The organism is Kineococcus halophytocola, from assembly GCF_041276425.1.
Lineage (GTDB): Bacteria > Actinomycetota > Actinomycetes > Actinomycetales > Kineococcaceae > Kineococcus > Kineococcus halophytocola.
Genome location: NZ_JBGFTU010000024.1, coordinates 1 through 57,671, shown reverse-complemented (window position 1 = coordinate 57,671; position 57,671 = coordinate 1). Strand labels below are relative to the sequence as shown.

At 76.1% G+C, this 57,671-nt stretch carries 44 protein-coding genes (1 of these 44 running past the window's edge); 22 read left to right on the top strand and 22 right to left on the bottom strand.

The window, feature by feature from the left end; all coding sequences use genetic code 11:
- Positions 1 to 1,256: the 3' portion of a threonine/serine exporter family protein gene (locus AB2L27_RS17700; RefSeq protein ID WP_370442816.1), read on the top strand. 100 nt of this gene lie to the left of the window's left edge; 1,256 of the gene's 1,356 nt are visible here — the last part of the coding sequence; the start codon falls outside the window, past its left edge; it ends in the stop codon at positions 1,254 to 1,256.
- Here AB2L27_RS17700 and AB2L27_RS17695 read toward each other — a convergent pair.
- On the bottom strand, positions 1,240 to 2,229 hold the full coding sequence (locus AB2L27_RS17695) for an MsnO8 family LLM class oxidoreductase (protein ID WP_370442815.1): 990 nt from the start codon (positions 2,227 to 2,229) through the stop codon (positions 1,240 to 1,242). The genes AB2L27_RS17700 and AB2L27_RS17695 overlap by 17 nt on opposite strands.
- A 54-nt stretch (positions 2,230 to 2,283) precedes the next feature.
- On the opposite strand from AB2L27_RS17695, the gene recC reads away from it, so the two are divergent.
- From recC to recD, 3 genes are read left to right on the top strand one after another with little or no spacing between them, the layout of a single operon-like run.
- A complete protein-coding gene (gene recC / locus AB2L27_RS17690; protein ID WP_370442814.1) occupies positions 2,284 to 5,715 on the top strand; it encodes an exodeoxyribonuclease V subunit gamma in 3,432 nt (1,143 codons plus the stop codon).
- Positions 5,712 to 9,122: a UvrD-helicase domain-containing protein gene (locus tag AB2L27_RS17685; RefSeq protein WP_370442813.1), complete on the top strand. Its 3,411-nt coding sequence runs from the start codon at positions 5,712 to 5,714 to the stop codon at positions 9,120 to 9,122. The genes recC and AB2L27_RS17685 overlap by 4 nt, the downstream gene beginning before the upstream one ends.
- Positions 9,119 to 10,975 (top strand): exodeoxyribonuclease V subunit alpha, encoded by a 1,857-nt coding sequence (recD, locus tag AB2L27_RS17680; protein ID WP_370442812.1) that lies wholly within the window; start codon positions 9,119 to 9,121, stop codon positions 10,973 to 10,975. Before AB2L27_RS17685 ends, recD begins: the two co-directional genes overlap by 4 nt.
- On the opposite strand, the gene AB2L27_RS17675 is transcribed toward recD, so the two are convergent.
- The 4 genes from AB2L27_RS17675 to AB2L27_RS17660 all read right to left on the bottom strand — a co-directional run bounded on the left by AB2L27_RS17675 (position 10,965) and on the right by AB2L27_RS17660 (position 14,096).
- On the bottom strand, positions 10,965 to 11,501 hold the full coding sequence (locus tag AB2L27_RS17675; RefSeq protein WP_370442811.1) for a toprim domain-containing protein: 537 nt from the start codon (positions 11,499 to 11,501) through the stop codon (positions 10,965 to 10,967). The two genes, recD and AB2L27_RS17675, sit on opposite strands and share 11 nt — an antisense overlap.
- A gap of 9 nt (positions 11,502 to 11,510) precedes the next feature.
- Positions 11,511 to 12,893 (bottom strand): NAD(P)/FAD-dependent oxidoreductase, encoded by a 1,383-nt coding sequence (locus AB2L27_RS17670; protein ID WP_370442810.1) that lies wholly within the window; start codon positions 12,891 to 12,893, stop codon positions 11,511 to 11,513.
- A gap of 79 nt (positions 12,894 to 12,972) precedes the next feature.
- Positions 12,973 to 13,446, bottom strand: a complete 474-nt coding sequence (locus tag AB2L27_RS17665) for a VOC family protein (protein WP_370442809.1) — start codon at positions 13,444 to 13,446, stop codon at positions 12,973 to 12,975.
- Positions 13,443 to 14,096 carry a DNA-3-methyladenine glycosylase I gene (locus AB2L27_RS17660; RefSeq protein WP_370442808.1) on the bottom strand — a complete coding sequence of 218 codons (654 nt, stop codon included), beginning with the start codon at positions 14,094 to 14,096 and terminating at the stop codon, positions 13,443 to 13,445. Before AB2L27_RS17660 ends, AB2L27_RS17665 begins: the two co-directional genes overlap by 4 nt.
- A 106-nt stretch (positions 14,097 to 14,202) precedes the next feature.
- On the opposite strand from AB2L27_RS17660, the gene aroQ reads away from it, so the two are divergent.
- Both aroQ and AB2L27_RS17650 read left to right on the top strand, forming a co-directional pair.
- On the top strand, positions 14,203 to 14,655 hold the full coding sequence (gene aroQ / locus AB2L27_RS17655; RefSeq protein WP_370442821.1) for a type II 3-dehydroquinate dehydratase: 453 nt from the start codon (positions 14,203 to 14,205) through the stop codon (positions 14,653 to 14,655).
- 41 nt (positions 14,656 to 14,696) lie between these two features.
- Positions 14,697 to 16,361, top strand: a complete 1,665-nt coding sequence (locus tag AB2L27_RS17650) for an FAD-binding oxidoreductase (protein WP_370442807.1) — start codon at positions 14,697 to 14,699, stop codon at positions 16,359 to 16,361.
- Between the two features lie 33 nt (positions 16,362 to 16,394).
- Here the strand turns inward: AB2L27_RS17650 and AB2L27_RS17645 are convergent, their stop codons facing one another.
- The 4 genes from AB2L27_RS17645 to AB2L27_RS17630 all read right to left on the bottom strand — a co-directional run bounded on the left by AB2L27_RS17645 (position 16,395) and on the right by AB2L27_RS17630 (position 21,830).
- Complete coding sequence (locus AB2L27_RS17645; RefSeq protein WP_370442806.1) at positions 16,395 to 18,077, bottom strand: ATP-binding SpoIIE family protein phosphatase; 1,683 nt, start codon at positions 18,075 to 18,077, stop codon at positions 16,395 to 16,397.
- A gap of 50 nt (positions 18,078 to 18,127) precedes the next feature.
- Entirely contained in the window at positions 18,128 to 18,952 is an 825-nt protein-coding gene (locus AB2L27_RS17640; RefSeq protein WP_370442805.1) for an SDR family NAD(P)-dependent oxidoreductase, read from the bottom strand.
- Between the two features lie 11 nt (positions 18,953 to 18,963).
- Positions 18,964 to 20,193, bottom strand: coding sequence for an MFS transporter (locus AB2L27_RS17635; RefSeq protein ID WP_370442804.1), 1,230 nt, complete (start codon positions 20,191 to 20,193; stop codon positions 18,964 to 18,966).
- Positions 20,194 to 20,267: 74 nt separating this feature from the next.
- The gene (locus tag AB2L27_RS17630; protein ID WP_370442803.1) at positions 20,268 to 21,830 is read right to left on the bottom strand and encodes an EAL domain-containing protein; all 1,563 of its coding nucleotides are present in this window, start codon (positions 21,828 to 21,830) and stop codon (positions 20,268 to 20,270) included.
- Positions 21,831 to 22,075: 245 nt separating this feature from the next.
- Between AB2L27_RS17630 and AB2L27_RS17625 the strand changes: the two genes are divergently transcribed.
- The 5 genes from AB2L27_RS17625 to AB2L27_RS17605 all read left to right on the top strand — a co-directional run bounded on the left by AB2L27_RS17625 (position 22,076) and on the right by AB2L27_RS17605 (position 28,113).
- Positions 22,076 to 22,918: an MIP/aquaporin family protein gene (locus tag AB2L27_RS17625; protein WP_370442802.1), complete on the top strand. Its 843-nt coding sequence runs from the start codon at positions 22,076 to 22,078 to the stop codon at positions 22,916 to 22,918.
- 54 nt (positions 22,919 to 22,972) lie between these two features.
- Positions 22,973 to 24,508, top strand: a complete 1,536-nt coding sequence (gene glpK, locus AB2L27_RS17620; protein ID WP_370442801.1) for a glycerol kinase GlpK — start codon at positions 22,973 to 22,975, stop codon at positions 24,506 to 24,508.
- Positions 24,509 to 24,601: 93 nt separating this feature from the next.
- Positions 24,602 to 26,308: a glycerol-3-phosphate dehydrogenase/oxidase gene (locus tag AB2L27_RS17615; protein WP_370442800.1), complete on the top strand. Its 1,707-nt coding sequence runs from the start codon at positions 24,602 to 24,604 to the stop codon at positions 26,306 to 26,308.
- 136 nt (positions 26,309 to 26,444) lie between these two features.
- Positions 26,445 to 27,341 carry a CARDB domain-containing protein gene (locus tag AB2L27_RS17610; RefSeq protein WP_370442799.1) on the top strand — a complete coding sequence of 299 codons (897 nt, stop codon included), beginning with the start codon at positions 26,445 to 26,447 and terminating at the stop codon, positions 27,339 to 27,341.
- 37 nt (positions 27,342 to 27,378) lie between these two features.
- Positions 27,379 to 28,113, top strand: coding sequence for a glutamine amidotransferase (locus tag AB2L27_RS17605; protein ID WP_370442798.1), 735 nt, complete (start codon positions 27,379 to 27,381; stop codon positions 28,111 to 28,113).
- On the opposite strand, the gene AB2L27_RS17600 is transcribed toward AB2L27_RS17605, so the two are convergent.
- A complete protein-coding gene (locus AB2L27_RS17600) occupies positions 28,098 to 28,919 on the bottom strand; it encodes an SWIM zinc finger family protein (RefSeq protein WP_370442797.1) in 822 nt (273 codons plus the stop codon). The two genes, AB2L27_RS17605 and AB2L27_RS17600, sit on opposite strands and share 16 nt — an antisense overlap.
- Entirely contained in the window at positions 28,919 to 32,005 is a 3,087-nt protein-coding gene (locus AB2L27_RS17595; protein ID WP_370442796.1) for a DEAD/DEAH box helicase, read from the bottom strand. Before AB2L27_RS17595 ends, AB2L27_RS17600 begins: the two co-directional genes overlap by 1 nt.
- A gap of 325 nt (positions 32,006 to 32,330) precedes the next feature.
- On the opposite strand from AB2L27_RS17595, the gene kdpF reads away from it, so the two are divergent.
- The 6 genes from kdpF to AB2L27_RS17565 are packed head-to-tail and all read left to right on the top strand — an operon-like array spanning position 32,331 to position 40,143.
- On the top strand, positions 32,331 to 32,420 hold the full coding sequence (gene kdpF / locus AB2L27_RS17590) for a K(+)-transporting ATPase subunit F (RefSeq protein WP_370442795.1): 90 nt from the start codon (positions 32,331 to 32,333) through the stop codon (positions 32,418 to 32,420).
- Between the two features lie 10 nt (positions 32,421 to 32,430).
- Positions 32,431 to 34,104: a potassium-transporting ATPase subunit KdpA gene (kdpA, locus tag AB2L27_RS17585; protein ID WP_370442794.1), complete on the top strand. Its 1,674-nt coding sequence runs from the start codon at positions 32,431 to 32,433 to the stop codon at positions 34,102 to 34,104.
- Entirely contained in the window at positions 34,101 to 36,212 is a 2,112-nt protein-coding gene (gene kdpB, locus AB2L27_RS17580) for a potassium-transporting ATPase subunit KdpB (RefSeq protein WP_370442793.1), read from the top strand. Before kdpA ends, kdpB begins: the two co-directional genes overlap by 4 nt.
- A 5-nt stretch (positions 36,213 to 36,217) precedes the next feature.
- The gene (gene kdpC / locus AB2L27_RS17575; RefSeq protein WP_370442792.1) at positions 36,218 to 36,808 is read left to right on the top strand and encodes a potassium-transporting ATPase subunit KdpC; all 591 of its coding nucleotides are present in this window, start codon (positions 36,218 to 36,220) and stop codon (positions 36,806 to 36,808) included.
- Between the two features lie 33 nt (positions 36,809 to 36,841).
- A complete protein-coding gene (locus tag AB2L27_RS17570; RefSeq protein WP_370442791.1) occupies positions 36,842 to 39,466 on the top strand; it encodes a DUF4118 domain-containing protein in 2,625 nt (874 codons plus the stop codon).
- Complete coding sequence (locus tag AB2L27_RS17565) at positions 39,463 to 40,143, top strand: response regulator (RefSeq protein ID WP_370442790.1); 681 nt, start codon at positions 39,463 to 39,465, stop codon at positions 40,141 to 40,143. The genes AB2L27_RS17570 and AB2L27_RS17565 overlap by 4 nt, the downstream gene beginning before the upstream one ends.
- A gap of 15 nt (positions 40,144 to 40,158) precedes the next feature.
- On the opposite strand, the gene glpK (AB2L27_RS17560) is transcribed toward AB2L27_RS17565, so the two are convergent.
- From glpK (AB2L27_RS17560) to AB2L27_RS17535, 6 genes are all read right to left on the bottom strand, one after another.
- Positions 40,159 to 41,682, bottom strand: coding sequence for a glycerol kinase GlpK (gene glpK, locus AB2L27_RS17560; protein ID WP_370442789.1), 1,524 nt, complete (start codon positions 41,680 to 41,682; stop codon positions 40,159 to 40,161).
- A gap of 40 nt (positions 41,683 to 41,722) precedes the next feature.
- The gene (locus AB2L27_RS17555; RefSeq protein ID WP_370442788.1) at positions 41,723 to 42,478 is read right to left on the bottom strand and encodes an IclR family transcriptional regulator; all 756 of its coding nucleotides are present in this window, start codon (positions 42,476 to 42,478) and stop codon (positions 41,723 to 41,725) included.
- 83 nt (positions 42,479 to 42,561) lie between these two features.
- Positions 42,562 to 43,089, bottom strand: coding sequence for a beta-class carbonic anhydrase (locus AB2L27_RS17550; RefSeq protein WP_370442787.1), 528 nt, complete (start codon positions 43,087 to 43,089; stop codon positions 42,562 to 42,564).
- Between the two features lie 11 nt (positions 43,090 to 43,100).
- Positions 43,101 to 45,020, bottom strand: coding sequence for a DUF2264 domain-containing protein (locus AB2L27_RS17545; protein ID WP_370442786.1), 1,920 nt, complete (start codon positions 45,018 to 45,020; stop codon positions 43,101 to 43,103).
- Positions 45,021 to 45,031: 11 nt separating this feature from the next.
- A complete protein-coding gene (locus tag AB2L27_RS17540; RefSeq protein ID WP_370442785.1) occupies positions 45,032 to 46,072 on the bottom strand; it encodes a hydroxyacid dehydrogenase in 1,041 nt (346 codons plus the stop codon).
- Between the two features lie 34 nt (positions 46,073 to 46,106).
- The gene (locus tag AB2L27_RS17535) at positions 46,107 to 47,177 is read right to left on the bottom strand and encodes a substrate-binding domain-containing protein (protein WP_370442784.1); all 1,071 of its coding nucleotides are present in this window, start codon (positions 47,175 to 47,177) and stop codon (positions 46,107 to 46,109) included.
- A 47-nt stretch (positions 47,178 to 47,224) separates the two neighbouring features.
- Here AB2L27_RS17535 and AB2L27_RS17530 point away from each other — a divergent pair, with 47 nt between their 5' ends.
- Both AB2L27_RS17530 and AB2L27_RS17525 read left to right on the top strand, forming a co-directional pair.
- On the top strand, positions 47,225 to 47,857 hold the full coding sequence (locus AB2L27_RS17530; RefSeq protein WP_370442783.1) for a histidine phosphatase family protein: 633 nt from the start codon (positions 47,225 to 47,227) through the stop codon (positions 47,855 to 47,857).
- A gap of 78 nt (positions 47,858 to 47,935) precedes the next feature.
- Complete coding sequence (locus tag AB2L27_RS17525) at positions 47,936 to 49,336, top strand: putative bifunctional diguanylate cyclase/phosphodiesterase (RefSeq protein ID WP_370442782.1); 1,401 nt, start codon at positions 47,936 to 47,938, stop codon at positions 49,334 to 49,336.
- 19 nt (positions 49,337 to 49,355) lie between these two features.
- Here AB2L27_RS17525 and AB2L27_RS17520 read toward each other — a convergent pair whose 3' ends face one another.
- The 3 genes from AB2L27_RS17520 to AB2L27_RS17510 are packed head-to-tail and all read right to left on the bottom strand — an operon-like array spanning position 49,356 to position 51,051.
- Complete coding sequence (locus AB2L27_RS17520) at positions 49,356 to 49,763, bottom strand: RidA family protein (protein ID WP_370442781.1); 408 nt, start codon at positions 49,761 to 49,763, stop codon at positions 49,356 to 49,358.
- Complete coding sequence (locus AB2L27_RS17515; RefSeq protein WP_370442780.1) at positions 49,760 to 50,092, bottom strand: IclR family transcriptional regulator; 333 nt, start codon at positions 50,090 to 50,092, stop codon at positions 49,760 to 49,762. Before AB2L27_RS17515 ends, AB2L27_RS17520 begins: the two co-directional genes overlap by 4 nt.
- The gene (locus AB2L27_RS17510; RefSeq protein WP_370442779.1) at positions 50,089 to 51,051 is read right to left on the bottom strand and encodes a sugar kinase; all 963 of its coding nucleotides are present in this window, start codon (positions 51,049 to 51,051) and stop codon (positions 50,089 to 50,091) included. The genes AB2L27_RS17515 and AB2L27_RS17510 overlap by 4 nt, the downstream gene beginning before the upstream one ends.
- Positions 51,052 to 51,165: 114 nt before the next feature.
- On the opposite strand from AB2L27_RS17510, the gene AB2L27_RS17505 reads away from it, so the two are divergent.
- Positions 51,166 to 52,437, top strand: coding sequence for a type III PLP-dependent enzyme domain-containing protein (locus tag AB2L27_RS17505; protein ID WP_370442778.1), 1,272 nt, complete (start codon positions 51,166 to 51,168; stop codon positions 52,435 to 52,437).
- Positions 52,438 to 52,477: 40 nt separating this feature from the next.
- Positions 52,478 to 54,082: an N-acyl-D-amino-acid deacylase family protein gene (locus AB2L27_RS17500; RefSeq protein ID WP_370442777.1), complete on the top strand. Its 1,605-nt coding sequence runs from the start codon at positions 52,478 to 52,480 to the stop codon at positions 54,080 to 54,082.
- 13 nt (positions 54,083 to 54,095) lie between these two features.
- On the opposite strand, the gene AB2L27_RS17495 is transcribed toward AB2L27_RS17500, so the two are convergent.
- Both AB2L27_RS17495 and AB2L27_RS17490 read right to left on the bottom strand, forming a co-directional pair.
- Positions 54,096 to 55,766: an acyltransferase gene (locus AB2L27_RS17495; protein ID WP_370442776.1), complete on the bottom strand. Its 1,671-nt coding sequence runs from the start codon at positions 55,764 to 55,766 to the stop codon at positions 54,096 to 54,098.
- Between the two features lie 110 nt (positions 55,767 to 55,876).
- Positions 55,877 to 56,557, bottom strand: coding sequence for a hypothetical protein (locus tag AB2L27_RS17490; RefSeq protein ID WP_370442775.1), 681 nt, complete (start codon positions 56,555 to 56,557; stop codon positions 55,877 to 55,879).
- A 159-nt stretch (positions 56,558 to 56,716) separates the two neighbouring features.
- On the opposite strand from AB2L27_RS17490, the gene AB2L27_RS17485 reads away from it, so the two are divergent.
- Complete coding sequence (locus tag AB2L27_RS17485; RefSeq protein ID WP_370442774.1) at positions 56,717 to 57,610, top strand: DNA/RNA non-specific endonuclease; 894 nt, start codon at positions 56,717 to 56,719, stop codon at positions 57,608 to 57,610.
- Positions 57,611 to 57,671: the final 61 nt, after the last annotated feature.

The following is a 57,671-nucleotide window of genomic DNA, read 5'->3' as shown; positions in this document are numbered from 1 at the left end:
GGATGGCCGAGGCCCTGCTGTCGGCGGGGGCCTCGGCGGCCGACGTCACCGCCCTGGCCCTGCGGGCCGCCGCCGGTGCCGGGCTGAAGCACACGCAGGTCGACATCAACTACACCGCCGTCATCGTCTCCACGGCCGGTGCCGACCGCGTCCCGCTGACCTCCGCGCGCGTGGTGAAGGTGCGGGCCAGCGACTACTCCCGGCTCGGGGCGCTGTACGAGCTGGCCCACGAGGCCGGGGACGGGCTGCCGGCCGAGGAGATCAACACCCGCCTCAAGCGGCTGCTGTCCCAGCGCCGCCCCTACCGCCCGTGGATCTCCGCCGGCGGGTCCGTGGGGCTGGCCGCCGCGGTCGCCGTCGCCATCGGCGGGACGTGGGCCGTCGCCGTCTGCGCCGGCCTCGTCACGTGCGTCCTGCAGGTCGTGCTGGCCGCGCTGAACCGCCGGGGCCTGCCCGCCTTCTTCCAGCAGTTCGCCGGCGCCGCCATCGCCACCGCCTTCGCCCTCCTCCTGCTCGTCGTCGGCCCCCACCTGCCCGACTGGGTGGGCACGCTCCCGCCCTCCCTCGTCGTGGGGTCGGGGATCGTCGTGCTGCTGGCCGGGCTGTCCCTCGTGGGGTCGGCCGAGGACGCGATCTCCGGCTTCTACGTGACCGCCGGGGCGCGGGCCTTCGAGACGGTCCTGCTGACGATCGGCCTGGTCCTGGGCATCGCCGCCGTCCTCGACCTCGGCCAGCGCGCCGGCATCACCCTCAGCCTGTCGTTCTCGCAGGGGACCCCCTACCCGCTGCCCGTCCAGGTCGTCGCCGGTGCCGTCGCCGCCTTCACCTGGGCCGTGTCGGGGTACGCCGGGATGCGGGCGGTCCTGCTGGCCGCCCTGGCCGGGGCCACCGCCACCGCCACCGCGGGCACCGCCTCCCTCCTGGGGGCCGGCCCGGTCGCCGCCGCGGGCCTGGCGGCGCTGCTGGTCGGCCTGCTGGCCGAGGGCACGGCCTGGCGCTGGGGCGTGCCGGGGCTGGTCGTCTCCGTGTGCGGGGTCGTCCCGCTGCTGCCCGGTCTGGCGATCTACCGGGCCATCTTCAGCATCGTCGGCGGTGGCACCTCGGCGGGCCTGGCCCAGCTCGTCACCGCCTTCGGCACCGCCCTCGCGCTCGCGGCGGGCGTCACGCTGGGGGAGTTCTGCTCCCAGCCCCTGCGCCGGGAGTTCGACCGGATCGAGCAGCGGGTCCGGCGACGTGCCCTCAGCCGGCGGTTCTGAGCCGCGTGGTCAGCTCCGGCACCAGCTCGGCCAGCCGGGCGTCGTTGGCCGCCTCGACGTCCTCGTCGTACGGGGTGGCCGCCACGAGCAGCTCCTCGGCCCCGGTGCGCTCCAGCAGCTCCTGCAGGCGCCGGCGCACCTGCGGCGCGGTCCCGGCGACCGCCTCGCCCAGGTACCGCTCGACGTCGGCGCGCTCGCGGCCGGTCAGCCCCCTCGAGCCGACCGCCGCGGCCGCCTCCTGCGGGGTGGGCAGCGGGCCGAACTCCCCGCGGCTGCGGACCCGGGCCAGCGCCACCGCCTGCGGCAGCAGCTCCCGGCGCGCGGCCTCCTCGTCGTCGGCGACGACGACGTCCAGCAGCAGGCTCACCCGGCCCCCGGGGTGCTCGTCGCGGTAGCGCCGCACCGGCTCCACGTCCCGCAGCAGGCGACCGCCCACCACGACGGGCAGACCCAGCCGCGCTGCCGTCGCCAGCCCGGCCCCCGTGGCCAGCAGCCACACCGGCGGCGCCGGCACCCGCGGGCGCAGGGTCACCGGACCCCGCCCGTGCAGCCAGTCCAGCAGCTCGACCAGCCGCTCCTCGGCGTCCTCACCCGTCTGCGCGCCCAGGGCGCGGCGGACCGGGGCGGTGAAGCCGAGCGAGCGCCCCACGCCGATCTCCAGGCGCCCGGGGTGCAGCGCCGCCAGCACGGCCAGCTGCTCGGCCACCACGAACGGGCGGTGGTTGGGCAGCATCACCCCGGCCGTGCCCACCCGCAGCCGGGTCGTGGCCGCCGCCACGGCCGCCAGCAGGACCGTCGGGGCCGGGCCCACGACCCCCGGCACCGCGTGGTGCTCGGCGAGCCAGAACCCGTGCACCCCGGCGGCCTCGGCGCGCCGGGCCCGCGCGAGGGTGGCCCGCAGCGCGTCGGCGTCCCCCTGGCCCGAACGGGTGCGCGAGCGGTCCAGGATCGACAGCGCGGGAGCGGTCGGCACCGGGTCAGCACACCACGCGAGGGCCGTGTCCGAGGGGTCGGGTAGGAAGGTCCCGTGCTCCACGTCCACCGTTCCCAGAGCGCGACGGCCCTCCTCGCGGGCCTGGCCGACGTCCTGCGGACCCCCGCCGCCGGCGCCGACCCCTTCGCCCCCGACGTCCTCGCCGTCGGTGCCCGGGGCACCGAACGCTGGATCGCCCAGCGCCTGGCCCACCACCTCGGCGCCGCCGACGGCGCCGAGGACGGCATCTGCGCGCGCGTGGACTTCTCCTCCCCGGCCCGGCTGCTCGACGCGGTGGTGGCCGACGTCGTCGGCCGGCGGCACCCCGCGGCCGCCGGCGCGGTCGAGCGCTGGGCCCCGGAGGCCCTGACCTGGGACGTGCTGGAGGTCCTCGACGAGATCGCCCCCGCCGACGGGCGCCCGGCGGGCCCGGGGCGGCCGGAGTTCGCGGTCCTGCGCCACCACCTGCGCGCCGTCCCCGGCGAGGACGTGCCCCGCGTCCGCCGCACGGCCGCCGCGACCCGCCTGGCGGGCCTGTTCGCCCGCTACGGCGCCGCCCGCCCCGGGCTGCTGGTCGACTGGGCCGCCGGCGGGTCCGACGTCCCGGCGGACCTGCGCTGGCAGCCCGAGACGTTCCGGGCCGTGCGCGAGCACGTCGGCCTGCCCGCCCCGGCCGAGCTGCTGGACGACGTGTGCGCCGCCCTGCGCACCGACCCGGCCCTGACCCCGCTGGGGGAGCGGTTCGCCGTCGTCGCCCTCACGCGGCTGGCCGAGTCCCGCCTGCGGGTGCTGGCCGCGCTGGCCGCCCACCGCGAGGTCCACCTGTTCCTGCAGCACCCCAGCCCCGCGCTGTGGGCCGCGGCGCAGCCACCGGTGAGCCTGCGCCGCGCCGGGCAGGGCTGGGGCACGGGGGGGCACCCGCTGCTGCTGTCCCTGGCCCGCGACGTGCGCGAGCTGCAGGCCCGGCTGCTCCACGCGGTGCCCGACCTGCACGACGTCCACCACCCCGCCCCCGCGCCACGGCCCACGCTGCTGGGGCGGTTGCAGGCGGCGCTCGCCGCCGACGAGGTCCCCGCGCCGGCCCCGGACCCGGACCCGGCCGACCGCTCGGTGCAGGTCCACGCCTGCCACGGCCGGGCCCGCCAGGTGGAGGTGCTGCGCGAGGTCGTCCTCGGCCTGCTGCAGGACGACCCGACGCTGCAGCCGCGCGACGTGATCGTCGTGTGCCCCGACGTGGAGACGTACGCCCCGCTGGTGCAGGCCGTCTTCTCCACCGACTCCCACCCCGGGGGCCGCCTGCGCGTGCAGGTCGCCGACCGCTCGGCCCTGCAGACCAACCCGCTGCTCGCCCTGGCCGCCCGGCTGCTCGTGCTGGCCCAGAGCCGGCTGACGGCCACCGAGGTCCTCGACCTGGCCGGCACCGCCGCCGTCCGCCGCCGCTTCGACCTCGACGAGGAGGACCTCGAGCAGGTCCGGGAGTGGACCGTGGACGCCGGGGTGCACTGGGGCCTGTCGGCCGCGCACCGCAGCGCCTGGTCCCTCGGGGACGTGGCCCAGGGGTCGTGGCGGGCCGGGCTGGACCGGTTGCTCGTCGGCGTCGCCGTCGGCGGCGGGCAGGAGGAGCTGCTGGGGGACGCGACGTCGGGGGTCGTCCCGCTGGTGGACGTGGAGTCCTCCCGCGTCGACCTCGCCGGCCGCCTCGCCGAACTGCTCGACCGCCTCGAGGCGGCCGTGGGCCGGCTGTCCGGGCGGCACGGCGTCGCCGCCTGGTGCCAGGCGCTGCTCGACGCCGTCCTCGACCTCGCCGACGTCCCCGCCGACGGGGCGTGGCAGCTGGTGCAGCTGCGCCGCGAGCTCGGGGAGCTGGCCCAGGACGCCGCCCGCGCCGGCACCGCCGAGGTGGGGCTGGCCGACGTGGCCGCCCTGGTCGCCGAACGGTTCGCGGGCCGGCCCCAGCGGGCGAACTTCCGCACCGGTGCGCTCACGGTCTGCACCCTGACGCCGATGCGGTCGGTGCCGCACCGCGTCGTGTGCCTGCTGGGCATGGACGACGGCGCCTTCCCCCGGGTCGGCGCCCCCGACGCCGACGACGTCCTGGCCCGCGACCCGCACCTGGGCGACCGCGACCCCCGCAGCGAGGACCGCCAGGTGCTGCTCGACACCGTCTGCTCGACGCGGGACACCCTCGTCGTCACCTACTCCGGCCGCGACGTGCGCACCGGCGCGCGGATGCCCCCGGCCGTGCCCGTCGGGGAACTGCTCGACGCCCTCGAGGCCGCCCACCCCGGGGTGCGCGAGCGCGTCGTCGTCGAGCACCCGCTGCAGCCGACCGACCCGCGGAACTTCGCCGACGGCGCCCTGGGGCGGCCCGGCGCGTTCAGCCACGACCGCAGCGCCCACGCCGGTGCCGCCGCGGGCACGGCCGAACCGGCTGCACCGCCACCGTTCCTGACCTCCGGGCTGCCCCCGGCCCCCGTGACCGACCTCGACCTGGACCAGCTCGTGCAGTTCTTCCAGCACCCCGCCAAGGGGTTCTGGCGCCAGCGCCTGGACGTGGCGACGTCGACCCGCGAGGAGGAACCGGCCGACGCGCTGCCCGTCGAGCTCGACGCCCTGGCCACCTGGGCGGTCGGGGACCGGGCGCTGGCGGCCCGGCTGCGGGGGGCCGGGGCGGGGGAGGTCGTCCGGCTGGAGACCGCCCGCGGCGGGCTGCCCCCCGGGCCGCTGGGCACCGCGGTGCTGAGCGAGGTCGGGCCGGTGGTCGACCGGATCGCCGCGGTGGCCGCCGAGTTCGACCCCGGGTTCGACCCCGGGTTCGACCCCGGGGCCGGTGGCGGGTCACCGCGCAGCGTCGACGTCGAGCTCGACCTCGACGTGCCCGGGGCCGGGCCGGTGCGCCTGACGGGCAACGTCCGCGGCGTCCGCCCCGTCCGTCCCGGGGGCCGCGCCACCGGTGACGTCGCCGTCACCACCGTCTACTCCCGGGTCAAGGCCAAGCAGACGGTGCGGGCCTGGCTGGAACTGCTGGCCCTGTCCGCCGCCCACCCGGGCACGCAGTTCCGCACCGTCGTCGTCGGCCGCGGCGGGCGGGGCAGCGTGGCCCTGCTGACGCTCGGGCCGGTGCCGTCCGACGTCGTCCGCGGGCTGCTCACCGACCTGCTGCAGCTGCGGGCCGCGGGGTTGTGCGCGCCCCTGCCGCTGCCCGTGGACACCGCGATGGCCTACGCGCAGGCGGCGTGGGCCGGGCGCCCGCCCGCCGCCTGCCGCCGCGCGGCGACGGGGGCGTGGACCTCGGACTGGTCCTACCCCAAGGAGGACGCCGACGAGGAGAACGTCAGCGTCTGGGGGGCCCGCTCGCCGGTCGACGTCCTGCTCGACTGGGCCCCGCCCGCGGGCTGGCCGCCGGGGGCACCGACGACGTTCGACGCTGCGGTGCAACGGTTCTGGGAACCCCTCCTCGGTGCCTACCGGATGGACGAGCGGTGAGCGCGCACGCGGTGGGTACGCACTTCGAGGTGACCGGCCCGCTGCCGACCGGCACCACGGTCCTGGAGGCCAGCGCCGGCACGGGCAAGACGTGGACGATCGCCGGGCTGGTCACCCGCTACGTGGCCGAGGGGGTCGCCACGGTCGACGAACTGCTCGTGGTGACCTTCGGGCGGGCCGCGACGGCCGAGCTGCGCGACCGCGTGCGCGAACGCCTCCTCAGCACCCGCGCCGCGCTGGCCGACCCGGTGGCGGCGGCCACCTCCTCCGACGCCGTCGTGCGCCACCTCGCGGCGGCCGACGCGGCCGATGTCGAACGCCGCCGGGCGCGGCTGTCGGCGGCGCTGGCCGGTTTCGACGCCGCCACCGTCGCGACCATCCACGAGTTCTGCCGGCAGGTCCTGGCCAGCCTGGGCACGGCCGCCGACGTCGACCCGACCGCGACGCTCGTCGAGGACGTCGACGACCTCGTCGAGGAGGTCTGCGACGACCTGTACGTGCGCTTCGCCGTCCGCCCCGGCGGCCGGCCGCCCCCGTTCCCGCGGGCCGTGGCGCTGCGGATCGCCCGCGAGGCGGTGGCCCGCCCGGAGGCGCGCATCGAACCGCGCGGGGCCCTCCCGCAGACCCCGGAGGACCTGCGCGTCCGGTTCGCCGAGGGCGTGCGGCGCGAGGTGGCCGCCCGCAAGCGGTCCCGCCGGGTCCTGGGCTTCGACGACCTGCTGGGCCGGCTGCGGGACGCGCTGAGCGACGACGTCGCCGGGCCCACGGCGTGCGAGCGGTTGCAGCGCAGGTACTCCGTCGTCCTCGTCGACGAGTTCCAGGACACCGACGCGGTGCAGTGGGAGGTCCTGCGCGCCGCCTTCCACGGCCGCTGCCCCCTCGTCCTCATCGGCGACCCCAAGCAGGCCATCTACGCCTTCCGCGGCGCGGACGTGAACAGCTACCTCGAGGCCGTCGGTGTCGCGGACGCGACCGCGACGCTGGGCACGAACTTCCGCAGCGACCCCGCCGTCCTGGCCGGGACGGCGGCGCTGCTGCGCGGGGCGGCCCTGGGCGACGAGCGGATCGTCGTGCACCCCGTGCAGGCCCACCACCGCACCGCGGCCCTCCGGGGCGCCGGCGGCCCGGACCCCTCGCCGGTGCGGCTGCGGGTGCTGCCCCGCGACGGGCTGCCCGTCACCACCCGCACGGGCGTGCCGGCCGTCGCCGACGTGCGCGCCGCGGTCGCGCGCGACACCGCCGAGCAGGTCGTCGCGGTCCTGTCCGAGGGGCTGCGGGTGCACCCGCACCGGGACACCGGCGGGGCGGGGGCCGAGCGGGACCTGGCCGCCGGGGACGTCGCCGTGCTCGTGCGCACCCAGGCCCAGGCCCAGCTCGTGCAGGAGGAGCTGCGCCGCCGCGGGGTGCCCTGCGTGCTCTCGCGCGGGCCCAGCGTCTTCTCCACCCCCGCCGCGCGGGAGTGGCTGTGGCTGCTGGAGGCCGTGGAGCAACCCCACCGGGCGGCGCGGGTGCGGCGCACGGCGCTGTCGTCCTTCGTGGGCTGGAGCGCGGCCGAGCTCGACGCCCGCGGCGACCACGCCACCGACGAGGTGTCCGTCGCGCTGCGCGGCTGGGGCACCGTCCTGGCCGAGTGCGGGGTCTCGGCGATGTTCGCCGCCGTCAACGAGGAGCGGGACCTGCCGAGCCGGCTGCTCGGCGTCGAGGGCGGCGAGCGCCGGCTGACCGACCTGCGGCACATCGCCGAGGTGCTGCACGCCGAGTCCGCCCGCGACCCCGGCGGGGGCGTGTCCAGCCTGCTGTCGTGGTTGCGCGCCCGGGTCGAGGACGCGGCCGGGGACGGTGACCGGGAGCGGTCCCGGCGGCTGGACACCGACCGCCAGGCCGTGCAGATCGCCACCGTCCACACGAGCAAGGGCCTGGAGTACGAGGTCGTCTGCGTCCCCTTCGGCTGGGACGCCCCCGGCGGCGGCTCCCAGGACCGGTTGCCGGTGGCGCACGCCCCCGACGGCCGGCGCGCGCTGCACGTCGGCGGTCCCGCCGCCCCCGGGTACGACGCGCACTGCCGGGCCGCGGACACCGAGGACCTGGGGGAGGAGCTGCGGCTGCTGTACGTCGCGCTGACCCGGGCGGTCTCCCGGCTGCTGGTCTGGTGGGCGCCGGCCACGACCACCCAGCGCGGTGCGCTGCACCGGCTCCTGTTCACCGACGACGTCCGGGCGGTGCCGCCGAAGCTGCCGCTGCCCACCGACGAGGCCGTGCGCGCGCGGCTGGAGGCGCTGTTCGCGCCCGGGGGCCCGGTCGCGGTGGAGGGCGTGCCGGCCCGGTCGACGCCGCGGCGCTGGTCCGGGCCGGTGCCGGCCCCGGCCGGGCTGCTCCTGGCCCGCTTCACCGCCGAGGTGGACCTCGGCTGGCGGCGCACCTCGTACTCGGGTCTGACCCGCGGCGTCCACGAGGCCCACCAGCCGGGCCGGGCCGTGCTGTCCGACCCGGAGGTCGACGTCCGCTCCGACGAGGTCGACGTCCAGGAGGTCGGCGCGGAGGCGGCCGGCCCGGCGGGCCCGGACGGCGCGGACGACCCGCAGGGCTGGCGGTCGGTGCCGTCCCCGCTGGCCGACCTGCCCGCCGGGACCGGTTTCGGCACGCTCGTGCACGCCGTGCTCGAAGGGTTCGACCCGGCCGTGCCGGACCGGGCGGCCCACCTGGCGGCCCTGGCCCGCGAGCAGTTCGCCGCGCCGCTGGCCGAACCGCTGGCCGCGGCCCTCGACCCGGTCCTGCGCACGGGGCTGGGTCCGCTGGCCCGGGGGCGCTCGCTGCAGGACTTCGCCGTCGCCGACCGGCTGGCCGAGCTGGACTTCGAGCTGCCGCTGGCCGGGGGCGACGCGGCCGGGACGGGGGCGGGGGGCCGGGTCGGGGACCTGGCCGTCCTGCTGCGCCGGCACCTGCCCGCGACCGACCCGGTGCACGCCTACGCCGACCAGCTCACCGAACCGGTCCTGGCGGCCGAGGGGCTGCGGGGGTACCTGACCGGGTCGATCGACGCCGTGCTGCGCTGCGGGTCGCGCTTCCTCGTCGTGGACTACAAGACCAACCGGCTCGCCGGCCCGGGGGAGGAGCTGACCGCCTGGCACTACCGGCGCGAGGCCCTCGACGAGGCCGTGCTCGCGGCCCACTACCCGCTGCAGGCGCTGCTCTACAGCGTGGCGCTGCACCGGTTCCTGCGGTGGCGGCTGCCCGGGTACGACCCGGCCGGGCACCTGGGGGGATCGCTGTACCTGTTCCTGCGCGGCATGGGCGGCCCCGACGTCGCCCCCGGCCCGGACGGGACACCCCCCGGGGTCTGGTCCTGGCACCCGCCCGCCGCGCTCGTCGTGGCCACCTCCGACCTGCTCGCCGGGAGGACCCCGTGACCACCACCACCACCGTCACCGCCGCTGCGACGGGCGCGCCGGAGCCGGACCGGTCGGCGGCGCTGGCCCGCACCGCCACGGGTCTGCTGCGGGAGGTCAACGAGCTGGGCCTGCTGCACGCCGCCGACGTCCACGTCGCCCGGCGGCTGGGGGCGGTCACGGGCGAGGACGACGAGCGCGTCCTGCTGGCCGTCGCCCTGGCCGTGCGCGCCGTGCGGCACGGCTCGGTCGTGCTGCAGCTGTCCGCGGTGGGCGACCTCGTGCCCGAGGACCCCGACGACTCCGGGGCGGTGGAGCCGGTGGCCGTGCCCTGGCCCGAACCGCTCGCCTGGCGCGAGGCCGTGCGCGCCAGCCCGCTGACGGTCGAGCACGCCCCGGGGGAGGACACCGGCGACGCCGCCCCGACGGCCCCCCTGCACCTGGTGGGCGACCGGCTCTGGCTGGACCGGTACTGGCGCCAGGAGCTGGCCGTGGCCCGGGACCTGCGCGAGCGCAGCCGGGGGGTGGCCCCGTTCGCGGCCGCCACGGTCGACGCGGTGCTGGACCGGCTGTGGCCCGGGGACCCCGCCGACGACCAGCGCGCCGCGGCCGCGGTGTGCCTCGCGCACGGGGTCTCGGTGCTGGCCGGCGGTCCGGGCACCGGCAAGACGACGACGGTGGCCCGGCTGCTGGCCGCCGTGCACGCCCTGTCCGACGGCGCCCCGCGGGTGGCGCTGGCCGCACCGACGGGCAAGGCCGCCGCGCGCCTGACCGAAGCCGTGGTCTCCGCGGCCGGGGAGGACGTGTTCACCGACGCCGAGCGCGCCTTCCTGCGCGCCGCCTCCGCCTCGACGCTGCACCGGCTCCTGGGCCTGCGGCCGGGGTCGGTCCGGGCCCGGTTCGACGCCGAGCACCGCCTGCCGCACGACGTCGTCATCGTCGACGAGGCCTCGATGGTGGGGCTGGGGGTCATGGCGCGGTTGCTGTCGGCCCTGCGCCCGGGGGCCCGGCTCGTCCTCGTGGGCGACCCCCAGCAGCTGGCCTCCGTGGAGGTCGGGGCGGTCCTGGCCGACCTGGTGGCCCCGGCGGCCACCGCCCCGCACGGGGTGGCGCGCCTGCGGCGGACCCACCGCTACGGCGGGACCATCGCCGACCTGGCCCAGGCGGTGCGCGAGGAGCGCGCCGACGACGTCGTGGGCCTGCTGCGGGCCGGTGGCCCGGACGTGGAGTTCCTCGAGGTCCCCGACGCCGAGCTCGTGGCCGGGGCCGCGCTCGACGTGGTCCGCGCCGACGTGCTGGACCGCTCCCGCGCGGTGGTGCGGGCCGCCCGCGCCGGGGACGCCGCGGCGGCGCTGGCGGCCCTGGACACCCACCGGCTGCTGTGCGCGCACCGGCGCGGCACGCGGGGGGTGGCCCACTGGAGCGCGCTGGCCCAGCGCTGGGCGGTGGAGGAGCTCGGCGTGCTGCCGCGACCGGACGGCCGCTACGTCGGGCTGCCCGTCATCGTCACGGCCAACGACCCCGCCGTCGGGGTCTTCAACGGCGACACCGGGGTCGTCCTGGAGGAGGACGGGGTGCTCCTGGCCGCCCTCGGACGCGGGTCCGGCCCGCTGCGGGTGCCGCTGGCCCGGCTGGCCGCGGTGGAGCCGGTGCACGCGATGACGGTGCACCGCAGCCAGGGGTCGCAGTTCGAGACGGTGACGGTGGTCGCGGCGCCCCAGAGCTCTCCGCTGGCCACGCGCGAGATGTTCTACACGGCCCTGACCCGGGCCCGCAGCCGGGTGCGGGTCGTCGGCTCGGCCGAGGCGGTGGCCGCCGCGGTCGCGCGGCCGGTGGCCCGGGCGACGGGCCTGGCCGAACGGCTCAGCGGCTGAGCAGGTCGGCCACCAGCGGGCCCAGCACCGGCGGGGCCCCCTCCGGCAGGGCGGCCGCGGCGGCGCGGGCGTAGGCCCCGGCGTCCTTGGTCAGGCCCCGGGGCAGCGCCCGGACGAACGCGGGCCACCGCGCCAGGCAGGTCTCCAGGTCCCCGGGCAGGACGTGCACGGGCACCCCGGTCAGCTCCGCGCGCACCCGCAGGCTGTCCTGGCGCGCCCGGTGCCCGGCCCCGGGACCGTCGTCGCCGTCGAGGACGACGTCCACGGCCGTGCCCAGGGCCCCGGCCAGGGCCGCGGCCAGCGGCAGCAGGTGCTTGCCGCCCGCGGCCACCACCGGCACCCGCCCGCCCAGCAGCACCCCGAGGACGGCGACGTCGGTCGGGCCCTCGACCAGGACCACCCGCGCCCGGCCGCTCACCTGCAGCACGAAGCCCGCCGGCAGTGCGGTGCGCACCAGCCGGCGGGCTCGGTTCGTGCTGGTCTCCAGGGTGGTGGCGACGCGCGCCACCACGTCCTCGGGGACCACGGCGGGGGGTCAGCCGACCTTCGGCTTCTCCTCCGCCTTGGGGTAGATGTCGGTGTTCTGCGCCGGGGTGATGAGCGCGTCCTCCGGACGGGTCTGGTTCAGCGCGACGGCCTGCGGCGGCAGGACGGCGTGCAGGGCCCAGTCGGTGAGCACGCGGATGCGGTTGCTCATGGCCGGCAGGGCGTACAGGTGGTACCCGCGGGCGACGATCTTGGCCGGCAGACCGGTCATCTCGATGCCCAGCGGCTTGGCCACCGCGGTGCCGCCGCCGAGGTCGGCGACGAGACCGAGGTCCTTGTGGACGTAGTCGGCGGCCTGGCCGATGCCGAAGGCGGCGGCGATGTTCTTGCCGACCGCGGTGCCCTGGCGCTGCGCGTGCTGCGCGGTGGGCGGGGTGATCGGCTGCGGGCCGTCGGCCGGCTTGGGCTTGGCCAGGTCCGGCACGGCGGCGGCGTCCCCGGCGGCCCAGACGTCCTCGGCGCCGGCGACCTTCATCATGGCGTCCACGACCAGGCGGCCGCGGTCCAGCGGCAGGCCCAGGGTGCCCATGAGCGGGTTGGCCATGATGCCCGCGCCCCAGATGAGGGTGCGCGAGGGCACGGGGGTGCCGTCGGTGAGGTTGACGACGTTGCCCTCGACGCTGGCCACGGAGACCCCCAGGCGCACGTCGATGCCGCGGCCCTTCAGGGCCGACAGCGCGTACTGGCCCAGGCGGGGGCCCAGCTCGGGCAGGACGGCCGGGGCGACGTCGATGAGCAGCCACTTCACGTCGCGCACGTCGATGCTCGACCAGCGGTCGGCCACGCGGGACAGCCAGCGGTGGGTCTGGGCGACGATCTCGGTGCCGGTGTAGCCGGCCCCGACCGCCACGACGGTCATGCGCTCGGCGCGCTCGGCGTCGAAGCGCGGGTCGTCCGGCAGGCTGTCGGCCGCGTCGAGCTGGGACAGCAGGTGGTCGCGGACGAACGCGGCCTCGGTGATGGTCTTGACGCCGCGGGCGCTCTCGGAGACCCCGGGGATGGGGAAGCGGCGGGTCACCGCGCCGGGGGCGAGCAGGAGCTTGTCGTAGGACAGCACCTGGGTCTCGTCGCTGACGACACCGCGCTCGCTCTTGGAGATGGTGATGGTCTTGGCCTCGGGGTCGACCGAGGTGGTGTGGCCCACGACGAGCTTGTGGCGCGGCAGGGCCTGCCGCAGCGACACGGCCACGTGGCGGGGTTCGATGACGGACGCGGTGACGTCCGGCAGCAGGGGGCTGTAGGTGAGGTGGTCAGTCGGGCTGACGATCACCAGCTCTGCCGCGGAGGCCGGGAGGAGCTTCTCGAGCTTCTTGCCGGCGTACAGGCCGGTGAAGCCACCTCCGACGATGACGACTCGCTGTCGATCGACCATGTGTGGCACCTCTTGTCTGTGGCTCGCCGGGACGGGGTTCCCGCTTCTCCACGATTCTGTCACTCGCGGTCGGGACCGTTCACGCGGGGCGTCCCGCGCCGTCGGCCGCGGCCTCCAGCTCGGCGACGACGAGACGGCGCATCCCGAGCATCGCCGTCATGGCCCGTTGCGCCCGTTCGGGATCGGGGTCGGACAGCAGTTCGGGCAGCCGGGCCGGGACGACCTGCCAGGACACGCCCCAGCGGTCCTTGAGCCACCCGCAGCGCCCCTCCGCGCCGCCGTCGGCCAGCAGCCCGTCCCAGCAGCGGTCGACCTCGGCCTGGTCGGCGCAGGAGACCTGCACGGAGAACGCCTCGGTCTGGGGGAACCCGGGACCGCCGTTGATGATCGTCCAGTCGCGCCCGTCCAGGACGAAGTCGACCGTCAGCGGTGCCCCGTCCGGGCCGCCGGGGGACGTGGAGACGATGCGCGAGTCGGGGAAGAGGGAGACGTAGCGTTGGGCGGCGGCCAGGCCGTCGCCGTCGAACCACAGGCACGGGACGGTGCTGCTCACGGTCGGACCCCCTCGCTCGCGGCCCGGGCGCGCTCCACGGCGGCCCGTGCCGGGCACTGTCGCAGGTGGTCGTCGACCACGCCACACGCCTGCATCGTCGCGTACGCCGTCGTCGGGCCGACGAACCGGAAACCGGCCGCCTTCAGCGTCCGGGCCAGCGCCGCCGACCCCGGGGTCCGGGCGGGGACGTCGGCGGGGACCTGCGGCGCCGGCGGGGCCGGGTCGGGGGTGGCGGCGCGCAGGAGGCCGTCCAGGCTGCCGCCGGCGGCCTGCAGGGCCAGCAGCGCGTGGGCGTTGGCGATCGTGGCCCCCACCTTGGCGCGGTTGCGGATGATGCCGGGGTCGGCCAGCAGCCGGGCCACGTCGGCGTCCCCGTAGGCGGCCACGGCCCGCGGGTCGAACCCGTCGAAGGCCGCGCGGAACGCCTCGCGCCGGCGCAGGACGGTGATCCAGCTCAGCCCCGACTGGAAGGCCTCCAGGCTGATCCGCTCGAACAGCCCGCGGTCGTCGCGCACCGGGTGCCCCCACTCGGTGTCGTGGTAGGCCTCGTACAACGGGTCGCCGGTGCCGAAGCAGCGGAAGGGCGCACCGCCCGCAGCGCCGGGGGCGTCGAGGGCATCGGGGGCGTCGGGGACATCGGGGCTGGGCACGGGCGGCACTGTGGCACCGACCGCCGACACCCGGCCGCCGTCGTCCACGGGCCGGTACTGTCCGCGGGTGAGCGACCACCCCGCGCCCTCCGGCACCGGCACCACGATCCTCGTCCTCAACGGCCCGAACCTGGGGCGGTTGGGGCGGCGGCAGCCGGAGGTCTACGGCTCGACCACCCTCGCCGACGTCGACGCCGGCCTGCAGGAGCTGGCCGCCGAGCTCGGGGTGCGCGTCGAGCTGCGCCAGACCGACGCCGAGCACGAGATGCTCGGCTGGATCCACGCCGCCGCCGACGCCCGCCACCCGGTCGTGCTGAACCCGGGGGGCTGGACCCACACCTCCGTCGCGCTGCGCGACGCCTGCGCGGAGCTGACCGCGGGCCTGGTCGAGCTGCACGTGTCCAACGTCCACGCCCGGGAGGACTTCCGCCGGCACTCCTACGTCTCCCCGGTCGCCACCGGCGTCGTGGCCGGACTGGGCGTGCAGGGCTACGCGCTCGCCGTGCGGTTCCTGGCCGGACGGGCCGGGAGCGGCGGTGGTGTCGTCCCCGGCGCGTAGGCTCGCGCCCGAGCACAGCGCGTCGAGTGGTGGGAGTTTGCGTGGTCGAGCACATGAAGTGGTGGGGTTGGGGCCAGGAGGGCGTGGCCTTCCACCACGAGGACAAGCCGGGCCTGGCGCCGTTCGCGCTGAAGATGGCCGGCATCGACTTCAACGCCCCACCGGTGCAGGTGCCGGAGCTGTCGGACCTGACCGTGCCGCCGTCGCAGGCGCCGGACGCCCTGCGCGCGGCCTTCGCCGGGGCCGTGGGGGCCGAGCACGTCCACGACGACGACCTCGACCGCGTCGTGCACGCCTACGGCAAGTCCATGCGCGACCTCGTGCGCATCCGCCGCGGCGACTTCGGCCGGCTGCCCGACCTCGTCGTCTACCCCGGGACCGAGGCCGAGACCGAGGCCGCCCTGCGGGTGGCGCTGGAGGCCGACGCGGTCCTCATCCCCTTCGGCGGCGGCTCGAACATCGTCGGCTCCCTGGAGGCCCCGCGCGAGGAGACCCGCCCCGTGGTGTCCCTGGACATGGGGCGGATGCGCCTGCTGCTGTCCCTGGACGAGACGTCGCAGACGGCGCGCATCCAGGCCGGGGCGCTGGGCCCGGACCTGGAGGACCAGCTCAACGCCCGCGGCTGGACCATCGGGCACTTCCCCGACAGCTTCAAGCACTCCACGCTGGGCGGCTGGATCGCGACGCGGTCCTCGGGCATGCAGTCCGACCGCTTCGGGGACATCGCCGACATCACCCGCGCCGTGCGCGTGGTGACCCCGTACGGCGTGGTGGCCACGGCCGAGGTGCCGGTGCAGTCGGCCGGCCCCAGCGTGCGCGAGATGGTCCTGGGCAGCGAGGGCCGGCTCGGGATCATCACCGAGGCCACGGTGCAGGTGCACCGCCAGGCCGAGGAGCGCGTCATCCAGGCCTACTTCTTCCCCGACTACGCCAGCGGGCTGAAGGCCATGCACGACATCGCGGCCTCGGACGCCTCCCCGAGCATCACCCGCGTCTCCGACGCCATGGAGACCCAGTTCACGCTGGCCACGTCCAAGAAGGGCAGCGCGCTGGGTCAGCTGCTCAACAAGGGCGTGCAGCTGTACGCCAGCAAGCGCAAGGGTTTCGACCTGTCGCAGATGTGCCTGTCGTTCATCGGGTACGAGGGCTCGGCCCTGCACGTGCGGCGGACCAAGGCGCTGGTCGGGGAGATCGTCAAGAAGCACGGCGGGTTCGGCGTCGGGTCCGGGCCGGGGACGCTGTACGACCAGAAGAAGTTCGACACCCCCTACATCCGCGACTTCATCCTCGACCGCGGCGCCTACGGCGACGTGTCCGAGACCTCCTCCTCCTGGGCGACGCTGAAGACGGTGCACGACAACGTGGTGGCCGCCGCCCAGAAGGCGTTCGCCGAGGTCGGCATCAAGGGGTTCGTCTTCTGCCACCTCTCGCACAGCTACCACTCCGGGGCGTGCCAGTACTTCACGTTCGCCTTCCAGCCGCCGACCGACCGGGACGGTCTGGAGGCCTACGACGTCGTCAAGGGCGCCATCCAGCAGGCGTTCATCGACAACGGCGGGACGCTGTCGCACCACCACGCCGTCGGGCGCGAGCACAAGCGCTGGATCGAGGAGGACCTGTCCCCGGCCGGGGCCAGGATCGTCGGGTCCCTGTTCGCCGGGGTCGACCCGGGCCGCAACCTCAACCCCGGCGCCGTCGTCGACTGAGACCCTCAGGCCCCCGGCCCACCGGCCGGGGGTTCACTCGACGAGCAGGTCGGCCCAGACGGTCTTGCCCTCCCCGCGGGGGGCGACCCACCAGCGCTGGGCGATGAGCTGGACGATGTGCATCCCGCGGCCGCCGGTGGCCTCCTCGTCGCTCGTGCGCGGTTGCGGGTGCTGGGTCGAGCCGTCCTCGACCCCGACGCACAGCAGCCGGTCGGCCACCTCGTACCGCAGCGTCACCGCGGTCGGGGCCCCGGTGTGCAGCACCGCGTTCGTCACCAGTTCGCTGACCACGAGCTCGGCCTCGTCGGCCGTGGCGGTCAGCCCCCACCCGGCCAGCGTCGAGCGCAGCCAGTCGCGGGCCGTGCTCACCGCGCGGGTGTCGCTCGGCAGCGGCAGCCGGTTCTCCCGCGTCCCCGGCGCGGGCCCGTCGTAGTCGACGACCAGCAGGGCCGCGTCGTCGTGGCCGCTGCCGCGCACCGGGGCCAGCAGCCGGTCGGCGAGCGTGCCGGCGTCCTCCTGCGCGCCGGCGGCCAGGGCCGCGTGCAGCGCCTCCTCGCCGGTGGCGCACGCGGGCCGCGGGCCGGTGCCGCCGGCGCCGGGCCACTCCACGACCCCGTCGGTGTGCAGCAGCAGGCGGCTGGGCCCGCTCAGCCGGTGCCGGGTCTGCCCGTAGACGGTCTCCGCCTGCACCCCCAGGGGTGGGCCGGGGTCGACCGTCAGGGCCTGCGGGGGACCGGGGGCGAACACGAGGGGGGCCGGGTGCCCGGCGCTGGCCACGGTGACGTCGCCGGTCCGTTCGTCCAGGGCCAGCAGGCAGCACGTCGCGAACAGGTCGCCGTCGAAGGACTGCATCAGCCGGTTGGTGCGTTCCAGCACCGCCGACGGCTCGTGCCCCTCGGTGACGTAGGCGCGCACGGCCGTGCGCACCTGCCCCATGAGCGCCGCGGCCGCGGAGTTGTGGCCCTGCACGTCCCCCATGACGAGGACGAAGGCGGTGTCGGTGCCGATGGCGTCGAAGAAGTCCCCGCCGACCTCGGCGCCGTCGGTGCCGGGCAGGTAGCGCGAGACCACCCGCACGCGCTCCCCGGCGGGCAGCCGGTGCGGCAGCAGCGACTCCTGCAGCGCCCGGGCCGTCTCGGCCGCGGCCCGGGCCCGGCGCAGCTCCTCGGCGTGCCGGGTGACCAGGCGGGCGCGCCGCTCCCGGTCGAACAGGGAGACGACGAGCGTGGCGAGGTCGGTGAGGTCGGCCTGCTGGGTGGGGGTCAGGTGCCGGGGCCGGGCGTCGTCGAAGACGCACAACGTGCCCAGGGCCTGCTGGTCGGGGGTCAGCAGGGGGGCGGCGGCGTAGCTGCGGACGTTCCCGAGCCGGCCGTCGACCCACGGGTGCGCCTTCCACCGCACGTCCTGGCGGGCGTCGGGGGTGTGCACGAGCCCGGCCGAGCCCAGGGCGTAGTAGCACATGGAGTCGCCGCGGGCGCTGGTCCCGCGGTCGAAGCCCTCGGCCGCGAGCTGGCGCTGGTGCTTCTCGTCGATGATGTTGACGACGGCGTTGGGCAGCCCCGTCAGCCGGGTCGCCAGCCGCACGACGGCCTGCAGCTCGGCGGGTGGGGGAGCGGAGACGTCGACGTACTCGCGCAGGGCTGCGAGCCGGGCGGTCTCGTCCCCCAGGACGTCGGGGGTCACCGCGGGGGGCGGAGCGGGGACAGCGGCGTTCACGGCTCTACGTTACGCCCCGACTACAGAGTGTTGTCAGACTTCTAGAAGTCTCAGTGCCGGGTGGTCGGGTGCCGCCGCTTGGCGCCGGACGGCATCCGGTTCCACACCGAGCTGACCACGCGCCGGGGCACGACGTCGAGGACGGCCGAGACGGCCTTCCACCGCTTCGTCGGCACGCTGACGGACCGGCCGGCGAACAGGTCGTCCAGGGAGGCGTCCACGACGTCCGCCACGTCCAGCCAGACCCGGCTCGACAGCGCCGAGGACCCGCCCGAGGACATCCCCGACCGGGCGTGGAACTCGGTGCGCACGTACCCCGGTTCCACGACCGTGGCGCTCACACCCGTCCCGCGCAGCTCCCCGGCCATCGTCTCGGTCAGGACGATGACGTAGGCCTTGGCCGCCGAGTAGTGCCCCCCGCCGGGGACCAGGCCGGCGACCGACCCCACGTTCAGGACGTGCCCGCGACCGCGCGCGACCATCGCCCCCGTCGCCGCCCGGGACAGGACCAGCACGGCCCGGCACAGCACGTCGAACATGCGCTCGTGGTCGGCCGGGTCGCCGTCGACGAACCGCTGCCGCAGGCCGAACCCCGCGTTGTTCACCAGCACGTCGACCGGCGCCTGCCGGCTGCCGACGCGGTCGGCGACCCGCTGCAGCGCCGCGCGCTCGGACAGGTCCGCGGCCAGCACCTCGACCTCGACGCCGAACCGCGCGCGCAGGTCGGCGGCGGTCTGCTCCAGGCGCTGCGCGTCGCGCGCCACGAGGACGAGGTCGTGCCCGCGCCCGGCCAGCGAGCGCGCGTAGGCCGCCCCGAGGCCGGCGGTGGCCCCGGTGACGAGGGCGGTGGGACGGGAGGACGGGACGCTGCTCACGGGGGGCGAGCCTAGTGAACGGCCACGGGGTCGGGGTGCCGGGCGGACCAGGACCGCTGGGCCACCAGGCACACCGCGGCGGCGGTGAGGACGGCCGTCGCGGCCACCCCCAGCGCCGCGCGGGCCCCGGCGAGGTCGAGCAGGACCCCGGCGACGGCGTTGCCGGCCGCGGCCCCGGCCGTGATCGAGGTCGACAGCCACGCCTGGGCCTCCCCGAGCCGGTGCCCCGGGGCGAGCTGGTCGACCAGCCCCTGCGCGGCGATGAGGTTGGGGGAGATGAACAGCCCGGTGAGGAAGAGCACGACCAGCAGCGCGACGAACGGGACGCCCTCACCGGCCGCGAACGCCACCGCGAACAGCAGCGCCCCGAACAGCGTCAGGGTCACCAGCAGCCGGCGCCGGTCGGGGCTGCGCCAGTCGCGGCTGCCGTACAGCAGCCCGCCCAGCGCCGAGCCGCCGGCGATGGGGGCGAACAGGACGCCGAGCCGGTCGCCGGAGCCCAGCAGGTGCTCGGCCAGCCCGACCATCGACACGTCGAGGATCCCGAAGCCGATGCTCATGACGGCCATCACCGTCAGCAGCAGCGCGAAGCCGGGGCTGTGCAGCACGGCCGTGCCCGCCCGGTGCTCGGGGGTGCCCGGGTGCGGCACGACGCGGCGCGCGCCGGGGGAGCGGGCGTAGACGAGGGTCCCGCCCACGAGCAGGACGACCGTGACGAGCAGCGGCAGCGGGACGACCCCGAGCAGCAGGAGCGCGCTCAGCAGCAGCGGGCCCCCGACGAAGATCGTCTCCACGGCCGCGGCGTCCAGCGCGTACCCGCGCCGGCGCGCGCGCTCGTCCGTGACGACCACGCGCCACGTCGAGCGCATGGCCGGGCTCAGCGGCGGGAAGGTGGCCCCGGCCAGCAGCGCCAGGAACGGCAGGACGGGCGCGGGCACGGCGGTCCAGACCGTCGCGGCCGTGAGCAGCAGGAGCAGCAGCCCGGACAGGCCGGCCGCCGGGACGAGCACCCGCGGCTGGCCGAGCCGGTCCATGGCCCGGCCCCACAGGGGTGAGCCGATCGCCAGGCCGACGGCGAACAGGCCGGTCACGATGCCGGCGAGCGTGTAGTTGTCCCGGGCGGTGCGCACGAGCAGGACCAGCCCCAGGGGGGCGGTCGCGATGGGCACGCGCGCCACCACCGAGGCCACGAACGGTCGTGCCACCACCGGATCGCGCAGCAGCGCGACGTACCCCGCCATCCCCACCGGTTCCTTCGTCCGCGCCGCGGGCGCGCGGCTCCCCGGGTCGCTCCGACCCGTCCGGGACGAGCTTGTCAGACGGGCCAGATGCGTGCGCAACTCCCTCCGGCACCGCGTGCCGATTCCAGGGCCGCGGCGGCCTGGCGGTGGGCCTCGGCGGCCGTCAGTGCGCGGGTCGGGGCCAGGCTGGCCCCGATGCTCACCGACATCGCCGGGTGGTCGTCCACGGCCAGCTCCACGGCCAGCAGCAGCGCGTCGGCCACGCGCTCGACGACCCCCTCGCTGCCGGCGCGCGGCAGCCCGGTGAGCAGGACCGCGACGAGGTCGGGGCCCAGCGGGATCCAGCGGTCCACCGACCGGACCGCCCGCCGCATCCGGCGCACGACGGCCTCCCGGCCCCCGCGCCGGCAGGTCCCGTCGACCCCGACGAGCAGCAGACCCGTCCCGGTCCCGGTCGCGCGGTCGGCCTCCAGGGCCGCGGCGACGACGTCGGTGAGCGTCGGGTGGCGCGGGGCGGGGTCGGCGCTCTCGTGCGCCGGGTCCTCCTCGGCGGCCAGCGCGTCGGCCACCACGTCGGCCACCAGGGCCGGGTCGTGGCTGACCAGCAGCTCGCGCTCGGCGGGGGTGCGGCCGGGACGGGACAGGACGACGCAGGCGGTCTCGGGACCGAGGACGGCCAGGCCGTGACCGTCGAGGTCGGCGTGGGCGCGCACGGCGACGCGGCCCAGGTCCGCGGCGGCGCGGCGGGCGGGCGGCCCGCCGAGGGAGACCAGCGCCAGCGGGGCCTGGGGGCGGCGGGTGCGCAGCCGCAGGTGGGTCAGGGCGGCCGCGGCGACGTCGGCGGGCACCGTGCGGGTGCGCGCCGATCCCCACGGCACCGGGCCGGCCGGGGCGGGCAGCGCGAGCGGGCCGGTGGGGGCGGGCAGGTCCTGCGGGCGGGCGGGGTGGGCCACGCCCCAGCCCTGGACGAGGTCGGCGCCCAGGGCGAGCGCGGTCCGGTGGTCGTCCTCGTCCTCGACCGACTCGGCCAGGACCAGGGCCCCGGTCCGGGCGGCGAAGGCCCCCACGGCCCCGGCCAGGGCGGCGGCCTCCTCGGCGGGACGGCGGGCCAGCAGCCGCAGGTCGAGCTTGACGACCTCCGGGCGCACCACGGGCAGCAGGGCCAGGACGTCGGGGCCGGCCCCGAGGTCGTCCAGGGCCACCCGCAGCCCCAGGGCGCGGAGGCGGCGCAGCAGGCGGACGCCGGCCCCGGGCCGGTGCAGCAGCGCGCGCGCCGGCACGTCGACGACCAGGTCCAGACCGGCCGGCACCTGCGGCGGGGTCGTGAACCCCTCCAGGGAGGTGTTGAGGAACAGCGTGGTCGTGGTGCCGGCGGCGGCCGGCGCGCCGGCGAGGGCGGCCTGGAGGGCGGCGCGGTCCAGGTCGCCGGTGCGCCCGGCGGCGGCCGCGGCGCGGAACAGGTGGGCCGGGGAGGCGAGCGCGCTGTCGGCCGGGCCGCGCACGAACGCCTCCAGGGCCACGGCCGTCCCGGAGACGACGTCGTGGACCGGCTGCAGCACGGTGCGCAGCAGTCCCGGGCGCAGGACGTCCTCGAGGGGGTCCGTGTGCAGCTCCGGCCGCGAGTCCAGCGTCGTCATGGTCGCGTCATCGGCACCCCGGGCGGGCGGCTTGAGCCGTCCGGGTGAAGGATCACTCTCAGTGAGCACCACCGGTCTCGCCCCGGGCGCCCGGTGACGGGGGGTGGGCCGGGGAGGGAGCCGGGGACGGGGCGGGGCGGATCGTTCGACATGGTCGAACTCCCGGCGTTGACGCGGGCCGGGGGCCTGCCTACCTTCACGACCACGGCACGAAACCGCACCAACCGACTCATCGTGGAGTTCACATGTCCCACAGCAGGTCCTCGGCCGAGGCGACGCCCGGCCGCCGCGTGCCCCGCACCCCGACCCTCACCGGCGAACTGCTCGCCGAGTTCGCCGGCACCGCGATCCTCATCCTCTTCGGCGTGGGCGTCGTCGCCCAGGTCGTGGCGGGCCAGAACGGCGGCGACGACTCGATCCACTGGGCCTGGGGCCTGGGCGTGACGTTCGGCGTCTACGTCGCCGGCCGCACCAGCGGTGCCCACCTCAACCCCGCGGTCACCATCGCCCTGGCCGCCTTCCAGGGGTTCTCCTGGAAGAAGGTGCTGCCCTACAGCCTCGCGCAGTTCCTCGGCGCCTTCGTGGCCGCGCTCATCGTCCGCTGGGTGTACGCCGGGCCCATCGACGCCCTCGACCCCGGTCACACGTACGACTCCCAGGGCATCTTCTCCACCCTGCCCGGGGCCAACGTCACCATCGGCGGCGCGTTCCTGGACCAGGTCGTCGGCACGGCCATCCTGGTCTTCCTCATCTTCGCCGTGAGCCAGGCCAAGGCGACCCCGCCGGGGGCGAACCTGGCCCCGTTCATCGTGGGTCTCATCGTCGTGGCCATCGGCTTCGCCTGGGGTTCCAACGCCGGCTACGCCATCAACCCGGCCCGCGACTTCGGCCCGCGCCTGGCCTCGTTCATCACCGGGTACGGCACGGCGATGCGCGAACCGGGCGGCTCGTTCTACTTCTGGGTCCCGATCGTCGCCCCCGTCATCGGCGGGCTCATCGGCGGCGGCCTGTACAAGGTCCTCATCGACCGGCACCTGCCGGACCCGGTGGCCCCCGAGCCCGAGGGCCGCGTCCACACCGAGGACTGAGAACCCCCTCCCACCCAGACCCCGTTGACCTCGACGCAGAGAACGGAACACGACATGGCAGACACCGCGAACGGCCCCCAGTACATCGGCGCGGTCGACCAGGGCACCACCTCCAGCCGGTTCATGGTCTTCGACCACGGCGGCAACGAGGTCGCCAAGTACCAGCTGGAGCACACCCAGATCATGCCCAAGCCGGGCTGGGTGGAGCACGACCCGATCGAGATCTGGGAACGCACCAGCTCGGTCATCCAGAGCGGTCTGCGCCAGGCGAACCTGACGGCCAAGGACCTGGCCGCGCTGGGCATCACCAACCAGCGCGAGACGGCCGTGGTGTGGAACAAGAACACCGGCCGCCCGTACTACAACGCGATCGTGTGGCAGGACACCCGCACCGACCGCATCGCCTCGGCCCTGGACCGCGACGAGCGCGGGCAGAAGATCCGGCAGAAGGCCGGTCTGCCCCCGGCCACCTACTTCTCCGGCGGCAAGATCCAGTGGATCCTGGAGAACGTCGACGGCGTGCGCGAGGCCGCCGAGGCCGGTGACGCGATCTTCGGCAACACCGACTCCTGGCTGATCTGGAACCTCACCGGCGGCCCCCGCGGCGGCGTGCACGTCACCGACGTCACCAACGCCAGCCGCACCATGCTCATGGACCTGGAGACCCTGCAGTGGGACGACGAGCTGCTGGAGATCTTCGGCGTCCCGCGGGCCATGCTCCCCGAGATCAAGCCCTCCTCCTACACCGAGGGCTACGGCACGACGCTGGAGACCGGCCCGCTGGGCGGGGAGGTCAAGCTGACGGGCATCCTCGGCGACCAGCAGGCCGCGATGGTCGGGCAGGTCTGCTTCGACCCCGGCATGGCCAAGAACACCTACGGCACCGGCAACTTCATGCTGCTGAACACCGGTGAGGAACTGGTCCGTTCCCAGGCCGGGCTGCTGAGCACGGTCTGCTACCAGTTCAACGACGAGAAGCCGGTGTACGCCCTGGAGGGCTCCATCGCCGTCACCGGCTCGGCCGTGCAGTGGCTGCGCGACCAGCTCGGCATCATCTCCGGGGCGGGGGAGTCGGAGTCGCTGGCCCGCCAGGTCGAGGACTCCGGCGGGTGCTACTTCGTGCCCGCGTTCTCCGGCCTGTTCGCCCCGTACTGGCGCTCGGACGCCCGCGGTGCGATCGTCGGGCTGTCGCGGTACAACACCAACGCGCACATCGCCCGGGCGACCCTGGAGGCCATCTGCTACCAGAGCCGGGACGTCACCGAGGCGATGTCGTCCGACTCCGGCGTGGCCGTGGAGGTCCTGAAGGTCGACGGCGGGATCACGGCCAACCAGCTGTGCATGCAGCTGCAGGCCGACATCCTCGGCGTCCCCGTCTCCAAGCCCGTCGTGGCCGAGACCACCGCCCTGGGGGCGGCCTACGCCGCGGGTCTGGCCGTCGGGTTCTGGAAGAACCTCGACGAGCTGCGCGAGAACTGGAACGAGGGCGCCCGCTGGGAACCCACCTGGGACGACCAGCAGCGCGCGGACGGGTACGCCGGCTGGAAGAAGGCCGTCGAGCGGACGCTGGACTGGGTGGACGTCGACTGACGTCAGGCCCGGGACGGGCGCCGGGCGCGCGTGCGGCGCGCCCGGCGCCCACCATGGAGAACGACCGGTACGGGAGAGGCTGAGGAGCAGGACGTGGAGATCAAGGCACTGTCACCGCAGGCACGGGACGACGCGCTGCGCGAGATGGCGGAAGGTGAGCTCGACGTCCTCGTCATCGGCGGCGGGGTCGTCGGGACGGGGGCGGCGCTGGACGCCGTGACGCGCGGCCTGCGGACCGCGATGGTCGAGGCGCGCGACTGGGCCTCGGGCACCTCGAGCCGCTCGAGCAAGCTCATCCACGGTGGCCTGCGCTACCTGGAGATGCTCGACTTCGCCCTCGTGCACGAGGCGCTGTCCGAACGCGGCCTGCTGCGCAACAAGCTGGCCCCGCACCTGGTCAAGCCGGTGCCGTTCCTGTACCCGCTGTCCAAGCGCTTCGCCGAGCGCCCCTACGTCGGGTCCGGCATCGCGCTGTACGACGGCATGGCCCTGTCCAGCGGGAACAACAAGGGTTTCCCGCTGCACCGGCACCTGACCCGCAAGGGCGTGCAGCGGGAGGCCCCCGGCATCCGCAAGGACGCCATGGTCGGGGCCATCCAGTACTACGACGGCCAGGTCGACGACGCCCGGCACACGATGACGATCGCCCGCACGGCGGCGACGTACGGGGCGCTCATCGCCAACCGCACGCGCGTCAAGGAGTTCATCCGCGAGGGCGAGCGCGTCGTCGGGGCCGTGCTGGTCGACCTGGAGACCGGCACCGAGGTCCGCGTCCGCAGCAAGCAGGTCATCAACGCGACCGGCGTGTGGACCGACGAGACCCAGGAACTGGTCAACGCCCGCGGGCAGTTCAAGGTGCGGGCCTCCAAGGGCATCCACCTCGTCGTGCCGCGCGACCGGATCCAGTCCAGGACCGGCATGATCCTGCGCACGGAGAAGTCCGTCCTGTTCATCATCCCGTGGGGCCGGCACTGGATCATCGGCACCACCGACACCGACTGGACGATGGACAAGGCGCACCCGGCCGCGACCAGCGCCGACATCGACTACGTCCTGGAGCACGCGAACTCCGTCCTGAAGTCCCCGCTGACCCGCGAGGACGTCGAGGGCGTCTACGCGGGCCTGCGGCCGCTGCTGTCGGGGGAGTCGGAGTCCACCTCCAAGCTCTCGCGCGAGCACGTCGTCGGCCACCCCGTGCCGGGTCTGGTCGTCGTCGCCGGCGGCAAGTACACGACGTACCGCGTCATGGCCAAGGACGCCGTGGACGTCGCCGTGGAGGGGCTGGACGGCAAGGTGCCCGCCTCGACCACGGAGAACGTGCCGATGGTCGGCGCCGAGGGGTACCACGCGCTGTGGAACCAGCGGCACGCCCTGGCCGCGCGCGCCGGGATCCACGTCGACCACGTCGAGCACCTGCTGGGCCGCTACGGCTCGGCGATCGACGAGGTGCTCGCGCTCATCGCGCAGGACCCGACGCTGGGTGAGGTGCTGCCGCACGCCGACGACTACCTGAAGGCCGAGATCGTCTACGCCGCCACGCACGAGGGGGCCCGCCACCTCGACGACGTCCTGGCCCGCCGGACCCGCATCTCCATCGAGACCTACGACCGCGGGACGGAATCGGCCGAGCTCGTGGCCGACCTCGTGGCCGGTCCGCTGGGCTGGGACGACGAGCGGCGCGCCACGGAGGTCGCGACGTACCAGCAGCGGGTCGCCGCCGAACGGGCCTCCCAGGAGCAGCCCGACGACGCCTCCGCCGACGCGGTGCGGCTGCAGGCCCCGGAGATCGTCCCCGTCTGAGGTCCGTCCCCCGGTCCTCTCGTCCCCCGGGTTTCCCGGTTTCCCCGAACCCACCCCTGCGGCCCCTGCGCGGGTCTACGGTGTGCAGCGCGCGACGGGGGGTCGCGCCGGGGGACGAAGGGTCCGGGGGTTTCTCATGAGCTGGTCGAAGGCTGTCCGCGTGCTGGTGGCGGGTGCGGTCGTGGTGGGGTCGGTGGCCGGGGCGGGAGCCGTCAGCGCGGCCGCCCCGGCCCCCGACCTCGTGGTGACGGCGGTCGTCGTGCCGCCGGGAGCCGTTGCCGGGCAGCTTGTCCGCTTCGGGGTGACGATCCAGAACCGGGGGACCGCACCGACCCCGGCGGGGACGATCAGCGGGATCGGGTTCCAGGTCGACGGCCGGCTCGTCACGTGGTCCGACCAGTTCACCGCCGCGCTGCAGCCCGGTGAGCGGGTGACCCTGGAGGCCGTCGGCGGGCCGGCCGGTTCGGCGACCTGGACCGCGACCGCGGGCCGGCACGTGCTGCGGGCCGTCGTCGACGACGCCGGGCGCGTCCGGGAGGCGGACGAGCAGAACAACGTCCGCGACACCTCGTTCACGGTGGGCGCGGGCATCGCCAACCGCGTGCAGGGCCAGAGCGTCGTGGCCTCCCTGGCGCCCCTGCCCGCACCGTCGCGGACGGCGACGTCGGTGACGGGCAGGCTCTTCGGCGGGTGCCTGGCGGCCGACGGTGGCCTGACCGACGGCAGCGAGCGGTTCCTGGGGACGCGGACGGTGGGCAACGACACCTTCGCCGGCACGAAGTGGACCGGCGGCCTCGCCTCCGTGCCGGCCGGGGCCACGCGGGTGCGCACGGGGGTCAGCTTCTCCCCGGTGCTGTACGCCGTCCAGGGCGGGCTGCCGATCACCTGCGCCGCAGGGCAGACGGCGGCCTTCACCCGCTTCGCGGCGACCTCGGTCCGCACGAGCCGGTACACCACGTCCAGCACCGGGACCGAGCGGCAGGTCGCCTCGGTGAGCACCCCCGTCGACGTGGACCTCGACGTCGTGCCCTGAACCGGACGGTCCCGCCCGCGCTCGTTAGGGTGCGCGGGTGAGACCGTTCCTGCTGCTGGCCACCCGCGAGGACGACGCGGTGGCCGCCTCCGAGGTCGCCGCGTTCGTGCGCGAGGGCGGCCTGGGACCCGGTGAGCTGGAACGGGTCCGGCTCGAACGCCGGCCGTTGCCCCGCCTCGACCTCGACGCCTACTCCGGGGTCGTGCTCGGTGGCAGCCCGTACTGCACGTCCGACCCCGAGACCGCCAAGTCCGCGGTCCAGCGCCGGGTCGAGGCGGACCTGTCGGCCCTGCTCGACGAGGTCGTCGCCCGCGACGTCCCGTTCCTGGGGGCCTGCTACGGGATCGGCACCCTCGGCGTGCACCGGGGCGGGACGGTCGACCGCGAGCACGCCGAACCCGTGGGCACGGTCCCGGTCGAGCTGACCGGCGCCGGCCGGCAGGACCCGGTGTTCGGCGGGTTGCCGGACGTCTTCGACGCCTACGTCGGGCACAAGGAGGCGCTGCGCGCGACCCCGCCGGGGGCGGTGCTGCTGGCGACGTCCGCGCCGTGCCCGGTGCAGGCGTTCCGCGTGGGGCGCAACGTGTACGCCACGCAGTTCCACCCCGAGCTGGACGCCGAGGGTTTCGTCGAGCGGTGCGGGGTGTACCGGGACGAGGGCTACTTCGACCCCGCCGAGTTCGACGCCCTCGCCGCCCGCCTGCGCCTGAGCACGGCCCCCTTCGCCCCGCAGGTGTGGCGGCGGTTCGTCGCGCGCTACGCCCGCGACTGACCCCCGCCCGCCTGGTCCTGGGCGTCCAGGGCCACGTACCAGACCCGCAGCGCGTCCGCGGTGCCCGCCGCCCCCGGGCCGAGCACGGCCTCCTCGAGGTCGTCGGCCACGGTCCGCGCCGGGACCCGCCGGCGCACCCCCAGCTCGGGCAGGTCCCCGGCGAGCCGGTGGAACGAACCGACGTGCACGGCGAGGTCCTCGACCGGTGCGGAGGGCCCGGAGGCGGCGTCGGTGATGCGGCGCAGCAGGTCGGGCAGTTCCACCCCGCGCAGCGCGAGGGTCGTGGCCGGGGTGGCGTCGAGCTGCTCGGCCAGCGCGTAGACGACGGCGGCGGCGTGTTTGCACGGTTCGGACCCGTCGGGGCAGCTGCAGTCGTAGGTGACCTCGGCCTCGCCCGGCAGCAGGTCCACCCCGATGCCGGCGAGCAGGTCGACCAGGCCCGGGGGGACGTCGCCGGAGAACAGCGGGGCCAGCAGCAGCGGGTTCTCCACGACCGTGGCGACGACGGCGTCGACCTCGGCGGGGGTCCAGCGGCGCACGGTCACCTCCACGAGGTAGGGGCGCGGGCGCGAGCCCTGGACGCGGGCCCCGACCGCCCCGGGACGGGGACGCAGGTCGAGGACCTGCCCGGCGCGGGCGTAGGTGCGCCCGCGCTGCAACCGGCCGCGGTCGCCGCCGCGCTCGAGGGCGTCGACGAACCGTTGCGACCACCAGTTCTGCGCGATGCGCCCGCGGCGGGAGCGCAGCTTCGCCCCGCCCCCGGGCCGCCGCCTGCCGTACTCCCCGAACGAGCGCGTGGAGTCCATCACTCACCCACCGCGTCGTCGCCGAGCCGCAGCAGTTCGCGCAGCGCGTCGGTGTCGAGGTCGGTGATCCAGCCCTCACCGCTGCCGACGACCCGGTCGGCGAGGTCGCGCTTGCGGCTGATGACGGCGTCCACCCGTTCCTCCACGGTGCCCACGCTGACGAGCTTGCGGACCTGCACCTGCCGGTGCTGCCCGATGCGGAACGCCCGGTCGGTGGCCTGGTCCTCCACGGCCGGGTTCCACCACCGGTCCACGTGCACGACGTGGTTGGCGGCCGTCAGGTTCAGCCCCGTCCCCCCGGCCCTGAGCGAGAGCAGCATGACACCGGGGCCGTCGGACCCGCCGAACTCGGCCACCATCGCGTCGCGCCCGTGCCGGCTCACCCCGCCGTGCAGGAACGGCACCGGTTCCCCCGTGAGACCTGCCAGGTGCGGGGCGAGCAGGTGGCCGAACTCGGCGAACTGCGTGAAGCACAGCACCTTCTCGCCCTCGGACCGGGCGGAGGTGACGATGTCGTCCAGCAGCTGCAGCTTGCCCGAGCGGTGCCGGCCCCGGTGCAGGACCGGCGAGGAGTCGCCCAGGTAGTGCGCGGGGTGGTTGCAGATCTGCTTCAACCGGGTCAGCGCGGCGAGGATGAGTCCGCGCCGGGACAGCCCGCCGGGGTCGGAATCCTTGTCCTGCAACCGTTCGGTGAGGTCGTCCACGGCCCGCCGGTACAGCGCGGCCTGCTCGGTGGTGAGGTTGGCCCGCACCGTCATCTCGATCTTCTCGGGCAGGTCACCGGCCACGGCCGGGTCGGTCTTGACGCGGCGCAGCACGAACGGGCGGGTCACCAGGGCCAGGCGCTGGGCGGGTTCGGCGTGACCGAGCTTCTCGATGGGGACGGTGAACCGGTCGCGGAACGTCGCGGCGCTGCCGAGCAGACCGGGGTTCGTGGCGTCCAGGACGGCGCGCAGGTCCTCCAGGCGGTTCTCCACCGGTGTCCCGGTCAGGGCGACGCGGTGGCGCGACCCCACGGCCCGCACCGCCCGCGCCTGCCGGGTGTTCGCGTTCTTGACGTGCTGGGCCTCGTCGAGGGCCAGGCGGTGCCAGTCGGCGGCGGCCAGGTCGGTGACGTCGCGCACGAGCAGCCCGTACGTGGTGACGACGAGGTCGTGCCCGGCGGCCAGGGCGGTGAACCCCGCCCCGCGCCGGCGGCCGGGGCCGTGGTGGACGTGCACGCGCAGGCCGGGGGTGAACCGCGCGGCCTCGGCGGCCCAGTTCCCGACCACCGACATCGGGCACACCAGCAGCGTCGGCCCGGGCCCGGCGTCCTCACCCCGTTCGTGGGCGAGCAGGGCCAGCAGCTGCAGCGTCTTGCCCAGCCCCATGTCGTCGGCCAGCACGGCGCCCAGCCCGAGCCGGGACATCGTCGCCAGCCACGTCAGCCCGCGCCGCTGGTAGGGCCGCAGGACGGCGTGCAGACCCGGCGGGTCGGGCAGTTCCGGCAGCCGCTCGGCCGCCTGCCCGGACAGGACGTCCCCGAGCACCCCGCGCGCGTCGACCGAGGTCACCGGACCCGGCAGGTCCCGCCCGGTCCCGACGGCGGCGAGCACGTCCAGCACCGAGGCCCGGCCGCTGCCGCGGGTGCGCAGGAACCGCGCGCTGCGGGCCAGCGCCTGCGGGTCCACCTGCACCCACTCGCCGCGGAACCGCACGAGGGAGGACTTCGCGGCGGCCAGGGCCAGGAGTTCGGCCTCGGTGACGGGGGACTCACCCAGGGCCGCCTGCCAGCGGAAGTCGAGCAGGTCGTCCTTGCGCACCTGCGGGTCGGTGACGGCCCCCGGCTGGGCGGCCGAGGCCGACAGCGAGAACGTCAGGGCCTTCCTCGTCCAGTGCCGCGGCAGCTGCAACCCGACGCCGGCGGCGCTCAGTCGCGGGCCGCCGTGCTCGACGAGGTCGAGCAGCTCCTCGATGGAGAGCTCGATCCCGTCCTGGGCGGCCGCGTCGGTCCGCCCGCCGAGCAGCCGCTTCAGCGGCGGGTGCGCGGCCCCGGCGCGGGCGGCGCCCGTCAGCAGGACGAGCAGCGGGTCCTCGCCCTCCCGCGCACCCCCGGACGAGCCCCCCGCGCTGCTCTCGGCCCGGGCCTCCTCCAGCGTCAGCACCAGGCTCGGGTCGTCCAGCGGCCGCAGCCGCACCTGCAACCGCCAGCGCTGGTCCGGGGTCTGCTCCTGCGCGGCCGGGTCCAGGTGACCGTCGGCCAGCCCGTCGGGCACGTCCTCCCACGGGTCGGGTTCCACGACGCGCAGCAGGACGTCCCAGCCGCCGTCCTCACCGCTGCGCTGCCACTCCCGCACCCGGCGGGCCAGGGCCGGCCACCCCGGCCCGCGCAGGGTGGCACCGGTGCGCAGGGCGGTGAGCCACGCGCGCGGCCCGGCGCCCCCGGGCAGGTCGTGCGGCACGACCGCCGCCGTGCGGGCCGCCACGAGGACGTCGACGACGAGGGCGCAGACGTCCTCGAGCAGGTCCAGGGCCTGCGGAGGGCCCTGCGCCGGCCCGGGGCCGGACCCCTCGGCGCGCAGCACGGGCGGGCAGGCCTGGGCCACCGCCGTGCGCCACCGGCCGAGGGCGCGGTCGGGCGCGGGCACCCAGCGGGCCGTGAACCCGCCGTCGGCCGTGGGCTGCAGGTCGGGCAGGACGTGCCCGGCCTCGACGGCCCGGCGCGCGCCGGTGGCGACGTGCCCGAGCCAGCGCAGGCCGTCCGACAGCCGCACCCCCTCCTCCTCACCCGGCGCGTCGTCCAGGTCGGTGAGCAGGGTGACGGCCCGCTCACCGGCGAGTTCGACGACGTCGAGGTCCACGGGCAGCAGGCGCAGGTCCGCCCGGGGCCGCGACACGGACGCGGCGGGCCGGCCGGACGGGGTGCAGGGCAGGGAGACGGTGAGCGGTCCGATGGTCGGGCCGGACAGCGCCCGCGCCAGCGCGGGCCGGGTCCGCGCGAGCGCGGCCAGGTCGGCGGGGCGGGCCGGGCCGGGCCGGCGCCGCGGCGCCTCGACCCACAGGGCCAACCGGTGTTCGCGGGTCCAGAGGCCGTGGACGACGAGCACCCGCGCAGCGTACGGGTTCCGGCGCGCGCCCCCGGCCGCGGTGCCGGGACCGGGACGGGTCCCACGGCTGCACGGTGCGCCGACGAGCGCGTTCCCCCGGGGACCCTCGGGTGCCCGTCGGCCCGGCGCCAGGGAGGCGTCAACGGGGACGCCCCCACCGTCAAGGACGCGTCAGGACGGCCGGCGGGACCGCCGCGCGGTGCTGTGGTGGTCGGGTTCCGCCCCGCTCTCACCCTGGAGTCCCCGTGCCCGACGTCGGGTTCACCGCCCTGACCCTCGCCCTCGCCGCCGCCGGCGCCCTGCTGGTGCGCGCCCTGGAGCGCCGGTGAGCGCCACGGCGGCGGTGAGCCTCGTGCTCGCCGTCGCGCTCGCCGCGTACCTGCTGCACGCCCTGCTGCGTCCCGAGAAGCACTGACGGAGAACCCGTGACCGACACCACCGCGGGCCTGCTCCAGATCGGCCTGCTCGTCCTCCTGCTCGCCGCGGTCCACGTGCCGCTCGGCGACGCCCTGGCCCGCACGTTCACGAGCACGCGGCACCTGCGGGTCGAGCGCGGCCTGTACCGGCTGCTGCGCGTCGACGCGGAGGCCGACACCCGCTGGCCCACCTACGCCCTGTCCGTCCTGGGGTTCTCGACCGTCTCGGTCCTGTTCCTCTACGCGTTCCTGCGCCTGCAGCAGTTCCTGCCGCTGTCGCTGGGCATGCCGGCGATGGAACCCTCGCAGGCCTGGAACACGGCCGTGTCCTTCGTGACGAACACGAACTGGCAGTCCTACTCCGGTGAGTCCGCCCTCGGGCACCTGGTGCAGATGGCCGGGCTCGCGGTGCAGAACTTCCTGTCCGCCGCCGTGGGCATCTGCGTGGCCGTGGCCCTCGTCCGCGGGCTGGTGGCGCGCGGGACGGGGACGATCGGGAACTTCTGGGTCGACCTCACCCGCGCCGTGCTGCGCATCCTGCTGCCGCTGTCCTTCGTGGCCGCGGTCGTCCTGCTGCTGACCGGGGTGGTGCAGAACTTCTCGGGAGCCACGACCTACACGACGCTCGCGGGCGGGTCCCAGACGATCGTCGGCGGCCCGGTCGCCTCCCAGGAGGCCATCAAGGAACTGGGGACCAACGGCGGGGGGTTCTTCAACGCCAATTCCGCGCACCCCTTCGAGGGGCCGAACGCCGTCGCCAGCCTGTTCCAGGTCTTCCTGCTGCTGGCCATCCCCTTCTCGATGCCCCGCGCGTTCGGCACGCTCGTGGGCGACCACCGGCAGGGCCTGGCGGTCCTGTCCGTCATGGGGGCGGTCTTCGCGATCTCCCTGACGGTCACCACCTGGGCCGAGACCCACGCCCTCGGCACCGTCCCGCAGGCCGCCGGTGCGGCCCTGGAGGGCAAGGAGACCCGGTTCGGGGAGTGGCTGTCCGCGCTGTTCGCCACCGCGACGACCTCGACCTCCACCGGTGCGGTGAACTCCTTCCACGACAGCTACACCGCGGCCGGTGGGGGGATGCTGATGCTCACCGTGATGATGGGCGAGGTCACCCCCGGCGGCGTCGGTTCCGGCCTGTACGGGATGCTCGTCCTGGCGGTCGTCACGGTGTTCGTCGCCGGGCTCATGGTGGGCCGGACACCGGAGTACCTGGGCAAGGGGATCCGCCAGCGCGAGATCACCGTCGCGGCCCTGTACCTGCTGGCGACGCCGTTCGCCCTCCTGACCGGGGTGGCGATCGCCCTGTCCAGCGAGGCGACCCGGTCGGCGGTGCTGAACACCGGACCCCACGGCCTGTCCGAGGTCCTCTACGCCTTCGCCTCGGCCGCGGGCAACAACGGGTCCGCGTTCGCCGGGCTCAGCGCGAACACCCCGTTCTGGAACACCGCCCTCGGCCTGGCGATGGCCATCGGCCGTTTCGCCCCCCTCGTCCTCGTGCTGGCCCTGGCCGGCGCGTTCGCCCGGCAGCGGCCGGCCGCCGAGACGGCCGGGTCCCTGCCGACCCGCACCCCGACGTTCGCCGGCATGCACCTCGCCGTCGTCGTCGTGGTCACCGCCCTGACGTTCTTCCCCGCCCTGGCCCTCGGCCCGATCGCCGAGGCCCTCACCGGAGCCCAGTCGTGAGCACCCTCACCAGTCCCCCCACCACCACGCAGCCCGAACCCCCCACCCCGCACCGCGTCTCCAGCGGCGCCTTCAGCCCGGCGCAGCTCGTGCGGTCCCTGCCCGACGCGGTCCGCAAGCTCGATCCGCGCCACCTCGCCAAGACCCCCGTGATGTTCGTCGTGGCGGTCGGCGCGGTGCTGACGACCGTCCTGGCCGCCACCGACCCGTCGGTGTTCTCGTGGGTCGTCGTCGCCTGGCTGTGGATCACCGTCCTGTTCGCCAACCTCGCCGAGGCCGTGGCCGAGGGGCGTGGCCGGGCCCAGGCCGCGTCGCTGCGCAAGGTCAGCAGCGAGACCGTCGCGCGGCGTCTCGTGGACGGCCGGGACGAGGAGCAGGTCGCCTCCAGCCGGTTGCGCGTCGGCGACCTCGTCGTCGTCGAGGCCGGTGGGACCGTCCCCGGTGACGGCGACGTCGTCGAGGGGGTGGCCAGCGTCGACGAGTCGGCCATCACCGGGGAGTCCGCCCCGGTGATCCGCGAGTCCGGCGGCGACCGCAGCGCCGTCACCGGGGGCACGACGGTCCTGTCCGACCGCATCGTCGTGCGCATCTGCGCCGAGCCGGGGGAGAGCTTCGTCGACCGGATGATCGCCCTCGTGGAGGGGTCGGCGCGTCAGCGCACCCCCAACGAGATCGCGCTGAACATCCTGCTGGCCGCCCTGACCCTGGTGTTCCTGCTGGCCGTCGTGACCCTGCAGCCCATGGCGGTGTACTCCGGCCGCCCGCAGAGCACCGTCGTGCTCGTCGCCCTGCTCGTGTGCCTCATCCCCACGACCATCGGGGCGCTGCTGTCGGCCATCGGCATCGCCGGCATGGACCGGCTCGTGCAGCGCAACGTCCTGGCCGTGTCGGGGCGTGCGGTCGAGGCCGCCGGTGACGTCGGGACGCTGCTGCTGGACAAGACCGGCACCATCACGCTGGGGAACCGGCAGGCGCACGAACTCCTCCCGGCGCCCGGGGTCACGCCGGCGGACCTGGCCGACGCCGCGCAACTGTCGAGCCTGGCCGACGCCACCCCCGAGGGCCGGTCCGTCGTCGTGCTGGTCGAGGAGCGGTTCGGGTTGCGCGCCCGGTCCGAGGGGGAACTGCCCGGGGGCGAGTTCGTGCCGTTCACCGCCCAGACCCGCATGTCGGGCGTGGACCTGGTCACCGGCGGCGGGACCCGGAAGATCCGCAAGGGCGCCGCGGCCGCCGCGACGCACTGGGTCCGCACCCTGGGCGGGGACGTCCCGGCCGAGGTCGACCAGGTCGTCGAGGACGTCTCCACCGCCGGCGGCACCCCGCTGGTCGTCGCGGAGCACGTCGTGACGAACGGTGGCGGTCGGGCCCGCGTCCTCGGCGTCATCCACCTCAAGGACGTCGTCAAGGAGGGGATGCGCGAACGGTTCGAGCAGTTGCGCGCCATGGGCATCCGCACCGTCATGGTGACCGGCGACAACGAGCGCACCGCCCGGGCCATCGCGGCCGAGGCCGGGGTGGACGACGTGCTGGCCGAGGCGACGCCGGAGGACAAGCTCGACCTCATCCGCGCCGAGCAGTCCGGCGGGCGGCTGGTGGCGATGATGGGCGACGGCACGAACGACGCCCCGGCGCTGGCCCAGGCCGACGTGGGGGTGGCCATGAACAGCGGGACGACCGCGGCCAAGGAGGCCGGGAACATGGTCGACCTGGACTCCGACCCGACCAAGCTCATCGAGGTCGTGGAGATCGGCAAGCAGCTGCTCATCACCCGCGGGGCGCTGACGACGTTCTCCATCGCCAACGACATCGCCAAGTACTTCGCCATCATCCCGGCGATGTTCGTCACGACGTTCCCCCAGCTCGACGTCCTCAACGTCATGCGGCTGGCCACGCCGGAGTCGGCCGTCGTCTCGGCCGTCGTGTTCAACGCCCTGGTCATCGTCGCGCTCATCCCGCTGGCCCTGCGCGGGGTCCGCTACCGGCCCTCCAGCGCCGCGTCCCTGCTGCGCCGCAACCTGCTCGTGTTCGGCCTCGGCGGGGTCGTCGTGCCGTTCGCCGGCATCAAGCTCCTGGACCTGCTCGTCTCCCAGATCCCCGGAATCGGCTGAGAACCATGTCCCTGACGTTCACGAACCTCCTGCGCCAGGCGCGCACCGGCCTGGGGCTGCTGCTGGCGGCCACCGTGGTGCTCGGGCTCCTCTACCCGCTGGCCGTCTTCGGCGTCGGCCGCCTCCTCCCGGGCCGCGCCGACGGGCAGATCCTGTCCAGCGGGGGCCGGCCCGTCGGCTCGGCGCTCATCGGGCAGGAGTTCACCGGCGAGGAGTGGTTCCGGCCGCGACCCTCGGCCGCGGGTGAGGGGTACGACCCGACGTCCAGCGGCGCGTCGAACCTCGGGCCGGAGAGCGCCGACCTGCTGGCGGCCGTCCAGGAGCGCCGCGCCGCGGTCGCGGCGGCCGACGGGACGGACCCGGCCGACGTCGCCCCCGACGCCCTCACCGCCTCCGGGTCGGGCCTGGACCCGGACATCTCCCCGGAGCACGCCCGCCAGCAGGTCGCCCGGGTCGCCGCGGCCCGCGGGCTGGACGAGCAGCGGGTGGCCGCCCTCGTCGCCGACCACACCGAGGACCGCCCCCTGGGGTTCCTCGGCGAACCGGTCGTCAACGTCCTGCAGCTCAACCTCGCCCTGCAGCGGCTCACCTCCTGAGGGCCCGCCGCGATGGTGCCGCAGACTGCGGGGGTGGACCCCGACACCCGGCCGGCCCCCTCCCCGCGCAGCGAGTTCGTCCGCCGGGGGAGGTTGCGGGTCTTCCTCGGGGCCGCCCCCGGGGTCGGCAAGACGTTCGCCGCCCTCGACGAGGCCCACCGGCGCCTGGACCGGGGCACGGACGTGGTGGTCGGTCTCGTGGAGTGCCACCGCCGGGAACGGACCGAGGCCCTGCTGGCGGGGCTGGAGGTCCTGCCGCGCCGCAGGGTGGGGCACCGCGGTCTCGACGTCGGGGAACTCGACGTCGCGGCCGTCCTGCGCCGGCGCCCCGAGGTGGTCGTCGTGGACGAACTGGCCCACACCAACGCCCCCGGCGTCGTCGAGGCGGGGGGCCACGCCAAGCGCTGGCAGGACGTGGAGGAGATCCTGGCCGCCGGGATCGACGTCGTGTCCACGGTGAACATCCAGCACCTGGAGTCCCTCAACGACGTCGTCGAGCACATCACCGGCATCGAGCAGCGCGAGACCGTCCCCGACGCCGTGCTGCGCGCCGCCGAGCAGGTCCAGCTCGTCGACATGACCCCTGAGGCGCTGCAGCGCAGGCTCTCGCACGGCAACGTGTACGCCTCCGACCGGGTGGACGCGGCCCTGTCGAACTACTTCCGCACCGGCAACCTCACGGCGTTGCGCGAACTGGCGCTGCTGTGGCTGGCCGACCGCGTCGACGAGGGCCTGGAGCGCTACCGCGCCCAGCAGGGGATCGAGGCGACCTGGCCGGCCCGCGAACGGGTCGTCGTCGCCCTCACCGGCGGTCCCGAGGGCGCCACCCTCGTCCGGCGCGCGGCCCGCCTCGCCGGCCGCGGCGCCGGCGGGGAACTGCACGCCGTGCACGTGGCCCGCGGGGACGGGCTCGTGCGCAGCTCCCCGGCCCGCCTCGCCGAGCAGCGCGACCTCGTCGAGGCCCTGGGGGGCACCTACCACCAGGTCGTGGGGGAGGACGTGGCCGCCTCGCTGCTGGAGTTCGCGCGCGGGGTCAACGCCTCCCAGGTCGTCGTCGGCGCCAGCCGGCACCGGCCGCTGACGTCCCTGGTGCGCCGGGGGGTCGGGGACGCGGTCGTGCGCGGGTCCGGGGCCATCGACGTGCTCGTGGTGACCCACGAGGCGCAGGCCCGGCCGTTCGGGCTGCCCCGACCGGCCCGGGCGGCCCTGTCCGCCTCGCGCCGGGTCCTGGGCTGGGTCGTGGCCGTCCTGGGCCCCCTGGCCGTCACCGCCCTGCTCCTGGTGTTCCCGCGCCAGGACCTCTCGACCGACCTCATGGTCTTCCTCGTCGTCGTCGTGGGCGCCGCCCTCGTCGGCGGGGTGCTGCCGGCGGTGGCCGCGGCCCTGACCGCCGGGCTGGCCGTCAACTGGTTCTTCACCGAGCCCGTCCACCGGTGGACGATCGCCCAGCCCGCGAACGCCGTGGCCCTGGCCGTCTTCCTGCTCGTCGCCCTGGCCGTCTCCACGCTCGTCGACACCGCCGCCCGGCGCACCCGCGACGCCCAGCGGTCCCGCGCGGAGTCCGAGGCGCTGTCGGTCCTGACCCGCACGGCCCTGCTGGCGGTGGACCCGTTGAGCGAGGCGCTGCGCCACACCCGGCAGACCTTCGCGGTGGACTCGGTGACGCTGCTGGAACGGGCCGACGAGCACGCGCCGTGGACGGTGGCCGGCGCCGCGGGGGACCCGGTCTGCTCCCAGCCGTCCGAGGCCGACACCGAGGTCGTCGTGGACGAGCGCACCTGCCTCGTGCTGCGCGGCCGGCTGCTCGTCGCCGGCGACCGCCGGGTCCTGGAGGTGTTCGCCGCGCAGGTCGCCGCGGTCCGCCAGCGCCAGCGGCTGCGGGCCGAGGCCGCCCAAGTGCGCCGGCTGGAGGAGGGCGAGGCCGTCCGCGGAGCCCTGCTGACGGCCGTCTCGCACGACCTGCGGACCCCGCTGGCGACCCTCAAGGCGTCCCTGGACAGCCTGCGGGCCACCGACATCGACCTGCCCGAGGAGGTGCGGGCCGAACTGCTGGCCGAGGTCGGGACCTCGGCCGACCGGTTGCAGGGCCTCATCGACGACCTCCTGGACCTCACCCGCGTGCGCAGCGGGGTCGTCGAACCCCTGCTCGTCGTCGTCGACCTGGAGGAGGTGGTGGCCGCCGCCGTGCGCGACCTGCCCGGCCTGGACGTCCACGTGCCCGCCGACCTGCCGCCAGTGTGCACCGATCCCGGGCTGCTGCAACGGGTCGTGGCCAACCTCGCGCAGAACGCGGTCCGGCACGGCGCGGGCGCCGGTCCCGGCGGCGTGCAGGTGCACGCGGTGGTGGCGACCGAGGACGGCCGCCGCGCCGCCCGGCTGCTCGTCGTCGACCACGGCCCCGGGCTGCCCGGGGCCGCCAAGGAGCGCGCCTTCACCCCGTTCCAGCGGCTCGGTGACCGCACGACCGACGGGCTGGGGCTGGGCCTGGCCGTGGCCCGCGGGCTGGCCGAGGCCGTCGGGGGACGGCTGGAGGCCGAGGACACCCCCGGGGGCGGGCTGACGATGGTGCTGGACCTGCCGCTGGCCGGTCCCGACCCGGCCGCCGGAGCCACCGGGCCCGCCGGACCCGCCGGGGCTGCGGCAGGATCGGTGGCGTGAGCAGAGTCCTCGTGGTCGACGACGAACCCGGTCTGCGGCGGGCGCTGTCGATCAACCTCGGCGCCCGCGGCTGGGACGTGACGGTGGCCGCCGACGGCGCCGCCGCGCTGGAGGCGGCCGCCTCGACCCACCCCGACGTCGTCCTGCTGGACCTGGGGCTGCCGGACCTGGACGGCCTGGAGGTCCTGGCCGGTATCCGCGGCTGGAGCCCGGTGCCGATCATCGTGCTCACGGCCCGCACCGCCTCGGCCGACGCCGTCGACGCCCTCGACGCCGGAGCCGACGACTACGTCACGAAACCGTTCGCGATGGACGTGCTGCTGGCCCGGTTGCGGGCCGCGGTGCGCCGCGGGGCCGGCGGCGGGGACCGGCCCGCGGAGGTGGTCGACGCCGGTGGCCTGCACATCGACCTGGCCCGCCGCACCGTGGCGCGCGAGGGGGAACCGGTCAGGCTCACGCCCACCGAGTGGCACCTGCTGCAGGTCCTGGTCACCAACGCGGGCCGGCTGGTCAGCCAGGCGCAGTTGCTGCGGGAGGTGTGGGGGCCGGCCTACGGGCGGGAGACGAACTACCTGCGGGTGTACGTGGGTCAGTTGCGCCGCAAGCTGGAACAGGTCCCCTCCGCCCCGCGGCACCTCATCACCGAACCCGGGATGGGGTACCGGTTCGAACTGTGAGGCCGCCGCGTCCGGTCAGTGCCGGATCCACCCGAACGTCCGCCGTACGGCCTCCTGCCAGTCCTGCCACCCGCGCTCGCGGACCTGCGGTTCCATCGCCGGCGTCCACTGCCCGGCCCGGTGCCAGCGGCGGCGCAACGCCTCGCGGTCGGGCCAGAAACCCACCGCCAGCCCGGCGGAGTAGGCCGCGCCGAGCGAGACGGTCTCGCTGACCATGGGCCGCACCACGGGGGCGTCCAGGACGTCGGCGACGGTCTGCATGAGCAGGTTGTTCGACGTCATGCCGCCGTCGACGCGCAGGGAACGCAACCGCAACCCCGCGTCGGCGTCCATCGCCTCGACGACCTCGCGCGTCTGCCACGCGGTCGACTCCAGCGCGGCGCGGGCGATGTGCCCCTTGGTCACGTACCCCGTCAGGCCGATGAGCAGACCCCGCGCCTCGGCGCGCCAGTGCGGGGCGAACAACCCCGAGAACGCGGGGACGAAGTAGCAGCCGCCGTTGTCGGGGACGGTGCGGGCCAGGGTCTCCACCTCCGGGGCGGTGGAGATGAGGCCGAGGTTGTCGCGCAGCCACTGCACGAGCGCCCCCGTCACCGCGATCGAACCCTCCAGCGCGTACACGGGGGGTTCGCCCGCGACCTGGTGGGCCACCGTCGTCAGCAGCCCGTGCGAGGAGCGGGTGATCTCGGCGCCGGTGTTCATCAGCAGGAAGCTGCCGGTGCCGTAGGTGCACTTGGCGTCGCCGGGGGAGAAGCAGGTCTGCCCGAACAGGGCGGCCTGCTGGTCGCCCAGGGCCGCCCCGATGACGGCGCCGGGCACGACGGTCCGGGCCCGGCCGTAGACCTGGGAGCTGGGCACGATCTGCGGCAGCGCCCGGCGGGGCACGCCGAACACCTCCAGCATCTGCTCGGAGTAGTCCAGGGTGGCCAGGTCCATGAGCATCGTGCGGCTGGCGTTGGTGACGTCGGTGACGTGCCGGCCGCCGTCGGGGCCGCCGGTCAGGTTCCACACCAGCCAGGAGTCGATGGTCCCGAACAGGACCTCCCCGGCCTCGGCCCGCCGCCGCAGCCCCGCGTCGGCGCGCAGCATCCAGGCCAGCCGGGGGCCGGAGAAGTACGTCGTCAGCGGCAACCCGCACACGTCGGTGAACCGGTCGGCGCCGCCGGCCGCGGCGGACAGCTCCTCGACGAGGTCGGCCGTGCGGGTGTCCTGCCACACGACCGCCGGCCCCACGGGGTCACCGGTGCGCCGGTCCCAGGCCACGACGGTCTCGCGCTGGTTGGTGATGCCGATGGCGACCACGTCGGCGGGGGTGGCCTCGACCTGGGCCATGGCCTGCGGCACGAGCCGGGCGACGGTGCGCCAGATCTGCGCGGCGTCGTGCTCGACCCACCCGGGGCGGGGGTAGTGCTGGCGGTGCTCGCGCTGGGCGACCGCGACGAGGCGGCCGGAGTGGTCGAACAGGATGCACCGGGTCGAGGTGGTGCCCTGGTCGATGGCGACGACGTAGCCCTGGTGCTCGGGTCGGCGCTCGCTCACGCCGTCATCCTGCCCGACCGGGCCCGCCGGCCACCGGAGTTCACCGGTCCCGCGCGCCGAGCCCGCGGGAGATCGAGCGCGCGGCCTGGCGCACCGCGGGGACGAGCCCGGCGCGGGGACGACCGCGGGCGTCGACGATGCGGTCGACGTCCCCGTCCACGCCGATGGCCCCGACGACGATCCCGCCGACGTCGCGGACCGGGGCGGCCACACCGGCCACCCCGGGGACGGCCTCCTCGACCTCTAGGGCCCAGCCCTGCTCGCGCACGGCGGCCAGGGTGCGGCGCAGCGCGGCCGGGTCGACGACCGTGCGCCCGGTCAGGGCGATGAGGCGCCGGCGGTCGGGGCGCACGGGGGCCCAGGCCAGCAGGACCTTGCCCAGCGCGCAGGCGTGCGCGGGCTGGGAGGTCCCCGTCCGCAGCTCCTGGGCGCTGTCGTCGGGCCGGAAGACGTGGTGCACGACCAGGGCCCGCCCCTCGACCAGGGTGGCGAGCCGGACCGACTCCCCGGTCCGGCTGGCCAGGGAGTCGGCCCAGTTCACCGCGCGGGCGCGCAGGTCGTTGGCGTCGATGCGCGGGCGGCCCAGGTCCGACAGGTCCGGCGCGGCGCGGTAGGAGCCGTCCTCGTCCTGCACGACGAGCCCGACGTCGAGGAGGGTCCGCACGATGCCGTGCGCGGTGGTCTTGGCCAGCCCCAGGGCGTTGCCGATGTCGACGATGCCCAGGCCCTGGCCCGCCCCGGCGAGCAGGCGCAGCACGGCGACCGCTCGCTCGATGGACTGGATGGGCCCGGGCACCGGGCCATCCTGGCCCAGCCCGGCGCCGAGGCCCAGCCGCCCGGGCCGAGCCGGTGCCGGGCCCATGCCGAGCCGGTGCCGGGTCAGTCCCGGGAGGGGGCCTCGGCGGCCGCGTCGGCGGGCACGACCATCTCGATGGCGCCGCTGCGGACGTCGTAGATCCCGCCGGCCACCGGCATCGCCGGCGGCAGGAACGGCCAGGAGCGGATGCGCTGGACGTCGGTGACGAGGGTGGCGCGCTGGTCGGCGATGGTGCGGAAGTCGATGCTGCGCGAGTCCACGCCCTGCGCGAGCACCTTGGCGTGCACGTCGCCGTCGGTGTTCTTCGTCATCCCGCAGTCGGTGTGCGCCAGCAGCAGGACGCGGTCGACCCCGAGCAGGTAGTGGGCCAGGACGAGGGTGCGCAGGGTGTCGTCGGTGACGCGGGCGCCGGCGTTGCGCAGGATCTTCGCGTCCCCCTTGACCAGCCCGAGCATGTCCAGGGGGGAGATGCGCGAGTCCATGCAGGTGATGACGGCCAGGCCGACGCCGGCGACCCCGGGTCGGCCGTCGTCGACGAAGGTCCGGGCGTACTCGGCGTTGGCGGTCAGGACGTCGGCGAAGGGATCCACGGCGTCATGTCTTACCACTGCACGGCGGGAACGTCGCCGGTGACGGCGGGCAGGGTGATCCGGCACCGGATGCCGTCGGCGAAGACGGCCGTGACCTCCCGGTCGCTGACCGTGACCTGCGGGGCCGGGCCCGGGTCCGCCGCCGACAGCGCCGCGGTGGCCACGGCGGGGGAGCGGTCTGCAAGGCCCCGCAACCGGGGCACCAGGGCCCACCGGCCGAAGGCGGTCCCGCCGGGGGCGCGCACGACGTCACCGGTCTCGAACCCGGCGGCGGCCTGGAACCGGGACTGCAGGCCCGCGCCGTCGAGGCGGACCGCGGAGCCGGACACCTGCGCCGACAGGTCCGCGGGACGTCCCGCGGCCAGCGCCCAGCCGGTCGCCGAGACGGGGGTGCCCGGCGGGACCGCCTCCCAGCCGAACACCCGCACCTCCCACGCCGCGTGGGCGGTCACGACGCACAGGACGTGCGCCTGGGGCAGGTCCATCCCGGCGAAGGCGGGCCGGTGCCGGCTGGCCGCCCAGCCCGGTCCGGTGCCGACGGGCTCGAACCCGGCGCGCACCCCCTCCCCGCCGGCGGGGGCGCCGGGGAGGAACCCGGGCCGGTGCACCAGGACCGTGTTGTCGGCGACGTTCCCGGTCGTGGTGGGCCCGGTCCGGGTGGAGTAGGCCAGCCGGGCGTAGAGCGGGTCGACCCCGGTCGGCTGCCCGGGGCGGTGGTGGTCGGCGCCGTGGTTGTGCACGCGGACCAGCCCGTCGGGGGTGTTCTGCACGAGCCACCCGGGCGGGGCCACCGGGGTGGTGCGCGCCGGGCCGGTGGCCGGGACGGGTTCCTCCGTCGCGGTCCACAGCGGGTGGTCGGCCGGGGCCAGCAGCGCGACGAAACCCTTGGACATCCAGTACGGCGACCCGGGCCCGGAGTAGGGCTGCACGCTCGCGGCGTGCGGTCCGTACCAGCCCCGCACGTACAGCCCGTCGACGGTGGGGCCGCGGTCCAGGAAGTGCCGCACCGCCCCGGACAGCAGGGACCGGCTGACCCCGGGGGACCACGGGGTCGCCCCCGTCACCGCCCCGCCGGCGACGGCGCCGACGGCGGCGAACCGGTAGGTGAGGGAACGGCCCTGGTGCAGCGGGGCGCCGTCACCGTCGAACGTGCGCCCGAAGACGGTCAGGAACTCCCGCAACCGGCCCCCGAACCGCTCGGCCAGCGCGGCGTCGGACCGCAGGTGCGCGTGCAGCACCGGGTACAGGTGCATGGCCCAGCCGACGTAGTGGTCGAACATCCGCCCGTCGCCGTCGGAGTACCAGCCGTCCCCGCGGTACCAGCCCTCCAGCAGTTCCAGACCGCGCTCGACCGTGCGGGCGGTCTCCTCGTCCCCGCGGCCGCACCCGGTGAGGAAGGAGGCCACGGCCAGGGGGAACAGGTACCAGTTGTTCGGGGCGGGTTCGTGGCGCAGGCTCTGGCGCAACCACGTCTCGACCTGGTCCTTCTCGGCGTCGGACAGGCTGTCCCACAACCACTCCCGGGTCAGGTCCAGGGCCAGGGCGATCGAGGCGGACTCGACCATGGGCTGACCGCCGTCGTGGATCGAGCGCACGGGGGGCCAGGACTCGGCGTCGTCGGCACCGGGGGTCCGGGTCCCGGCCAGCAGCCCGCGGCGGTAGTGCTCCAGGTGCCCGTGGGGGTCCTCCCCGGCGGCGCCGGCGACGCGGAACGCGGCGGTGAGGAACGTCCGGGCGAAACCCTCCAGGCCGTCGGAGACCCAGCCCGCCGCCGAGGGTTCACCGGGCAGGTCGATCCGGGCGAAACCCGGCGTGGCCCACGGGCGGACGGCCAGCAGCAGGTCGTCGGCCACGGCCAGCCAGTGGGCGCGGGTCCAGCCGGTGAGGGGGGACAGGACCCGGTCCTCGGGGACCTGGGACAGCAGCGACACGGGGGGCCTTCCTAGGCGGTGCGGGACAGGGCGGGGTGGGGCACGGGGTGGTGCAGGGGCAGTCCCGCGGCCAGCCGGTCGACCTCGGCCGCGGCGGCGGCCGTCAGGCGGCGCAGTTCGTTGCCCTGCGACCCCGCGAGGTGCGGGGTGAGCACGACGTTCGGCAGGTCCCACAGGGGCGAGTCCGCCGGGAGGGGTTCGGGGTCGGTGACGTCCAGGACGGAGGTGAACCGGCCGGTGCGCAGTTCGGCCTCCAGCGCCGCGGCGTCGACGACGGCGCCGCGGGCGGTGTTCACGAGGGTGGTGCCGTCGCGCAGGGCGGCGAGCACCCGGGCGTCGACGAGACCGCGCGTGTCGGGCAGCAGCGGGGTGTGGATGCTGAAGACGTCGCTGCGCTCGGCGAGTTCGAGCAGGCCGACGGGTTCGGCGCCCAGGGCCCGCAGGTCGGCGTCGGGGACGTAGGGGTCGTGGACGAGGAGTTCGAGGTCGAAGGGCCGCAGCAGTTCCAGCAGTCGGCGGCCCACGAGGGAGGCCGACAGGATCCCGACGGTGGCCCCGTAGTTCCCGAGGTTCCTGGGGTTCCCGGGGTTCTCCGAGTTCCCGGGGTTCCCGGGGTTCAGCGGGTCCGGCGCGCCCGGCCGGGCGCGCCGGGCGCGGTACCCGCGGGTGGCCCCCAGCACGTCCTTGCCGGCCAGCAGCACGACGGCCAGGGTGAACTCGGCCACGGGCACGGCGTTCTGGGCGGCCACGGACGACACGACGATCCCCCGTTCCCACACGGCCGGGGTGACGTGCCCGCGCACCGACCCGGCGGTGTGGACGACGGCCCGCAACCGGGGGGCCGCGGCGACGGCCGCGGCGTCCAGGACGGGGCAGCCCCAGCCGGTGACGAGGACGTCGACGTCGGCCAGCGAGGCCAGCGCGGCGGGGCTGGTGAACTCGGTCAGGACCCCCGGGGCGAGGTCGACGCTGCGGCTCAGCCGGTCCAGGAACGAGGTGTCCACGATCCGGTCGTAGGTGGGCAGGCTCATCGCCAGCGCGGCGCGCATCATGGTGCCGGACCCTGTCGTCGCGGGCCCCGCCCCGTCAAGATCGATCGATCGTTCTAGACCGTTCGATCGGCCTGACGCTGTGCCGCTCGACGAGGTGCGGGGCGATCTCCAGGTGCCGGTAGGGGGCGTCCGGGGTGGCCTTGCGCCACGCCAGCAGCTCCACCGCGGCCCGTCCCACCTCCCGCTTGGGCGGGGCCACCGCCGTCAGCCGCACGTCGCCCAGACCGGCCACGACGTCGTCGTAGGCGACCAGGCTCACGTCGTCGGGCACCCGCAACCCCGCCCCGGCGAGCTGGGGGACGAGCGTGAGGGCGTCGGCGTCGGAGTGCACGAACACGGCCGTGGCCTGCGTGCGGCGGACGGCCTCGGCGGGGTCGGGGGCCCGGCCGGTCCCGCCGGCGTCGGAGCCGTCGGAGCTGAGCAGCGGTTCGGACAGGACGGGCAGGCCCAGGGACCGCAGCGCGTCCCGGAAGCAGCCGCGCACGGTCCGCGCCGAGGGGGAGTCGTCCCGGCAGAACCCGACGATGCGCCGGTGCCCGTGGGCCCGCAGGTGCGACAGGGCCAGGTGCACCCCGGTCGCGTGGTCGCTGCGGACCGCGTCCCGCTCGGCCAGCGCCGACCCGCGGGGCGCGAACCGCTCGACCACGACGAGGGGGACCTGCGGCGGGCACACCGCGGCCACCGGGTCCGAGGCCACGTCCTCGGCCGAGCGCCAGCGCGGCGCGTAGAGGATGCCCGCCAGGTCCGGGGCCTGCAGCGCCCGGCGCACCGCGGCCGCGGCCGTCGCCTGGTCCCGGGCCACCTCCAGCACGTACCGGCCGCCGTGGGCGGCCACGGCGGCGTCGGCGCTGCGCAGGATGACCCCCAGGTAGCTGGTCGGCTCCCCGACGGCCACGACCCGGCCCAGGGCCGGGGTGTCCGGGCGGGCGGCGCTGACGACCCCGTGGCGCCGGTGCAGCCGTCCGGCCGCGGCCAGGGCCTCCACGTCGCGGCGCACCGTGACGGGGGCCGTGCCCAGCTCCGCCGCGAGGTCGGCCACCCGGGCCGAGCCGCGCGCGGCGACCAGTGCCGCGATGCGCTCGCGCCGCGCTGCCGGTCCGTCCACGGGGGCTGGCGTCGCATCGGTCACCGGCCGAACGCTAGCCTCCCGGGGTGCCGATCCTCGTCGTCCGCCACGGACAGACCGCCTGGAGCCTGTCCGGGCAGCACACCGGCAGCACCGACGTGCCGCTGACGGCGGTCGGGGAGGACCAGGCCCGCCGCCTCGCCCCGGTGTTCGCCGGCCGCGACCTGGCCGCCGTCCTGGTCAGCCCCCGCCAGCGCGCCCGGCGCACGGCCGACCTGGCCGGCCTGGGGCAGGCCCCCGGTGGGCTGCGGGTCGACGACGACCTCGTCGAGTGGGACTACGGCGCCTACGAGGGGCGCACGACGGCCGAGATCTCCGCCGAGCTGGGACGGCCCTGGTCCGTCTGGCACGACGGGGTGGTGCCCGGGGAGACCCCCGGCGAGACCGTCCACCAGGTCGCGGTCCGCGCCCGCGGCGTGCTGCGGCGCGCCGAGGCCCTCGCCGGCCCCGGCGGCGGGCAGCGCGGGGACGGCGGGGACACCCGGGACGTCGTGCTCGTCGCGCACGGGCACTTCCTGCGGGTCCTGCTGGCGACCTGGCTCGGCCTGTCGCCCACGGCCGGCGCCCTGTTCGCCCTGGAGGCCGGGACCTGGGGCCGGCTGGGCCACGAGCACGGCCGCCGCGTGCTGGAGCGCTGGAGCGTCCCCCCGGGCGAGTGAGGCCCGCGCCGGACCCGGACGCAGACCCGGACGCGGCCCCGGGCTCACGTCCGCGCCGTGCCCGCCGATGGGACAGGGGTGAGTCCCGCCTCCGCGCTCGCCTGGGCCGTCGCCGTCCTGGTCACGGTGGTCTCCGCGGTGGCCCTGACCGTCCTGGTGCGCCAGCGCGACCGCGTCCGGGCCGACCTGGCCCGCACCGACCCGCTCACCGGGCTGGGCAACCGCCGGGCCCTGCACGAGGACGCCGGACCCCTGCTCGCCCGCGGCGGTCGCCTCGGCCTGCTGCTGCTGGACCTCGACGGGTTCAAGGACGTCAACGACACCCTCGGGCACGCCGCCGGGGACGAGGTGCTCGTCCAGGTCGCCGGCCTCCTGTCGGCCACCCTCGCCGAACGCGGCACCATCTCCCGGCTCGGTGGCGACGAGTTCGCCGTCCTCGTGCCCGACCCGCAGGACGGGGAGCTGGAGGTCCTGGCCAAGCGGCTGCTCACGGCGCTGGCCGTCGGCGGCCTGCACGCCGGGGTGGTGCCCCTGGACCTGCAGGGCAGCATCGGCGTGGCGGTCTCCGGCGCGGACGGCGGTTCGCTGGGGGAACTGCTGCAGCACGCCGACACCGCGATGTACGCGGCCAAGCGGGCCCGCGCCGGGGTGATGCGCTACGACGCGGCCACCGACCCGCACTCGAGCGGGGCGCTGGAACTGCTGGGGCAGTTGCGCGCGGCGATGGACTCCGACCAGCTCGCCCTGCACTACCAGCCCAAGGTCTCCGGCGACGGCAGCCGCCTGCTGGGGTTCGAGGCCCTCGTGCGCTGGAACCACCCCGTGCGCGGGGTGCTGCTGCCGGCCGACTTCCTGCCCTTCGTCGAGCGGACCCACCTCATCCACGCCCTCACCCGCTGGGTGCTCATCACGGCGCTGCGCCAGGCGGCGACGTGGCGCGCGCAGGGTCTGCAGACGTCGATGGCGGTCAACGTCTCCGCCGTCAGCCTGGACGCCGGGTTGCTGGGCATCGTCGAGGAGGCCCTGGCCCTGACGCGGTGGAACCCCGCCGACCTCGTCCTGGAGATCACCGAGACGGCGATCATCCACGACCCGGCCGGCGCGCGGGCCACCGTCGCCCGGTTGCGCGAGCGGGGCGTGCGCGTCGCGGTCGACGACTTCGGCGCCGGGTCCACGAGCCTGGTCCACCTGCGCGGGCTCGCGGTGCACGAGCTGAAGATCGACCGGCAGTTCGTCCGGGACCTGGCCGCCCACCCCGAGGACGAGGTGATCGTCTCCTCCGTCATCGCCCTGGCCCACCGGCTCGGGCTGACCGTCGTGGCCGAGGGCGTGGAGACGGTGGCCGCCGCGGACCGCCTGTGCGCGTTGGGGTGCGACGAGCTGCAGGGTTTCCACTTCGCCCGGCCGCTGCCGGCGGAGGAGGCCGTGGCGTGGGTGCGGGCCGAGGGGCTGACCGGCGCCGCCGTCGAACTGCGCTGACCCGGTCTCAGTCCACGTCTCAGTCCACGACGGCGAGGGCGTCGATCTCCACGAGCATCTCCGCGCGCGGCAGTCCCGTCACGACGGTGGTGCGCGCCGGCAGGACCCCCGAGGGGCAGGTGCGCGTCACGAACTCGCCGTAGGCCTCGTTCATCGCCGCGAAGTCCTCCCGGGTCGTCAGGTACACGCGCAGCACCACGACGTCCTCCAGGCCCGCCCCGCCCGCGCGCAGCACGGCCTCCACGTTGCGCAGGGTCAGCGACGTCTGCGCCCGCACGTCACCGGGGTGCAGGTACTCCCCGGTGGCGGGGTCGACCGGGCCCTGGCCGGAGACCTGCAGCAGCGGGCCCTTGCGCACGCCCTGGGAGAACGTGTGCGCGGGGGCGGGCGCCTCGGTCGTGCGGACGGCGGTCTTGGGCTGGTTCACGGCAGGACTCCCGGGTCGGGGCGGAACCCGCGGTCGCGGGCGATGTCCGCGGTCGCGGACGTCTGGTTCTCGGCGTGCTCCTGCGTCCATCCGCGATCGGCGACGTCGGCCGGTTCGGCCGGCCACCGCGCGGGGTCGGCGAGCGTGCGGTCCGTGCGGTGCGGCGGGGCCTGCGACCCCACGCGCGAGGCCATCCGCACGGGGGCGTCCCGCGGTTCCGGCTCGTCGACGCAGGTGGCCCGGCACCGCCCGCCGTGATCGTCCAGGACGGCGACGTGGGCGGTCTGCCCGACCTCCTCGCGCAGGGCCCGCAGCACGCTCTGGCTCACGGTGCGGGCAGGGCCGGGACGTCGAGGGGCCGGTCGGCGCGGACGACGAGAGCGGCTGCGGCGCAACGGTGCCCGAACGCCACCGACGCCTCGACGGGCAGTTCCCGGTTCCGCGCGGCGAGGTACCCGGCGGCGAAGGCGTCCCCGGCGCCGACGGGTTCGACGACGTCGACGGGCAGGGCCGGGACGTGCCGGTCCGGGGCGCCGGGTTCCAGGACCAGCACCCCGTGCTCCTCCTGCTTGAGCAGGACCCGGCGGGCCCGGGGGAACCGCTCGCGCAGCCGGGCGGGGTCGTCGGTGCCGAACACCGCGCGGGCCTCGTCGGCCCCGAGCAGGAGTTCGTCGGCCGAGGCGGCCAGGTCCCGCAGGGGCGCCTCGTCGCGGTCGCGCCACAGCGCGGGGCGGTGGTTCAGGTCGACCGACAGCGTCGCCCCGGCCGCGTGGACGCGGGCGGCCAGCGCGGCGCAGAACCGCGCCGCGGACTCCGACAACCCGGCGGTGATGCCGCTGACGTGCACGACGGCGGCCCGGTCCAGCACGGCGGCCACCGCCGGGTCGTCCAGGTCGGCCGGGGACAGGGCCGAGGCGGCCGACCCGCTGCGGTAGTAGTGCATCCGCGAACGGCGCGAGCCGTCGGCGGCCGTGCCGGGGGCCTTGACGTACAACCCGGTCGGGCGGGCGGGGTCGGTGGCCACGGCGCTGACGTCGACGCCCGCCTGCGTCGCGAGGTCGCGGACGTGCTCGGCGAACCCGTCGTCGCCGAGGCGGGAGACCCAGGCCACGTCGACCCCGAGCCGGCCCAGGGTCAGCGCGACGTTGAGCTCGGCGCCGCCGACGGTGCGGGTGAACGTGTCCGCCGCGGCCAGGGGGACGTCGTGGGCCGGGGTGAGCACGACGAGCGCCTCCCCGACGCACACGACCGGTCCGGTCGCAGGGGTGTGGACCTTTGACCCGGGCACGGGCCGATGCTAGAACGGCGTGACGATCACGTGCAACGACCGTTGCACCTGGTGCACCGCAACCGGTGCACCGCGACGGTGCACCGCGACGGGTGCACCGCGAGGGGAGGGCCCGTGGCCTACGACGCGCACCACCTCGGACCCCTGGACCCCCGGTCCAAGGCCGTGCCCGTCACGGCCTGGGGCGAGGACGCCGCGGAGTTCGCCGCCCGCCGGCCCCGCTTGGAGGAGCTGCCCACCCCGCTGCTGACCCTCGACGCCGGGGCGCTCGCGGACAACGTGGCGACGCTGGCGCGGTGGACCGCCGAGGTCGGCGTCGACCTCGCCCCGCACGGGAAGACGAGCATGGCGCCCTCGCTGTGGCGCGAGCAGCTCGCGGCCGGGGCGATCGGCCTGACCGTCGCGACGCCCTGGCAGGTCTCGGTCGCCCTGCGCGAGGGCGTGGACTGGGTGCAGGCCGCCTACCCCGTGCTCGACCCCGCGGTGCTGCGCTGGCTGTCCGCGCCCCGGTCCGGGCGCGTGCTCGTGTGGGCCGACGGGGTGGACGTCGTGGCGCGGATGGCCCCGCACGTGCGCGGGGCCGCCCAGCCCCTGGACGTCCTCGTCGAGCTCGGCGGGGCCGGTGGCCGCACGGGGGCCCGGTCCCTGGACGCCGCCGTCGACGTCGCGCGCGCGGTCCGCGCCACGCCCGGGCTGCGGCTGGCCGGGGTGGCCGGGTACGAGGGCGCCCTCGCCCACGACGCCTCCGCGGGCAGCCTGCGGACCGTCCGGTCCTGGGTCGCCGACCTCGCCGCCCTGCACCGGCGGCTGGTGCAGGAGGGGACCTACCCGGCCGACGTCCCCGGCGGCCTCGTCGTCTCCGCGGGCGGCAGCGCCTACTACGACGTCGTCGTCGAGGGCCTGGCCGGTCTGCACGACCCCGCCGGCGGGGTCCGCGTCGTGCTGCGCTCGGGGGCCTACGTCGGGCACGACGACGGGTTCTACCGGCAGGTCACGCCCGTGAACCGCCTGCGGTCGGGGGGTCTGCGCTCGGCGCTGCACGGGTGGGTGCGCGTCGTCTCCCGCCCCGAACCCGGGCTGGCCCTGGCCGACGCCGGCAAGCGCGACCTGCCGTTCGACGAGGGGCTGCCCGTCGTGCAGGCCGTGCGCCGCGGCGGGGACGGCGACACCGAGGACCTCACCGGGTGCACGGTCAGCGCCCTGAACGACCAGCACGCCTTCGTCCGGTTCGGCGCGGGCGTCGACCTGCGGGTCGGGGACGTGCTGCGGCTGGGGATCTCCCACCCCTGCACCGCCTTCGACCGGTGGGGCCTGCTGCCCGTCGTCGACGACGCGCTCGCCCCGCAGCCCGTGCTCGTCGACTGGGTGCGCACGGTGTTCGGGTGAGTCCCGGGTGAGTCCTGAGTGAGTTCCGGGTGAGGTCCGGGTGAACCTCCTCGTCCGCGGCGCCACCCTCGTCGACGGCACGGGGGCACCGGCGCGCCGCGGTGACGCGCTCGTGGTCGAGGGCCGCATCGCCGCACTGGGCGAGGTCGGGACCACCGCCGGGGCGCGGGTCCTGGACGCGCGCGGGCTCGTCCTGGCGCCGGGGTTCATCGACCTGCACGCCCACTCCGACCTCGCCGTCCTCACCGACCCCGGGCACCTGGCCCGCACGACCCAGGGCATCACGACGGAGGTGCTCGGGCAGGACGGGCTGAGCTACGCCCCCGTCGACGACGCCGCCCTCGCCGTGCTGCGCGAGCAGCTCGCCGGCTGGAACGGCGTGCCCGACCTGGAGTGGGACTGGCGCACCGTCGGGGAGTACCTGGACCGCGTGGACCGCGGCGCCGCCGTCAACGTCGCCTACCTCGTGCCGCAGGGGACCGTCCGCGCCGTCGTCGTGGGGACGCAGGACCGCCCGGCGACCGCCGCCGAGCTCGTGCGGATGCGCGAGCTCGTGGCGGCCGGGATGGCCGACGGGGCGTTCGGGATGTCCAGCGGGCTGACGTACGTGCCCGGGATGTTCGCCGGCACCGACGAACTCGTCGCCCTGTGCGAGGTCGTGGCCGCCGCGGGGGGTTTCTACGCCCCCCACCAGCGCTCCTACGGCCGCGGGGCGCTGGCGGCGTACGCGGAGGTGGTCGAGGTCGCCCGCCGGTCCGGGGTGGCGCTGCACCTGACGCACGCGACGATGAACTTCGCCGTCAACGCCGGGCGCGCGGGGGAGTTCCTGGCCCTGGTGGACGCCGCGCTCGCCGACGGCCTCGACGTCACCCTGGACACCTACCCCTACCTGCCCGGTTCCACGACGCTGGCCGCGGTCCTGCCGAGCTGGGCCTCGGCCGGGGGCCCGGCCGCGGTGCTGCAACGCCTTCGGGACCCGGAGGCGTTGCGGCGCATCCGGTACGCGCTGGAGGTCCAGGGGTCCGACGGCTGCCACGGTGTCGTCGCGGACTGGGCCACCCTGCAGGTCTCCGGGGTGCGCGACCCCGGGCTGTCCGGGATCGTCGGCGCGACGATCGCGCAGGTCGCCCGTGCGCGCGGCGCCGACCCGTTCGACGTGTTCGTCGACGTGCTGCGCCGCGACCGCCTCGGCACCACGGTCCTGCAGCACGTCGGCCACGAGGAGAACGTGCGCGCGATCATGCGGCACCCGCGGCACTGCGGCGGCAGCGACGGCCTGCTCGTGGGTGCGCGACCGCACCCGCGCGCATGGGGCACGTTCCCGCGCTACCTCGGCCACTACGTGCGCGAGGAGGGGGTCCTGGGCCTGGAGGAGTGCGTGGCGCACCTGACCTCCCGGCCGGCCCGCCGGCTCGGGCTGCGCGACCGCGGCGTCCTGCGCCCGGGGGCCGTCGCCGACCTCGTCCTGTTCGACCCCGCCACGGTCGCCGCCGGGGCGACGTTCCAGGAGCCGCGGGAACCCGCGGTCGGGATCCCGCACGTCCTCGTGGGGGGAGTCCCGGTCGTGTCCGACGGGGTGCGCACGGACGCCGTCCCCGGGCGCGCCCTGCGGCACCGGACGCCCGGTCGCACCGTCGCCCCGTAGCCGGTGTGCGGCGTCAGGGGTGCAGCGCGCGGGCGGGTTCGGGCCGGTGCACGCCGCGCGGGCGGAACCCCAGGACGTCGGAGACGCCGCACAGGTCGGCGAGCAGCCACACGATCGCCAGCCACATCTCCGTGCCCTGCAACCCCGGTTCGCGGCCGACGGCGAACGCGAAACCCGCCCCGTCCCGCCACGTGCGCAGCGCCCCGGTCAGCAGCCCGCGGGCGGCGGTGACGACCTCCTCGCGGCGGTGCGCCGTCTGCCGGCCCGCCAGCCACAGCGGGTGCGCGACGTCCAGGACGTTGCAGGCGTTGCGCCGGTCGGGGGCGAAGAACCGCTGGTCGCGCAGGTGGGTCAGCACGGTGTCCACGAGGCGGTCGGGGTGGGGCAGCGGCACGTCGAACTGCGCGAACGTCCCGCGCGAGGCGCGGTAGAACCCGTTCACCACCTGCAGCGCGCCCTCGCCGGCCGGTGCGGTGCCCCACGCGCCCGTGCGGGGGTCGCAGCGCAGCGTCAGCCAGCCGAACAGGGTTTCCGCGGTCCCGGGCACGCCGGGTTCACCGAGGTCGAGGTTCCAGCGCAGCGCCGTGCCGACCGCGTCGACCCACGCCCCGGCCCCCCAGGCCCGCGTCGACCACGGCAGGCCGTCCAGGGCCGCGACGAGGTCGGCGGGGGAGGTGCGCGCCACGTGGTGCACGGGGTGGTGGAACCGGCGCCCGTGCAGGTCGAGCGCGTACCCGACGCACAGCACGTGGTACAGGACGTCGCCGTCGTCCGGGTCCGGGGTCCCCGGGACGGGGGAACCGTCCGCGCCGAACCGGCGGACCAACCCGTTCCCGCTGTCCTGCAACGACTGCAGCCGGTCCAGCTGGTCCTCCAGCGGGAGCTGGGCCGGGGCGCCGTCCAGGAGCAGGGCCGCGACCTCCAGCGCGTCGCACTGCGCGCGCACGGTCGGTCCCGCCCCGGGGCGGTCGAGGAACTGCCCCCCGGGCAGGGCGGGGTCCCAGCAGCGGGCGAGGACGTCACCGGCCTGCTCGCGGGCGCGCCGCTCGAACCGCTGCAGCGCACCGACGAGGTCACCGGCGAGGTCACCGGTGACCTCGTCGGCACCGGCCGGGGGGACCCGCCAGCGGATCCGCTGGGCGGGGTTCCCGCCCACGATCGCCCCGGCCGGGACGTCCTTGGTCACCACGGCCCCGGCGGCCAGGACGGCGTGGTCGCCCACGGTCACCCCGTCGAGGACCACGACGTGCGAACCGATCCACACGTCGTCCCCGACGGTGATCCCCCGCGAGGTCAGCGGCTGCCGGAACACCTCGGTGCCCGGTGCGGTGCCGTGGTTGAACGCCAGCAGCGAGGTGTGCGCCCCGATGCGGACCCCGGAGCCACCGCGGACGGTCCCGCGCACGACGGCCCCGTGGTTCACCGTGGAGTCCGGGCCCAGGGCGACGGAACCGCTGAGGTGGGTGTGCGCGGCGACGTAGCTGCGGTCACCGAGCGCGAGGTCCTCGGTCTCGACCGCGGCGAAGGGGCTGACGAAGGCGTCGGTGCCCAGGCGCCAGGCGTGCGCCGCGGTGTAGCGGGCCTGCGCCGCGCGCTCGGCGTCGGTGGCCTCGTGCCGGAACCGCCACGGTTCGACGTCGAACCCGTGCGCCCCGCGCACCTCGACGTCCGGGCCACTGGTCATCGGGACCTCCGCCGGTGGAGTAGGTAAGCGCTTGCCGAAAACCTAGCACCGGTGGGCCGCCACCGGCAGGGGCCTGCGGGTGGCGGCCGCCGGGGAACGCGGGGGGAGGGTCAGGGGGACGCCGGGATCGTGACCGACGGGCTGGCCACGACGGGGGTCAGGGCGTGGACCAGGGTCGTGCGCCCCCCGTCGTGCCCCCCGTCGTGTCCCCCGTCGTGTCCCCCGGGCCCGCCGAGCGCGGTGAGGACGGCGAGCGCGCCGGCGGGCAGCAGGTCGGCCCGCACGGCGAGGTTGGCCACGGTGTCGTGCCGGTGGTCCCCGGGGGCCGCGGCGGGGGAGACCCGGCGCACCGGCCCGGTGGTGGCGGTGGCGCCGGCGCGGTGGTGCCGGACGTGCTCGGTGATCCAGTCCGGGCCGACCGCGACGTCCGGGGTGCTCGTGAGGACGACGGTCGTGGCCGTGTCGGGCAGGCGCAGGGGCAGACCCTCGGCGGCCCGGGTCAGCAGTCGCACCACCTCCGCCGCCGGGTCCACGTCCCGGTCCACGGCCGGTCCGGGCCCGGGGTGGTGCTCGACCTGCAGGTCGACGTCGTCGAGCAGGTCGAGCAGGGGGACCCAGCTGGCCAGGACGCGGGCCGTGGCCGCCGCCGGGGCGGACGTCGTGATGAGCAGCGTCGTCGCGACCCCCGCGGCCGAGGCCTCGTCGGCCGCCTCGATGAGGTGGTCGAGGCTGTCCTCCAGCGCCGCCAGGTCGCCGGGCAGCACGGGGAGCAGGGCGACCGCCCGGGTCACGCGCACGTGGGACCGCCCTCTCGACAGGTTGTTCAACCTTGTTTACTCAGGGTGATGGGTCTGGTCAAGGCGATCCCCGCCGGGCCGACGTCCGATGGTCACCCGCCCGTCACCCGCCGGACGGGGAACAGGCCGGTGTCCGGGGGCAGGGTGGGGCGGGTGACCCACGCCGCCGACGTGCCCGACCTGTCGCACCGCACGGGCTACGACCCGCGCTTCCTCGCCCCGGGCCCGCCCGTCCCGCTGCCGGTCCCGCTGGACGGGGCCCCCGTCGTCGTCCTGCCGTACACGCACTTCTCGGTCGTGCACCGGCCCGACCGCCGGCTCGCGGCCGCCACCGTCGTCGCCGTGGACGGCGCCGCGCTCGTGGACGTCCCGCGCCGCGGCGACGGGTGGTTCCTCGACCCGCGCCTGGCCCCCGACGAGCAGGCCGGGGCGCAGCTCTACGCCCGCAACGACCTCGACCGCGGCCACCTCGTGCGCCGGCGCGACGCGGGCTGGGGCCCGCAGGCGGCGCGGGCGGACGCGGACACGTTCGCCTACACCAACGCCGCCCCGCAGGCCGCGCGGTTCAACCAGTCGATGCAGCTGTGGCTGGGGCTGGAGGACCACGTCCTCGCGCACGCCCGGCGGTGGGGCACCCGGCTCGTCGTCGTCACGGGCCCGGTGTTCGCCGACGACGACCCGCAGTACCGGGGCGTGCGGATCCCGCGGCGGTTCTACAAGATCGCCGCCTACCTGCTGCCGCAGCCGGTCGGGCCGGGTGGAGCGGACCCCGGCGGACCGGTCCTGGCGAGCGCGGGGTTCGTGCTGGACCAGACGCCCCTGGTGGAGCAGGTCGTGCGGGCGCAGGCGCACGACGTCCCCGAGCTCGGGGGGTTCCGCACGTTCCAGGTGCCGGTGGAGGACATCGGCGACCTCACCGCGCTGGACCTGGGTCCGCTCGTGGCGGCCGACCGGATGCCGGTGCTCGTCCCGGCCGCCGCCCGCCCGGCCGGGGACCCGGTACCCGCCTGGCGCCCCCTGGCCGGGGCCGGCGACCTGCTCCTGTGAACCGGCCACCGGGACGGGGTGGGGACGACGACGGGCGCGGTCCCGCGGGGCCCACCAGGAC

What these genes read in the sequence shown, in the direction of transcription:
- AB2L27_RS17610 (WP_370442799.1), top strand. Translation starts at nt 26,445, where the DNA reads ATGAGCTGGTCGAAGGCTGTCCGCGTGCTGGTGGCGGGTGCGGTCGTG.
- glpK (WP_370442801.1), top strand. Translation starts at nt 22,973, where the DNA reads ATGGCAGACACCGCGAACGGCCCCCAGTACATCGGCGCGGTCGACCAG.
- AB2L27_RS17600 (WP_370442797.1), bottom strand. Translation starts at nt 28,919, where the DNA reads ATGGACTCCACGCGCTCGTTCGGGGAGTACGGCAGGCGGCGGCCCGGG.
- AB2L27_RS17630 (WP_370442803.1), bottom strand. Translation starts at nt 21,830, where the DNA reads ATGACGACGCTGGACTCGCGGCCGGAGCTGCACACGGACCCCCTCGAG.
- AB2L27_RS17540 (WP_370442785.1), bottom strand. Translation starts at nt 46,072, where the DNA reads ATGATGCGCGCCGCGCTGGCGATGAGCCTGCCCACCTACGACCGGATC.
- AB2L27_RS17495 (WP_370442776.1), bottom strand. Translation starts at nt 55,766, where the DNA reads ATGACCAGTGGCCCGGACGTCGAGGTGCGCGGGGCGCACGGGTTCGAC.
- AB2L27_RS17625 (WP_370442802.1), top strand. Translation starts at nt 22,076, where the DNA reads ATGTCCCACAGCAGGTCCTCGGCCGAGGCGACGCCCGGCCGCCGCGTG.
- AB2L27_RS17670 (WP_370442810.1), bottom strand. Translation starts at nt 12,893, where the DNA reads ATGGTCGATCGACAGCGAGTCGTCATCGTCGGAGGTGGCTTCACCGGC.
- AB2L27_RS17635 (WP_370442804.1), bottom strand. Translation starts at nt 20,193, where the DNA reads ATGGCGGGGTACGTCGCGCTGCTGCGCGATCCGGTGGTGGCACGACCG.
- kdpC (WP_370442792.1), top strand. Translation starts at nt 36,218, where the DNA reads ATGTCCCTGACGTTCACGAACCTCCTGCGCCAGGCGCGCACCGGCCTG.